At 68.3% G+C, this 55,744-nt stretch carries 51 protein-coding genes and 4 pseudogenes (1 of these 55 cut by a window edge); 26 read left to right on the top strand and 29 right to left on the bottom strand.

The features are described 5' to 3' along the window. The first annotated feature begins 222 nt into the window (after positions 1–222). From CBM981_RS14910 to CBM981_RS14895, 4 genes and pseudogenes are all read left to right on the top strand, one after another. Positions 223–2,997 (top strand): valine--tRNA ligase, encoded by a 2,775-nt coding sequence (locus tag CBM981_RS14910; protein ID WP_087069034.1) that lies wholly within the window; start codon positions 223–225, stop codon positions 2,995–2,997. 64 nt (positions 2,998–3,061) lie between these two features. Beyond that, positions 3,062–4,771, top strand: a complete 1,710-nt coding sequence (locus tag CBM981_RS14905) for a uracil-xanthine permease family protein (RefSeq protein ID WP_087069033.1) — start codon at positions 3,062–3,064, stop codon at positions 4,769–4,771. A 157-nt stretch (positions 4,772–4,928) separates the two neighbouring features. Further along, a protein-coding gene (locus tag CBM981_RS14900; RefSeq protein WP_369801644.1) for an IS3 family transposase occupies positions 4,929–6,043 on the top strand; the annotation gives its coding sequence in 2 pieces (ribosomal slippage) (positions 4,929–5,190 and positions 5,190–6,043; 1,116 coding nt in all). Positions 6,044–6,094: 51 nt separating this feature from the next. Then, positions 6,095–6,265, top strand: a pseudogene (locus CBM981_RS14895) (hypothetical protein); the annotation flags it as partial. A 10-nt stretch (positions 6,266–6,275) separates the two neighbouring features. On the opposite strand, the gene CBM981_RS14890 reads toward CBM981_RS14895, so the two are convergent. Continuing rightward, the gene (locus CBM981_RS14890) at positions 6,276–6,836 is read right to left on the bottom strand and encodes a GNAT family N-acetyltransferase (RefSeq protein WP_087069032.1); all 561 of its coding nucleotides are present in this window, start codon (positions 6,834–6,836) and stop codon (positions 6,276–6,278) included. A 275-nt stretch (positions 6,837–7,111) separates the two neighbouring features. Here CBM981_RS14890 and CBM981_RS14885 point away from each other — a divergent pair, with 275 nt between their 5' ends. Further along, positions 7,112–8,743: an FAD-dependent oxidoreductase gene (locus CBM981_RS14885; protein WP_087069031.1), complete on the top strand. Its 1,632-nt coding sequence runs from the start codon at positions 7,112–7,114 to the stop codon at positions 8,741–8,743. A 182-nt stretch (positions 8,744–8,925) separates the two neighbouring features. On the opposite strand, the gene CBM981_RS14880 is transcribed toward CBM981_RS14885, so the two are convergent. Then, positions 8,926–9,630 carry a PaeR7I family type II restriction endonuclease gene (locus CBM981_RS14880; protein WP_087069484.1) on the bottom strand — a complete coding sequence of 235 codons (705 nt, stop codon included), beginning with the start codon at positions 9,628–9,630 and terminating at the stop codon, positions 8,926–8,928. Between CBM981_RS14880 and CBM981_RS14875 the strand changes: the two genes are divergently transcribed. Beyond that, complete coding sequence (locus CBM981_RS14875; protein ID WP_225867339.1) at positions 9,613–11,139, top strand: IS5 family transposase; 1,527 nt, start codon at positions 9,613–9,615, stop codon at positions 11,137–11,139. The two genes, CBM981_RS14880 and CBM981_RS14875, sit on opposite strands and share 18 nt — an antisense overlap. Before the next feature lie 62 nt (positions 11,140–11,201). Here CBM981_RS14875 and CBM981_RS16120 read toward each other — a convergent pair. The 4 genes and pseudogenes from CBM981_RS16120 to istA form a co-directional block, all read right to left on the bottom strand. Next, positions 11,202–11,285, bottom strand: a pseudogene (locus CBM981_RS16120) (PaeR7I family type II restriction endonuclease); the annotation flags it as partial. A gap of 145 nt (positions 11,286–11,430) precedes the next feature. Next, positions 11,431–11,736, bottom strand: a pseudogene (locus tag CBM981_RS14870) (integrase core domain-containing protein); the annotation flags it as partial. Between the two features lie 268 nt (positions 11,737–12,004). Continuing rightward, complete coding sequence (gene istB / locus CBM981_RS14865; RefSeq protein WP_304441605.1) at positions 12,005–12,772, bottom strand: IS21-like element helper ATPase IstB; 768 nt, start codon at positions 12,770–12,772, stop codon at positions 12,005–12,007. Beyond that, the gene (gene istA, locus CBM981_RS16000; protein WP_087067414.1) at positions 12,687–14,243 is read right to left on the bottom strand and encodes an IS21 family transposase; all 1,557 of its coding nucleotides are present in this window, start codon (positions 14,241–14,243) and stop codon (positions 12,687–12,689) included. The genes istB and istA overlap by 86 nt, the downstream gene beginning before the upstream one ends. Before the next feature lie 500 nt (positions 14,244–14,743). On the opposite strand from istA, the gene CBM981_RS14855 reads away from it, so the two are divergent. Continuing rightward, positions 14,744–16,408, top strand: a complete 1,665-nt coding sequence (locus CBM981_RS14855; RefSeq protein WP_157665491.1) for a hypothetical protein — start codon at positions 14,744–14,746, stop codon at positions 16,406–16,408. Positions 16,409–16,615: 207 nt separating this feature from the next. Here the strand turns inward: CBM981_RS14855 and CBM981_RS14850 are convergent, their stop codons facing one another. The 7 genes and pseudogenes from CBM981_RS14850 to CBM981_RS16285 form a co-directional block, all read right to left on the bottom strand. Then, complete coding sequence (locus CBM981_RS14850) at positions 16,616–16,924, bottom strand: addiction module antidote protein (protein ID WP_087069029.1); 309 nt, start codon at positions 16,922–16,924, stop codon at positions 16,616–16,618. Further along, a complete protein-coding gene (locus tag CBM981_RS14845; protein WP_087069028.1) occupies positions 16,921–17,226 on the bottom strand; it encodes a type II toxin-antitoxin system RelE/ParE family toxin in 306 nt (101 codons plus the stop codon). The genes CBM981_RS14850 and CBM981_RS14845 overlap by 4 nt, the downstream gene beginning before the upstream one ends. A 517-nt stretch (positions 17,227–17,743) precedes the next feature. Continuing rightward, entirely contained in the window at positions 17,744–19,270 is a 1,527-nt protein-coding gene (locus CBM981_RS14840; RefSeq protein ID WP_225867339.1) for an IS5 family transposase, read from the bottom strand. Positions 19,271–19,384: 114 nt separating this feature from the next. Next, on the bottom strand, positions 19,385–20,359 hold the full coding sequence (locus tag CBM981_RS15515; protein ID WP_157665490.1) for a hypothetical protein: 975 nt from the start codon (positions 20,357–20,359) through the stop codon (positions 19,385–19,387). A gap of 115 nt (positions 20,360–20,474) precedes the next feature. Continuing rightward, on the bottom strand, positions 20,475–20,735 hold the full coding sequence (locus CBM981_RS14835; protein WP_087069027.1) for a DUF2442 domain-containing protein: 261 nt from the start codon (positions 20,733–20,735) through the stop codon (positions 20,475–20,477). Next, a complete protein-coding gene (locus CBM981_RS14830; RefSeq protein WP_087069026.1) occupies positions 20,728–20,961 on the bottom strand; it encodes a DUF4160 domain-containing protein in 234 nt (77 codons plus the stop codon). The genes CBM981_RS14835 and CBM981_RS14830 overlap by 8 nt, the downstream gene beginning before the upstream one ends. Before the next feature lie 195 nt (positions 20,962–21,156). Then, positions 21,157–21,351 (bottom strand): annotated as a pseudogene (locus tag CBM981_RS16285) (tyrosine-type recombinase/integrase); the annotation flags it as partial. Between the two features lie 499 nt (positions 21,352–21,850). Here CBM981_RS16285 and CBM981_RS14820 point away from each other — a divergent pair. Next, a complete protein-coding gene (locus tag CBM981_RS14820) occupies positions 21,851–24,157 on the top strand; it encodes an FdhF/YdeP family oxidoreductase (RefSeq protein ID WP_087069025.1) in 2,307 nt (768 codons plus the stop codon). Further along, on the top strand, positions 24,123–25,319 hold the full coding sequence (locus CBM981_RS14815) for a histidinol-phosphate transaminase (protein ID WP_087069024.1): 1,197 nt from the start codon (positions 24,123–24,125) through the stop codon (positions 25,317–25,319). The genes CBM981_RS14820 and CBM981_RS14815 overlap by 35 nt, the downstream gene beginning before the upstream one ends. A 32-nt stretch (positions 25,320–25,351) precedes the next feature. Here the strand turns inward: CBM981_RS14815 and CBM981_RS14810 are convergent, their stop codons facing one another. The 6 genes from CBM981_RS14810 to prfB all read right to left on the bottom strand — a co-directional run bounded on the left by CBM981_RS14810 (position 25,352) and on the right by prfB (position 29,219). Next, positions 25,352–26,107, bottom strand: a complete 756-nt coding sequence (locus CBM981_RS14810) for an MBL fold metallo-hydrolase (RefSeq protein WP_087069023.1) — start codon at positions 26,105–26,107, stop codon at positions 25,352–25,354. Positions 26,108–26,198: 91 nt separating this feature from the next. Further along, entirely contained in the window at positions 26,199–26,792 is a 594-nt protein-coding gene (locus CBM981_RS14805) for an aminodeoxychorismate/anthranilate synthase component II (RefSeq protein WP_087069022.1), read from the bottom strand. Positions 26,793–26,815: 23 nt separating this feature from the next. Then, entirely contained in the window at positions 26,816–27,262 is a 447-nt protein-coding gene (locus CBM981_RS14800; protein WP_087069021.1) for a diacylglycerol kinase family protein, read from the bottom strand. A 38-nt stretch (positions 27,263–27,300) separates the two neighbouring features. Beyond that, positions 27,301–27,900: an rRNA maturation RNase YbeY gene (gene ybeY, locus CBM981_RS14795; protein WP_225867431.1), complete on the bottom strand. Its 600-nt coding sequence runs from the start codon at positions 27,898–27,900 to the stop codon at positions 27,301–27,303. A 3-nt stretch (positions 27,901–27,903) separates the two neighbouring features. After that, the gene (locus CBM981_RS14790) at positions 27,904–28,092 is read right to left on the bottom strand and encodes a DUF3285 domain-containing protein (RefSeq protein WP_087069020.1); all 189 of its coding nucleotides are present in this window, start codon (positions 28,090–28,092) and stop codon (positions 27,904–27,906) included. Then, positions 28,085–29,219 (bottom strand): peptide chain release factor 2 gene (gene prfB, locus CBM981_RS14785; protein ID WP_157665515.1). Its coding sequence is split into 2 segments (ribosomal slippage): positions 28,085–29,143 and positions 29,145–29,219, totalling 1,134 coding nucleotides; the frame shifts between segments, so codons are not numbered across the junction. The genes CBM981_RS14790 and prfB overlap by 8 nt, the downstream gene beginning before the upstream one ends. A 101-nt stretch (positions 29,220–29,320) precedes the next feature. Between prfB and grxC the strand changes: the two genes are divergently transcribed. From grxC to CBM981_RS14770, 3 genes are read left to right on the top strand one after another with little or no spacing between them, the layout of a single operon-like run. Beyond that, complete coding sequence (grxC, locus tag CBM981_RS14780; RefSeq protein ID WP_087069018.1) at positions 29,321–29,581, top strand: glutaredoxin 3; 261 nt, start codon at positions 29,321–29,323, stop codon at positions 29,579–29,581. Between the two features lie 2 nt (positions 29,582–29,583). Then, positions 29,584–30,609 (top strand): glutathione synthase, encoded by a 1,026-nt coding sequence (gene gshB / locus CBM981_RS14775; protein ID WP_172820908.1) that lies wholly within the window; start codon positions 29,584–29,586, stop codon positions 30,607–30,609. A gap of 56 nt (positions 30,610–30,665) precedes the next feature. Beyond that, on the top strand, positions 30,666–31,346 hold the full coding sequence (locus CBM981_RS14770) for a Coq4 family protein (protein WP_087069017.1): 681 nt from the start codon (positions 30,666–30,668) through the stop codon (positions 31,344–31,346). Positions 31,347–31,393: 47 nt separating this feature from the next. Here the strand turns inward: CBM981_RS14770 and CBM981_RS14765 are convergent, their stop codons facing one another. Further along, positions 31,394–33,151, bottom strand: coding sequence for a cyclic nucleotide-binding and patatin-like phospholipase domain-containing protein (locus tag CBM981_RS14765; RefSeq protein WP_087069016.1), 1,758 nt, complete (start codon positions 33,149–33,151; stop codon positions 31,394–31,396). A gap of 32 nt (positions 33,152–33,183) precedes the next feature. Further along, a complete protein-coding gene (locus tag CBM981_RS14760) occupies positions 33,184–34,587 on the bottom strand; it encodes an isochorismate synthase MenF (protein ID WP_087069015.1) in 1,404 nt (467 codons plus the stop codon). A gap of 75 nt (positions 34,588–34,662) precedes the next feature. On the opposite strand from CBM981_RS14760, the gene menA reads away from it, so the two are divergent. Genes menA through CBM981_RS14735 form a run of 5 tightly spaced genes read left to right on the top strand, consistent with a single transcriptional unit; the run spans position 34,663 to position 38,401 of the window. Beyond that, positions 34,663–35,661 carry a 2-carboxy-1,4-naphthoquinone phytyltransferase gene (gene menA, locus CBM981_RS14755; RefSeq protein ID WP_087069014.1) on the top strand — a complete coding sequence of 333 codons (999 nt, stop codon included), beginning with the start codon at positions 34,663–34,665 and terminating at the stop codon, positions 35,659–35,661. Between the two features lie 5 nt (positions 35,662–35,666). Then, positions 35,667–36,674, top strand: a complete 1,008-nt coding sequence (locus CBM981_RS14750; RefSeq protein WP_087069481.1) for an enolase C-terminal domain-like protein — start codon at positions 35,667–35,669, stop codon at positions 36,672–36,674. Then, complete coding sequence (locus tag CBM981_RS14745) at positions 36,671–37,933, top strand: AMP-binding protein (RefSeq protein ID WP_087069480.1); 1,263 nt, start codon at positions 36,671–36,673, stop codon at positions 37,931–37,933. Before CBM981_RS14750 ends, CBM981_RS14745 begins: the two co-directional genes overlap by 4 nt. Next, positions 37,917–38,195 carry a TM2 domain-containing protein gene (locus tag CBM981_RS14740; RefSeq protein WP_087069479.1) on the top strand — a complete coding sequence of 93 codons (279 nt, stop codon included), beginning with the start codon at positions 37,917–37,919 and terminating at the stop codon, positions 38,193–38,195. Before CBM981_RS14745 ends, CBM981_RS14740 begins: the two co-directional genes overlap by 17 nt. Beyond that, positions 38,195–38,401, top strand: coding sequence for a hypothetical protein (locus CBM981_RS14735; RefSeq protein WP_087069013.1), 207 nt, complete (start codon positions 38,195–38,197; stop codon positions 38,399–38,401). The genes CBM981_RS14740 and CBM981_RS14735 overlap by 1 nt, the downstream gene beginning before the upstream one ends. Here the strand turns inward: CBM981_RS14735 and CBM981_RS14730 are convergent. Further along, positions 38,352–38,804, bottom strand: a complete 453-nt coding sequence (locus tag CBM981_RS14730) for a thioesterase family protein (protein WP_087069012.1) — start codon at positions 38,802–38,804, stop codon at positions 38,352–38,354. The genes CBM981_RS14735 and CBM981_RS14730 overlap by 50 nt on opposite strands. Before the next feature lie 96 nt (positions 38,805–38,900). Here CBM981_RS14730 and CBM981_RS14725 point away from each other — a divergent pair, with 96 nt between their 5' ends. After that, positions 38,901–39,587: a hypothetical protein gene (locus tag CBM981_RS14725; protein WP_087069011.1), complete on the top strand. Its 687-nt coding sequence runs from the start codon at positions 38,901–38,903 to the stop codon at positions 39,585–39,587. A gap of 29 nt (positions 39,588–39,616) precedes the next feature. Here CBM981_RS14725 and CBM981_RS14720 read toward each other — a convergent pair whose 3' ends face one another. Beyond that, complete coding sequence (locus CBM981_RS14720; RefSeq protein ID WP_225867430.1) at positions 39,617–39,979, bottom strand: DUF2752 domain-containing protein; 363 nt, start codon at positions 39,977–39,979, stop codon at positions 39,617–39,619. Between the two features lie 53 nt (positions 39,980–40,032). Continuing rightward, complete coding sequence (locus tag CBM981_RS14715) at positions 40,033–41,217, bottom strand: NAD(P)H-quinone oxidoreductase subunit H (RefSeq protein ID WP_087069010.1); 1,185 nt, start codon at positions 41,215–41,217, stop codon at positions 40,033–40,035. 44 nt (positions 41,218–41,261) lie between these two features. Between CBM981_RS14715 and rsmH the strand changes: the two genes are divergently transcribed. Both rsmH and CBM981_RS14705 read left to right on the top strand, forming a co-directional pair. After that, a complete protein-coding gene (gene rsmH, locus CBM981_RS14710) occupies positions 41,262–42,263 on the top strand; it encodes a 16S rRNA (cytosine(1402)-N(4))-methyltransferase RsmH (RefSeq protein ID WP_255376831.1) in 1,002 nt (333 codons plus the stop codon). Between the two features lie 41 nt (positions 42,264–42,304). Beyond that, a complete protein-coding gene (locus CBM981_RS14705; RefSeq protein WP_225867429.1) occupies positions 42,305–42,847 on the top strand; it encodes a DUF456 family protein in 543 nt (180 codons plus the stop codon). Between the two features lie 39 nt (positions 42,848–42,886). Here the strand turns inward: CBM981_RS14705 and CBM981_RS14700 are convergent, their stop codons facing one another. Continuing rightward, positions 42,887–44,026 carry a cysteine desulfurase family protein gene (locus CBM981_RS14700; RefSeq protein ID WP_087069007.1) on the bottom strand — a complete coding sequence of 380 codons (1,140 nt, stop codon included), beginning with the start codon at positions 44,024–44,026 and terminating at the stop codon, positions 42,887–42,889. Positions 44,027–44,046: 20 nt separating this feature from the next. On the opposite strand from CBM981_RS14700, the gene CBM981_RS14695 reads away from it, so the two are divergent. The 4 genes from CBM981_RS14695 to gghA all read left to right on the top strand — a co-directional run bounded on the left by CBM981_RS14695 (position 44,047) and on the right by gghA (position 49,114). After that, a complete protein-coding gene (locus CBM981_RS14695; RefSeq protein ID WP_087069006.1) occupies positions 44,047–44,568 on the top strand; it encodes a hypothetical protein in 522 nt (173 codons plus the stop codon). Positions 44,569–44,588: 20 nt separating this feature from the next. Beyond that, positions 44,589–45,407 carry a response regulator transcription factor gene (locus CBM981_RS14690; protein ID WP_225867428.1) on the top strand — a complete coding sequence of 273 codons (819 nt, stop codon included), beginning with the start codon at positions 44,589–44,591 and terminating at the stop codon, positions 45,405–45,407. Next, positions 45,404–46,432 carry an RluA family pseudouridine synthase gene (locus tag CBM981_RS14685; protein WP_087069005.1) on the top strand — a complete coding sequence of 343 codons (1,029 nt, stop codon included), beginning with the start codon at positions 45,404–45,406 and terminating at the stop codon, positions 46,430–46,432. The genes CBM981_RS14690 and CBM981_RS14685 overlap by 4 nt, the downstream gene beginning before the upstream one ends. 123 nt (positions 46,433–46,555) lie before the next feature. Beyond that, positions 46,556–49,114: a glucosylglycerol hydrolase gene (gghA, locus tag CBM981_RS14680; RefSeq protein WP_197686658.1), complete on the top strand. Its 2,559-nt coding sequence runs from the start codon at positions 46,556–46,558 to the stop codon at positions 49,112–49,114. Here the strand turns inward: gghA and bchM are convergent. Beyond that, positions 49,072–49,812, bottom strand: coding sequence for a magnesium protoporphyrin IX methyltransferase (bchM, locus tag CBM981_RS14675; RefSeq protein WP_087069003.1), 741 nt, complete (start codon positions 49,810–49,812; stop codon positions 49,072–49,074). The two genes, gghA and bchM, sit on opposite strands and share 43 nt — an antisense overlap. Before the next feature lie 90 nt (positions 49,813–49,902). After that, positions 49,903–51,057 (bottom strand): amidohydrolase family protein, encoded by a 1,155-nt coding sequence (locus CBM981_RS14670; RefSeq protein WP_087069002.1) that lies wholly within the window; start codon positions 51,055–51,057, stop codon positions 49,903–49,905. A gap of 129 nt (positions 51,058–51,186) precedes the next feature. Between CBM981_RS14670 and purE the strand changes: the two genes are divergently transcribed. Together purE and CBM981_RS14660 are read left to right on the top strand one after the other, a co-directional pair. Next, complete coding sequence (gene purE, locus CBM981_RS14665) at positions 51,187–51,681, top strand: 5-(carboxyamino)imidazole ribonucleotide mutase (protein ID WP_087069476.1); 495 nt, start codon at positions 51,187–51,189, stop codon at positions 51,679–51,681. Positions 51,682–51,710: 29 nt separating this feature from the next. Continuing rightward, entirely contained in the window at positions 51,711–52,778 is a 1,068-nt protein-coding gene (locus CBM981_RS14660) for an AI-2E family transporter (RefSeq protein WP_087069001.1), read from the top strand. Between the two features lie 19 nt (positions 52,779–52,797). On the opposite strand, the gene galE is transcribed toward CBM981_RS14660, so the two are convergent. Together galE and CBM981_RS14650 are read right to left on the bottom strand one after the other, a co-directional pair. Further along, the gene (gene galE, locus CBM981_RS14655; RefSeq protein WP_087069000.1) at positions 52,798–53,910 is read right to left on the bottom strand and encodes a UDP-glucose 4-epimerase GalE; all 1,113 of its coding nucleotides are present in this window, start codon (positions 53,908–53,910) and stop codon (positions 52,798–52,800) included. A 34-nt stretch (positions 53,911–53,944) separates the two neighbouring features. After that, positions 53,945–55,744: the 3' portion of a glycosyltransferase family 2 protein gene (locus CBM981_RS14650; protein ID WP_087068999.1), read on the bottom strand. 213 nt of this gene lie beyond the right edge of the window; only the last 1,800 of its 2,013 coding nucleotides appear in the window; its start codon lies off the right edge, out of view — the gene reads right to left on this strand; it ends in the stop codon at positions 53,945–53,947.

Here is a 55,744-nt window from a genome sequence, read left to right as displayed (position 1 = left end):
CAGATCTGCGGACAGCTGGATCCTCGGGTTGGAGCCGGGGCCGATCCTGAACTTTGTTGGGTGCTTCCGGTCGGGGCGAAGGATTGCCGCGATGGGCGCTGGTTGATCGAGACGGCATGCATCGATTGGGTCTGCGCGAATCGGCTCGCCGCGCATGACGCACGGGCCCAACCCCCCCTCCCTATCTCCTGCGGGGACGGTGGCCGTGCATCCTTTGAGACGATGGGCCGACTCCACCTCCCCGCCGTGTCCGAGGCCGCCCTGCCCAAGACCTACGACCCCGCCGGCACCGAAGCCCGCTGGCAGGCGGCCTGGGAGGCGGCGGGGGCCTTCCACCCGGATCCTGAGGCGCCAGGTGAACCGTTCTCGGTGGTGATCCCGCCGCCGAACGTGACCGGCAGCCTGCACATGGGCCATGCCTTCAACACGGCCCTGATCGACACGATCGTGCGCTTCCAGCGCCTGCGCGGCCGGAACGTGCTGTGTCTGCCCGGCACCGACCACGCCTCGATCGCGGTGCAGACCATCCTCGAGAAGCAGATCCAGGCCGAGGGCGGCAGCAAGGACGACCTGGGCCGCGACGCCTTCCTCGAGCGCGCCTGGAGCTGGAAGGCCCAGAGCGGCGGCACGATCGTGGGCCAGCTGCGGCGGCTGGGCTATTCGGTGGACTGGCGGCGCGAGCGCTTCACCCTCGATCCGGGCCTGAGCGCCGCGGTGGCTGAAGCCTTCGTGCGCCTGCACGAGCAGGGGCTGATCTACCGGGGCGAATACCTGGTGAACTGGTGCCCGGCCTCGGGGTCGGCGGTGAGCGATCTGGAGGTGGAAACCAAGGAGGTGGATGGCCACCTCTGGCACTTCCGCTATCCCCTCAGCGGAGAACCCGGCCCCGACGGCACCGACCATCTGGTGGTGGCCACCACCCGGCCGGAAACGCTGCTGGGCGACACCGGCGTGGCGGTGCACCCCGGCGACCCCCGCTATGCGGCGCTGGTGGGCCGCACGCTCACCCTGCCGCTGGTGGGCCGAGCGATCCCGATCGTGGCCGACGACCACGTGGATCCGGCCTTCGGCACGGGCTGCGTGAAGGTGACCCCCGCCCACGATCCCAACGACTTCGCCATCGGCGCCCGCCACGGCCTGCCGCAGATCACGGTGATGGCGAAGGACGGCACCATGAATGCCGCCGCCGGCCGCTTCGCCGGGCTGGATCGCTTCGAGGCGCGCAAGGCGGTGGTGGCGGCGATGGAAGCGGAAGGCTTCCTGGTGAAGGTGGAGCCGCACCGCCACAGCGTGCCGTTTTCGGATCGGGGCAAGGTGCCGGTGGAGCCGCTGCTCTCCACCCAGTGGTTCGTGAAGGCCGAGCCCCTGGCGGCCCGCTGCCGCGAGGCCCTGGAGCGGGGTGAGCCCCGCTTCGTGCCCCAGCGCTGGGAGAAGGTGTACCGCGACTGGCTCACCGACATCCGCGACTGGTGCATCAGCCGCCAGCTCTGGTGGGGCCACCGCATCCCCGCCTGGTTCGTGGTGAGTGAAACCGGCGGTGTGATCACCGATGCCACCCCCTACGTGGTGGCCCGCGATGGGGCCGAAGCACTGGCGAAGGCCGAGGCCCAGTTCGGCGAAGCCAGCCGGGCGGCAGGCCTGGAGCTGCAGCTGGAGCAGGATCCCGATGTGCTCGACACCTGGTTCTCCAGCGGCCTGTGGCCCTTCTCCACCCTGGGCTGGCCGGATGAGACCAGCGCCGATCTGGCCGCCTGGTATCCCACCAGCGTGCTGGTGACCGGCTTCGACATCATCTTCTTCTGGGTGGCGCGGATGACGATGATGGCCGGCGCCTTCACCGGCCGCATGCCCTTCCGGGATGTGTACATCCACGGCCTGGTGCGGGATGAGAACAACCGCAAGATGAGCAAATCGGCGGGCAACGGCATCGATCCGCTGCCGCTGATCGAGCGCTACGGCGCCGATGCCCTGCGCTTCGCCCTGGTGCGCGAGGTGGCCGGCGCCGGCCAGGACATCCGCCTCGACTACGACCGCAGCGACGGCAGCTCCGGCACGGTGGAGACGGCCCGCAACTTCGCCAACAAGCTCTGGAACGCCACCCGTTTCGCCCTGATGAACCTGGGCGGCGAGACCCCCGCCAGCCTGGGCGCCCCCGTGGCCGCCGAGCTGGAGAGCGAAGACCGCTGGATCCTCTCGCGCCTGGCCCGCACTGCCGATGAGGCGGCGGAGCTCTACGGCAGCTACCGCCTCGGCGAAGCGGCCAAGCTGCTCTACGAGTTCGCCTGGAACGACCTCTGCGACCAGTACATCGAGTGGGCCAAGCCGCGGCTGGGCGGTGAGGAGGCCGGCGCCCGCACGGCGGCGCGGCGGGTGCTGGCCACCAGCCTCGAGGCCCTGCTGGTACTGCTGCACCCGCTGATGCCCCACCTCACCGAGGAGCTCTGGCACGCCGTGACCGGCGCCGAGCCGGACACCTTCCTGGCCCTGCAGGCCTGGCCCGAACCGGAAGGCGGCTGGATCGATGAGGGCCATGAGCAGGCCTTCCAGTTCGGCATCGAGGCGGTGCGCGCCCTGCGCAACCTGCGGGCGCTCTCGGGGGCGAAGCCATCGGAGCGGCTTCCGGTGGGGATCCACAGCGGCAGCGCCGAGCGCCGGGCCTTTCTGGAGGCGAACCAGGAAAAGATCCTGCGCCTGGTGGGCGGGAGTGCCCTCGGGTTGGAGCCCCAGCCGGCGGCCGGCCAGCTGCTGGGCATCGTCGACAGCGACGCCCAGGTGAGCCTCACGGTGCCCCAGCAGAGCCTCGCGGCCCTGCGCAGCCGCTTGGAGAAAGACCTGGCCAAGGCTGAGAAGGAGATCCAGGGTCTCGCCGGCCGCCTCGCCAACCCCAACTTCGCGGGCAAGGCCCCGCCTGAGGTGGTGGCCGCCTGCCGCGCCAACCTAGCCGAAGTGGAGGCCCAGGCGACCCTGGCACGGCAGCGCCTCGCCGATCTGGGCTGATCTGAGGCCGGCCGCAGGGCCCCAACCACTTGGGCCCCAACCACCAGGGGCCTAAACCAGAGGTATGGAACGCCCGCCGGAGATTGCCTACTGGATCGACGAGCGGCCACCGCCGCTGAAGCTTGCCCTGCTGGGTCTGCAGCACGCGGTGGTGATCTGTCCCTACCTGGTGCTGGTGGCCCTGGTGGTGGAGGCGGCAGGCATCCGCTCCAGTCAGGCGGCGCCATACATCGGTATGGCGATGGTGGCCGTGGTGCTGCACGCCCTGCTCCAGGCGCGCCGCTGGCCCCTGCTCGGTTCTGGCTATCTCTGCCCGCCGATCGTGTCGGCCATCTACCTGCCGGCGTCGCTGTCGGCAGCCTCGGTGGGCGGCCTGCCCCTGGTGGCGGGGATGGTGGTGTTCGCGGCCGCCACCGAGATGTTGCTGTCCCGCTTGGTCACCAGCCTCAGACGGGTGTTCCCGGCCGTGGTGTCCGGGATCATCCTGATGGCGGTTGGCATCGAACTGGCCAAGATCGCCCTGGGCATTGTGTTGGATGCCCGCCTGGCCGGCACGGCGTCGTTCGGGCCGGTGGAGCTGATCTTCGGGGTGGCGGTGGGGGTGATGGTGGGGTTGAGCGTCTGGGGGCGGGGTCCGATGAAGCTCTTCTGCGCTCTCCTGGGAATCCTGGCGGGCTACGGCCTTGCCACTGCACTGGGGCAGCTCTCGCCTGTGCTCACCACCAACTTCGCAGCGGCCCAGCCCTTCGCCGTGCCGTTACTGGCACCGGCCGGAGTGGCCTTCCACTGGGACTTCGTCTTCCCCTTCCTTCTGGCCGGCGTGGCTTCCGGGCTGCGCACGGTGGGAGTGATCACCACATGCCAGCAGATGAACGACAGCAGCTGGAGCAAGCCCGACACCCGCAGCCTGCGCGGAGGGGTGCTGGCGGATGGGCTGGGCTGCGCCCTGGGGGGGCTGTTCGCCACGCCGGGGCTGAGCGTAAGCCCAACCCTGGCGGGGATCCAGCGCGCCACCGGCGCCACCAGCCGAGCGATCGTGTGGTCGCTGGCGGTGTGGTTCTTGCTGCTGGCCTGCCTGCCCAAGCTGGCCACCTTGATCGTGCACATGCCGAAGCCGGTGATGGCTGCAGCACTGTTCTTCAACGGCTCGTTCATGCTGGTGGGCGGAATGGAGATCGCCTTCCGCCGGCCGGTGGCCATCCGGGAGACGTTCACCATCGGCATCGCGCTGATCCTGGCGATGGGCAGCGTGATCTACCCGGGCTTCTTCAAGGCCCTGCCTGCCTGGACCCAGCCGATTACCGCCTCGCCGATCGCCATCGCCACGATCGCTGCAGTTGGCCTCAACCTTCTTTTTCTGCTGGGACGACGTCGCTCCAGTCAGCTGGACCTGAGCCTGGAGGATCAACCGGCCACCAACCGACAGCTGAACCGGTTCGTGCGGGACCGCGCCAAGGTCTGGAAGCTCCCTGCCCGGGAGTCGGAGCGGATTCTGCGAACCCTGGACGACCTCACCGACCAGATCCTGGCGTCGAACGCGAACACCGGCCCGATCGCCCTGAGCCTCGCCTATGACGACTACGACGTCACGGCCGAACTGACCTACGAGGGCAGCCTGGTGCAGACCCGTACGGCCCGCTTCATCCGCGAGCCCAGCGAGGAGCAGGCCTTCATCAGCGGACTGTCCTGTTTTCTGGTGGATGTGAACGCCGACCGGATCGAGCCCACCTGCCAGGGCGGCGTCTGCCGGCTGCGGCTGGTGTTTCAGATCTGACCCAGCGGCTTCTGAAGCGCCTGCCTCAGGCTCTCCCGCCGCGTCGGAGGCGCCGGCCATGGCGGAACGCCGCCTGGGGAAAGTGACGTGGACCCCGGGAATTGGTCCAGGGTGAATGAGAGTCCTCAGCCGGCCAGACTGGGCCGGGGACTTCACCATGAAACGCACCAGGCACACAGCGGAGCAGATCATCCGCAAGCTCAAGACCGCCGACCAGCTGATTGCCCAGGGCAAGACCGTCGCCGATGTCTGCCGCGTCATCGAGGTGACGCAGCCGACGTATCACCGCTGGCGGCAGCAGTACGGCGGCATGCAGGCCGAGGAGGCCCGCCGGCTGACGCAGCTGGAGAAGGAGAACGCCCGGCTCAAGAAGTTGTTGGCAGAAGCCGAGTTGGAGAAGGCGATGCTCAAGGACCTTGCGGAGGGAAACTTCTGAGCCCGGAACGCCGTCGCAGGGCCGTCACGGTCCTGCAGGAGCGTTACCGGGCATCAGAGCGCCAGGCCTGCCGTGTTGTGGGGCAGCACCGCAGCACCCAGCGCCATTGCGGGAAGGTCGTCGACCTGGAGGAGACCAAGCTTCGGCACCGCCTGAGGGAGATTGCAGCTGAGCACATCCGCTGGGGCCGCCGCATGGCCTACCGCCTGCTGCGTCGGGAGGGCTGGACCGTGAACCACAAGCGGGTGCAACGGCTCTGGCGGGAGGAGGGGCTGCAGCGGCCCACTCCCAGGAAGCGGAAGCGGGCACGGCCCGCCGACGGCTCGGTGAGGCGTCACCGGGCCCAGCATCCCCACCAGGTGTGGGCCATGGATTTCCAGTTCGATGCCACCGCCGATGGCCGCAGACTCAAGTTCCTGAACGTGATCGACGAGCACAGCCGCCTCTGCCTGGCGATCCGGGTGGGCAGGCGGTGCAAGGCCAAAGACGTGGTGACTGTGCTGGAGGAACTCACCAGCCTCTACCCGGCGCCAGCGTTCATCCGATCGGACAACGGCCCTGAGTTCATTGCCCAGGCTCTACGGGACTGGTGTGAGACCAGTACCACCACCAGCACGGCCTACATCGAGCCAGGATCCCCGTGGGAGAACGGTTTTGCCGAGTCGTTCAACGGCCGGTTCCGGGATGAGTTCCTCAACACCGAGTTGTTCACCACAGCCCCGGAGGCTCAGATCCTGGCCGATCGCTGGCGATGGGAGTACAACACGCTCAGGCCACACTCGGCCCTCCAAGGGCGTACGCCCATGGAGGCAGCTCAACAAGGAGCTGCAGCATGACCATGACCACCCACTCTCATAAGCCCTGGACCGATAAAGGGGGTCACGTCAAAAGACCTGAGCAAGGCGGAGAAGGAGATCCAGGGCCTGGCCGGCCGCCTCGCCAACCCGAATTTCGCCGGTAAGGCGCCGCCGGAGGTGGTGGCCGCCTGCCGCGCCAACCTGGCGGAAGCCGAGGCCCAGGCCGCGCTGGCCCGGGGGCGCCTGCAGGGGCTGGGCTGAGCTCAGCTCCTCACCAGTAGGCGGGATTCCTGAACGGCCTCACGCAAGTGGGGCGGCCGGGAAGGGCGGGCAGCGGCTCTCCCATGAGAGAACAGCCGAGCCACCCCTGCGGCTGAGACAGCGGGAATGGCGGCTGAATCGTGCCCGGAGCGATGGGCTGGAACCCCGCTTTGCCGTAGAAGGCCGGGTCGCCGTAGGTGACCACCACCGCCACCGAGCGACGCTGGAGCTCCTCCAGGCCGTGGCGGATCAACTGGCTGCCGATGCCCTGGCGCTGGAACGCCGTGCGCACAGCCAGGGGGGAGAGCATGAAAATCCGTGAGGCGTGCTCGAACTGAAGGTGGCTGAAGATCACGCAGCCCACCAGAGCATCTCCCTGACGGGCGCCGATGGCCATCACCTCCTGATCGTCGATCAAGCCCGCGAGCTCGGAAGCCAGGTTCCCCACCAGGATGCCCTCACGCTCGCCTTCGGAGGCGGTGAACGTACGGGTGAACAGCTCGGCCACGGCGTCGCGGCTGCTGGTGTCAAGGGAATCGAAGGTGAGGGGTTGGGGTGTCTGAGGTGTCATGGGTCGGCATTCCAAGCGCATGGCGACACGGGGGCTCCACCCTGGTGAACAGGGGGGTCTTCCATCGCCCCTCAGACATGGCTTTCTCTGGGCCCGCACTGGAGCAGATTCAAATCAATTTGAAACCAATTTCAAACCAATCGTTTCTGGAGCCATGATCAGGCTGAATGAGGCATTGCCATCTCTCCCTGTCACGTCAATCAGGCCTTGGAGCGGGTCTTGCGTATCTTGCAGGGGATGGGCTGATGCCAGAGCGTGCGATGCAGGAACGAGCGATGCCACACAACACCTCGGCCGGCCAGAGAGGCTCTCATGTGGTTGTCATCGGAGCCGGCTGGGCTGGCTGGGGCGCCGCCAAGGGGCTGTGTGAAGCCGGCGTTCGTGTGACGTTGGTCGATGGGATGGCCGACCCCACCGGCAGCCAACCCGTCACCACGAAAAGCGGCAAACCCTTTGAAGCGGGAACCCGAGGCTTCTGGAAGGATTATCCCAACATCAATGCCCTCACGGAAGAGCTCGATGTGGGCAGCATCTACACCGGCTTCACCACCAGTGCGTTCTGGTCGCCCGATGGCTTGGAGGCCACGGCTCCGGTGTTCGGTGAGTCGCCCCAGTGGCCGAGTCCCCTGGGTCAGGTGCTGGCCACCGTCACCAACTTCAAACGCCTGCCGGTTCGGGATCGGCTGAGCATTGCAGGGCTTCTCTACGCCATCCTCGATCTCAATCGCAGCGATCGGGTATTTCAGCACTACGACGACCTCAACGCGCAAGCACTCTTCGTGAGGCTTGGCATCAGCGACCGGATGATCGATGACTTCCTGCGGCCCACCTTGCTGGTGGGCCTGTTCAAGCCTCCCGAGGAACTCTCGGCGGCGGTGGCCATGGAGCTGCTCTATTACTACGCCCTGGCCCATCAGGATTCCTTTGATGTTCGCTGGATCAAATCCAAGAGCATCGCAGAGCATCTGTTTCAGCCGCTCAGCCGCAGGCTGGTCGCACGCCATGACCTGCGGGTGCTGGGAGGAACCCTGGCGAGGCGATTGCATGTTTCGGCAGCCACTCATGTCGTTCGCTCCGTTGAGCTGCAGGATGTGCGCACAGGAGACATCACGGTGCTGGAGGATGTGGATGCTGTGGTGTTGGCGGTGGGGGCGAAGGGGCTCAAGGCGTTGATGTCCGAATCTCCGGAATGCAGCAAGGCGGCACCCGAGCTGGTGGCCGCGGCGTCGCTGGGTTCGATCGATGTGGTGTCCAGCCGTCTGTGGCTGGATCGCTACGTTCCCATCGCCTATCCGGCCAATGTGTTCTCCCGCTTTTCGGCGCTGCAGGGCGCTGGTGGCACCTTTTTCATGCTGGATCAGCTGCAGCGGGATTCAGAGCAGGCGCTCTGGGGTGATGAACCCCCGCAGGGTTCGGTGGTGGCCAGCGACTTCTACAACGCCGCCGGCATTGCAGCGATGCCGGATCAGGAGATCATGGATTGTCTGATGCACCAGTTACTGCCCTTCACGCATCCTGAATTCCGAAACGCGAAGGTGGTGGATGCCGAAGTGCGCCGCTATCCAGGCTCTGTGTCTCACTTCTCTCCCGGCAGTTTCAGAAAGCGGCCACCCCTGGAAACCTCCATACCTTCGATCGTCTGCGCTGGCGACTGGGTGCGGATGGGCGACCGGGAGCATGGCGCCAAAGGTCTCTGCCAGGAACGCGCCTATGTGTGTGGCCTGGAAGCAGCGAACTCCCTGATCAGACGCAACCTGGTGAAGGGCTCAGATCCATCGAAGACGCTCCAGCACCCCGTGATCCCTATTCGTGCCGATGAACCGCAAGTTGTTCTGGGTCGTGCACTCAACAAACTTGTGATGGGCCCCATCGAGGGCTTTGGTTTGAAACTGCCATGGTTTGGCTGATTATGAGTCCCAGAGAGCTGCTGTTGTGGACATCTGTGTGGGTGTGGAATCGCCTGATGGGTCCATGCTGAGCCGGTGGCTGCTGCGGCCTCTAACGCTCAAGATCAGCGGCGGGCGGAAGTTGTGAATCATCCAAGTCAATCGCTGCTCCCGTCCGCTGGATCTTGATGTTAGATCCTTCTTCAGGCTAGACGAGAAGCTTCTGAAGCGATGTGCCCGGCTAGTGAAGTTATGAATGTCTTGAGGCTAGTCATTGGAGAGATTTCAGAGAACTCTCCTGAAAGAGCCGCTTCGCGTGGTGAGGCAAGAAGACAAGCAGAACTGTATAAACCTTCCCTCATTGGTTTCTGACATAGGAGATCATATCTGCCGAGATAAGAAGCACCTTGAAACTCTGCAAGAACAGGAAAGTGAGGCGAGGCGTCTCGAACAGATCTCCGTGAACCAGGGGCATCTTCGACCATCATGAGCCACCCTGCGAAGGGTCTTGGCTGGTTGCCAAGAGCTCCTTCCCTGTACGCGGTCCAAAGATCATGAGCAGTGCCTATAGCTTCTTCTGTTCGGTTGTTGAAGTTGTTACCGAAGGATCCGACTTGACTCTTCAATTCAACAGCAGCAATGAGTTCACCTCTATGTAGAACCAACAAATCCCATAACTTCGTAGGCCGGAAGAATCCAGGCAGAGTAAGCATTGCTCGATTCATATGGATATCTGCTTGTGATAGGCCGTTTACGTTGACGATGTCAATAATTAGGGCCTCCTGAGAAAAGCCACATCCACTGCAGCGCAATGGATGTGAGCAGTTTTCTCGGCTAAAATGTACGAGATTGGGCTCGTTTGCGCCCAAAAGCCGCCCAGAGTTTTCCACATGTACCGACGTGAGCATCGTGATCAGCTCTCGTTCGAGGACTTCTTCCTGCCGTTTGGAGGAAAGCTCTCTGGTGACAATCGCTGGATCAAGCTGGCTGAGCTGATCCCATGGGATGAGCTGGAAGGTGACTATGCAGCTCAGTTCTGCAAGGGCTTTGGCGCCCCGGCAAAGCCATTTCGCATGGCACTGGGCGCCCTGATCATCAAGGCCCGCATGGGGCTGACTGATGAAGAACTGGTTGAGCAAATCAAAGAGAACCCCTATCTCCAGTTCTTCATCGGCCTGGAGGCATTTCAGTACTCGGCTCCGTTTGACCCATCAATGATGGTGTACTTCCGGAAGCGGCTGCCAGATTCGGTCGTGAATGACTGCAATGAACGAATCGTGCGTCACGGTCTGAACGTGATCCGTTCGTCTGCAGTTGATGAGCACGACAGCAGCGATGGAGGCGGAGCCGGGAGCGCAGCTGATCAGAAGATTGAATCCAAAACGCCACGGCCAAATCAGGGGTCACTGCTGATTGATGCGACATGCGTTCCGGCAGATATTCGGCATCCAACGGATCTCTCGCTGCTCAATGAAGGCCGAGAGCTCACCGAGACTCTGATCGATGCCATGTATTCGCAGGTCAGAGAGTCCTTTGGTCACAAACCACGAACGCATCGGAAGCAGGCCAGGCAGCAGTTCCTCGCCGTGGCCAAGAAAAAACGCCCTCGGTTTCTCAAGATCCGCAAAGCGATCAAGCAACAGCTTGGGCATCTCAAGCGCAACCTTGCCAACATTGACGCCCTGACAGCCTGTGGCGCAAGCCTTCTGGCGGCTGGGCGGCATGCCTATCAGAAGCTGTTGGTTGTCAGTGAGCTGGTCCGCCAGCAGAACATTCTCTATCGCTCAGACACCAGAAGTATTCCCGCTCGCATCGTCAGCCTCTGTCAAGCGCACATCAGGCCAATTGTTCGCGGCAAGGCGAGGTGCAATGTTGAGTTCGGCGCCAAGATCTCACTTTCTGTCACCGATGAAGGATTTGCTTTCCTGGATCGGCTGAGCTTTGACCCCTACAACGAAGGGGAAGATCTGAAAGTTCAGGCCCAAGCCTATCGTCGTCGATACGGCTGCTATCCGGAGGTGATCTGCGCTGATCAGATCTACCGCACAAGATCAAATCGGGCATTCTGCCAGCGTCACGGCATTCGGCTGAGTGGGCCTCGTCTTGGTCGCCCGAAGAATGATCCGGAGTTGGTGGCAGCCGAGAGGCGGCAGTTCGTTGATGATCAAAGGCGGCGCAATGCTGTTGAAGGCAAGATCGGTCAAGGCAAGCGTCGCTATGGATTGGGATTGATCCGAGAGAAACTGCCGGCAACACAGGGTTCATCCATCGCGATGAATGTCCTGGTCATGAACCTCCAGAAGCTCCTGGAGCTTCTTTGTCTCTATTTTGTGCTCTGCTGGCAACTCTTGGTCTCCGCCGCACGGGCTCTGAGCTCCAGCAGCAGAGAGCTGAGTTGTCAGCTCAGCGGGGCCTGAGGATCACTCAGAGGTCGCCCGGGCAGGCTCATTGTGGTGCGCATTGCCCGCGGCTCACTTTCTCAGGAGGCCCTAATTAGCGACAGGAAGCCGTCCATGTTCTTCCCTGATGTAACACCAGCGCGCTCCCCTTGATCTGCTTTTCCTGAGGCGAGTTGGCGTTCTTTGGCTGCATCGCGATTGCCCCAAAACTCCTTAACTGCCTTGTGAGCCTTCTTTTTGTAATCTGCTAAGTCTAAATGACGTGACCCCCTTTATCGGTCCAGGGCTTATGAGAGTGGGTGGTCATGGTCATGCTGCAGCTCCTTGTTGAGCTGCCTCCATGGGCGTACGCCCTTGGAGGGCCGAATGCGGCCTGAGTGAGTTGTACTCCCATCGCCAGCGATCGGCCAGGATCTGAGCCTCCGGGGCTGTGGTGAACAACTCGGTGTTGAGGAATTCATCGCGGAAGCGGCCGTTGAAGGATTCTGCGAATCCGTTCTCCCATGGGGATCCCGGCGCGATGTAGGCCGTGCTGGTGGCGCTGCTGGCCTCGCACCAGTCCCGTAGGGCCTGCGCAATGAACTCCGGGCCGTTGTCCGATCGGATGAACGCTGGCGCCGGGTAGAGGCTTGTCCCGTGTCAATCAGGTTGAAGGGTGGCGTCAATCAGGTTGACCGGTGAGCGGCACCGGTTTTGCCCCTGCTGCAGGCCTGAACTGCCGATGAGGACTGGATCGTGACCAGGCATGTCGCGGCGCGTCAATCTGGTTGGTTGCGCGGGGAGATTGCCTCGACAGGTGGGCCAGTTGTCGCGTCGCCGCCCTGGTCTTGGACGTCTGGGCCGCTGATGCCGGTGATCGTGCCGGTGCTGACGCCCGCGTCAATTACGTTGGCGGGTCGCTGGAATCGCTGGAAACCCTTGCAGCAGCTGCCTTCTGCCGGTAGCTCTCGCCCTTGATGCCGATGATGTGGCAGTGGTGCACCAGCCGGTCCACCGCTGCCACGGTCATGGAGCCGCTGGGGAAGATGTCGTCCCACTCGCGGAAGGGCTGGTTGCTGGTCACCAGCAGTGATTTGCGCTCGTAGCGGTGGCAGATCAGCTCGAACAGCACCGAGGTCTCCAGCTCGCTGCGCCGCACGTAGGAGATGTCGTCGATCACCAGCAGGGCGTAGCGATCGAGCTTCTGCAGCATCGCCGGCAGGTCGTAGGCCGCCTTGGCCTTCTGCAGCAGCTGCACCAGCGTGGTGGCGGGGAAGAAGCGGCAGACCTGGTCCTGCGCCACCATCGCCATCGTGATGGCAATGGCCAGGTGGGTCTTGCCCACCCCGCTGGGACCGAACAGCAGCAGGTTTTCCGCCTGCAGCAGCCAGGTGGTCTGCCGCGCCAGGCTCTGGAGCTCCTGCCACTGGCGGGGATCGAGGTGCTGGTGGTCAAAGCCGTCGAGGCCCTTCTGCCAGGGGAGATGGGCACCGCGCAGCAGCCGCTGCTGACGGGCGGTCTGCCGCTGTTCCAGCTCCTGCTCGCAGAGGGCGTAGAGGAACTGGCCCGGGCTCCAGCCCTGGGCCTCAGCCTGCTCGGCCAGCGGCTGCCAGTGGCTGCGAAACCGCGCCAGCTTGAGTTGTTTGAGCAGCAGCGGCAGGGCCGCTTCCACCGCCTGTGAGCGCGGCAGCGGGGACGAGGTGGTCATAGGAGGCCAGCAGGTGTTGGGGAATGACGGGATCGGGGAGGCTCGGGCAGCGGGGCGGCACGCGAAAGCGCTGCTGCAGAGCCGAGAGGGACAGGGACTGGCGGCGCTGGGCCTGCTCCAGGAAGGCGAGCACCAACTCAAACGAGGCCACCCGCACCGCCACATACAGGGCCTCCGCCATCAGCCGGGCCGCACCGTCACGCTCACCGCCGGCCAGCAACTGCTGCCAGAACTCCCACCAGCGCTGATCCGGGAACAGGTGGCGCTGGTAGCGGCAATGGAGCAGGGCCCGGGGCTTGGCCCGCAGGCCATCGATCAGGTGCTCCAGATCGATGCACCAGGCCCGCTTCTCACCTGCGGCGCCATAGGCGCGCGGGAGCTGGCAGACCCAGCCGCTGCCCAGGAACACCACCAGCCGGTCGTGGTGCAGCCGCACCGTGACCTGACGGCCGATCAGGGTGGGCGGCACCGAGTAGATCACCTGCCTCACCTCGATCGTGCTGGTGCTCCGCACCCGCACCGTGAGCCGCTCGTAGTCGGCAAAGCGGAACGCCGGCAGAGGGGCCAGATGCTCCAGCTCCTGCTCGTAGCGCCGTTGCCGGGGGGCGTTGAGGGCGCTGAACACCTCAGCGAGAAGCTCGCCGTATTCGGCCGGCTCCTCGAAATCACAGCTGCCGCGCAGGATCAGCTTCTGCTCCAGCCGCCGTTTCACATGGCCGTTGGGTCCCTCGACGATGCCGTTCTCGTGGGCCACACCCCGGTTGTTGCGGCTGGGGGACAGGCCGTAGTGGGCACACAGGGCCTGGTAGCGGGGGGTGATGTCGAGGGCGTAGCTGCCATCCCGGTTGCGGCTGGCGGCCGAGAGCCGATCGGTGCGCAGCTCTCTGGGCACCCCACCGCAGGCGGCCAGGGCGTTCTGCAGACCCTCGGAGAGGGCCACGAAACTCTCTCCGCCGTGGACGATCTGCCCGTAGGCCCAGCCGCTCCAGGCCAGGCGGTAGTGAAAGAGAAGGTGGGGGAACGGTTGTCCGCGCAGGGTGATCGCCACCCGTTTCACCCGGGTGAAGTCGCAGAAGCCGATCTCGCCGGGCTGGTAGGCCAGCGGGAACATCACCTCCGGCGCCGGGCCATGCAGTGCCTTCCACTGCTGTACCCGCCGCTGCAGGGTGCGTTTCACCGAACTCCAGTCCTGATCAGGCTTTTGCTCCTGCAGGTGCTCCAGCAGGGTGGTGGGCGTGAGCGCTGGATGGCGCTCCAGCAGCGGCAGTAAGAGTGGTTCCCAGACCTCCGCCAATGGATCGGGTCGGCGCCTGGTGCGGGGCTTGGCGGCTTTGGGTTGGAGGCGGCCTGCATCAATGCGGTGGGCACTGCTCACCGAGATGCCCGCCGCTGCGGCAGCCACCTCCTGGCGGCTGCCGGCTCGTCGTTTGGACATGTACAGCGCAATCTGTTGAGCGGTGAGGGGAGCAGGCATGGCCCGGTGCCCTGCGCATGGCAACCGGATTCAGCAGACCCCCTCAGAAGCGGTCAACCAGATCGGCGCGACCCCTCAACCAGATTGTCGCCGGACACCTGGGGCCGTGCGATGCCGCCAAGGGCCTTGGCCATGAAGGCGACATCTCGATCCGCCTCCTCAGATGCAGGTATCAAGGCAGGCCGCCACCCCCTCGGGAGTTCCGAGATGCTCGGTGACGGCATAGGGCATGGTCAATGTCCTATGCCTGTGATCAATTATCTCCACCAGCCAACAGGCTGAACAAGGCGGTTCCCTTCTGCAGGTAATCGATTCTGCATCCAGGGCCGTAGTTGAATCCCAACTCTGACACGCCGCCCCAAATGAGCTGGGTTGACCCTGTTGCCGTGCATGACCCTTGTAGCTCATCCCGGCCGACCCATGCAGACTGGGCTGGGCCCCATCGCTGCGCCTTTCCACTGATGACCAGCCCCCTTGCCCTACGGGTGACCGAGGCCGTCTCGGCCGCCGCCGCGGTTCTGCAGGTGCAGGCGATCACCAGGCTGAGGCTGGACCGCGCCCCCCAGACGCTCCGGATGCGGATCGAACTGCGCTTCGCCTCGGTGCCCGTTGTGGAGCTGTTCCGAATGGTCTCGGGGGACCCGCGAGTTGACATGGTGCCCGCCAATCTGGAGGCGGTGCGCTTCCCGTTGACCTCAGGGCCGGGCACCAGTTTCACGGTGGCCTTCGGGGGCCTGCGACCCGCCAGCCGCTACTGGTACCGCATCACGGCGGGCGGCGGCCGGGTGGCACGGCACGGGGCCCTGATCAAGGGGTGGGCCGCCACCCTGGATCGGCTGGTGGAGTTCGACTTCAGCGTCGCCACCCTCTTGATGGATGGTGACGGAGGCAGCCCCGGGGAGGTGCAGTTCTACGCCGTGATCTACGACGAGGAAGGCGAACGAAGGCGGGAGTTCGGCGACCGCGAAAGCCGTTCCGACGGTGGCGATCTGCCCGTCTCGCCCCGATACATCCGCCCGGCGGGACCCCCCTTCTCGTTGCGGGGCGCGCCCGACGACCTCACCCTGCTCTGCGGCGCCGACGAGGACGACCAGGCCGATCTCTCCTTCGGGCTCAACCTTGACATCGGGGGCAGCTGGATCCCCGACACCCCGCCGGCGGGCCCTGATTCCGGCGAGACCGAGAACCACGACTTCACCTACGCGGTGCACCGGCTCACCGACCTCCCCGGTACACCCGGCTCCACTGAACTGACGCCGGTGCTGTTCCGCACCCGCCCCGGCGTGCTGGCTTTCGAGGCGGTCTGGTCGGTGCGCGTCAGTGTGTTCGACCCCTACCCCACCCCCCGGGAGGTGATCCCGCGGCTCACCCCGCGGCAGCGGCTGCTCGCACCGGGGGAGGGGGCCCGCCTGCGTGGCCCCGATCGCCGCCGCCACGTGGTTGCCCTCGGGCTGGAGGGGGTGCGGATCGGCAGCGGCCGACCCGATCGGGAGCACTGGAGGCTGCTGGAGGGGCCCAGGCGCGCCCGTGTGCTGCTGCACGCCGGCTCCGAGGGCCGGCTCGATCTAGTGCTCTGGGACGAGGAGGGTCTGCTGTACGGGCTCCTCGATGTACTAGGCAGCGGAGCCGGCGATGAGCCGGTGGAGGGCGCACCCTGGATCCGTCTGGATGGCCCCTTCATCGCCCCACCCCTCATTCTGCTGGATAGCAAGGATCAACTGCAACTCTTCGCGATTGATCACCACGGCTCACTGCGCTCACGGCCTCTCGATCCGGAACCCCGGGAGTGGCGGGCCATCGGTGGGCCGTTTAGGGGCAACCTGGTGGGTTGGACGACACTTGAGGGCCCACCCATCCTGGCGGCCGAAGACGGTGAGGGCAGGATCTGGGTTGGCACCACCACCGGTGAGAACTGGGTGCCGATCGCCGCTGATCAGCACCGCCTGGTAGCGGGATTCGGCACGGCGGACGGGGCTGGGTGGCTGGTGGCCACTGATGACGAAGGATCCCTCTGGGTCCGGCAACTCAAACCAGACAGCTCCTGGGAGGAGCTGGGCTCACTCGAGAAGGCCCCTGAGGCGCCCCATGATGCCCTGCAGGCGTCGGGCTGCGGGGATCATGAGTAGTGCGAAGGCAGGCAGCCTGGATTGTTTCAGCACGCGGATAGAAACAACTGCCGGTGGCGCGCAGATCGAACGCTGCCCCTGAGTGGCAGGCGAGAAGCTATAGGCATCGAACCAGAATCGCAGGCGGCCTGTCCACTCCAGGGGCTTGTTCGAAGGTGTCGCATCTCCACAGGCAGCCATTGCGGGCCTACGCCTGGCCAGCAGAGCTCAAGCCACCTCCGCTTCACTTCTGACACTGGCGCTCAGCTTCAGTCCAAGGGCAGAGACAACCTTCAGGATGGTGTCAAAGCTTGGACTGCGCTCGCCAGACAGGGCCTTGTAGAGGCTCTCCCTGGAAAGGCCAGAGTCTCTGGCCACCTGGGTCATGCCCTGGGCCCGTGCGATGTCCCCCAAGGCCTTGGCGATGAAGGCGGCATCTCCATCCGCCTCCTCAATGCAGGCTTCCAGGTAGGCCGCCATCTCCTCAGGTGTTCGTAGATGCTCGGCGACGTCGTAGGGGCTGGTCGTGGGTTTCATCGGGACTCCTCACTCAGATTGATTGCCAGCAGAAGGGCCTCACCAATGTCCTTGGCCTGTGAGCTCTTGTCTCCGCCAGCCAACAGGATGATCAAGGTGGTGCCCTTCTGCAGGTAGTAGACCCTGTATCCAGGGCCATAGTTGATCCGCAACTCAGATACGCCGCCACCGACGGGCCTGACGTCCCCAGGATTGCCGCCAATGAGGCGCTCAATCCGGGCCAGAACCTTCGCCCGGCCCTTTAGATCACGCAGACCCTCAAGCCATCGAACGAAGCGCTCTGCCTGGCGGACTTCAACCATCCACCAACTGTAGCCTCCTGGCTACGGCCGCGCAACGCTGCCTTGCTGGCTCCCTTCAACGACGACACATCCTTCGAACGCTCAAGATCAGCGGCGGGCAGTAGCTTCAGCATTATTCAAGCACTTCTGCTCCCGACCGCTGGATCTTGATGTTAGCTGTCTGTAATATCAGACCATCGAAGATAGAAAAGGAAGTAAGGATCGCGAATATCAAAGACGTCACTTGTCTCGTCCCACTCAACGATCTTATCAGCTGCTGCATCATTGACAATTTTAGCTGACTGTGCACACGCATTAGTAATACTTGATCCACTCGGCGGATCTCCGATGCACATATCGATTACTCGATCATTTAGCGATGCATAACGGAAGGTAAGCTGAGGGGGGTCTAAAGACAGCGCTTTAACAAGGAGGCGATACGAATCTCCGTTCCAGCCATACTTAGGGCCTCCTGAGAAAGTGAGCCGCGGGCAATGCGCACCACAATGAGCCTGCCCGGGCGACCTCTGAGTGATCCTCAGGCCCCGCTGAGCTGACAACTCAGCTCTCTGCTGCTGGAGCTCAGAGCCCGTGCGGCGGAGACCAAGAGTTGCCAGCAGAGCACAAAATAGAGACAAAGAAGCTCCAGGAGCTTCTGGAGGTTCATGACCAGGACATTCATCGCGATGGATGAACCCTGTGTTGCCGGCAGTTTCTCTCGGATCAATCCCAATCCATAGCGACGCTTGCCTTGACCGATCTTGCCTTCAACAGCATTGCGCCGCCTTTGATCATCAACGAACTGCCGCCTCTCGGCTGCCACCAACTCCGGATCATTCTTCGGGCGACCAAGACGAGGCCCACTCAGCCGAATGCCGTGACGCTGGCAGAATGCCCGATTTGATCTTGTGCGGTAGATCTGATCAGCGCAGATCACCTCCGGATAGCAGCCGTATCGACGACGATAGGCTTGGGCCTGAACTTTCAGATCTTCCCCTTCGTTGTAGGGGTCAAAGCTCAGCCGATCCAGGAAAGCAAATCCTTCATCGGTGACAGAAAGTGAGATCTTGGCGCCGAACTCAACATTGCACCTCGCCTTGCCGCGAACAATTGGCCTGATGTGCGCTTGACAGAGGCTGACGATGCGAGCGGGAATACTTCTGGTGTCTGAGCGATAGAGAATGTTCTGCTGGCGGACCAGCTCACTGACAACCAACAGCTTCTGATAGGCATGCCGCCCAGCCGCCAGAAGGCTTGCGCCACAGGCTGTCAGGGCGTCAATGTTGGCAAGGTTGCGCTTGAGATGCCCAAGCTGTTGCTTGATCGCTTTGCGGATCTTGAGAAACCGAGGGCGTTTTTTCTTGGCCACGGCGAGGAACTGCTGCCTGGCCTGCTTCCGATGCGTTCGTGGTTTGTGACCAAAGGACTCTCTGACCTGCGAATACATGGCATCGATCAGAGTCTCGGTGAGCTCTCGGCCTTCATTGAGCAGCGAGAGATCCGTTGGATGCCGAATATCTGCCGGAACGCATGTCGCATCAATCAGCAGTGACCCCTGATTTGGCCGTGGCGTTTTGGATTCAATCTTCTGATCAGCTGCGCTCCCGGCTCCGCCTCCATCGCTGCTGTCGTGCTCATCAACTGCAGACGAACGGATCACGTTCAGACCGTGACGCACGATTCGTTCATTGCAGTCATTCACGACCGAATCTGGCAGCCGCTTCCGGAAGTACACCATCATTGATGGGTCAAACGGAGCCGAGTACTGAAATGCCTCCAGGCCGATGAAGAACTGGAGATAGGGGTTCTCTTTGATTTGCTCAACCAGTTCTTCATCAGTCAGCCCCATGCGGGCCTTGATGATCAGGGCGCCCAGTGCCATGCGAAATGGCTTTGCCGGGGCGCCAAAGCCCTTGCAGAACTGAGCTGCATAGTCACCTTCCAGCTCATCCCATGGGATCAGCTCAGCCAGCTTGATCCAGCGATTGTCACCAGAGAGCTTTCCTCCAAACGGCAGGAAGAAGTCCTCGAACGAGAGCTGATCACGATGCTCACGTCGGTACATGTGGAAAACTCTGGGCGGCTTTTGGGCGCAAACGAGCCCAATCTCGTACATTTTAGCCGAGAAAACTGCTCACATCCATTGCGCTGCAGTGGATGTGGCTTTTCTCAGGAGGCCCTACTTAGTCATATGTATGGTTCGAGCAGAGCCTCTAGTCTTCGGGCCCTCTTTCATCTTTTCAACAATAGAACCGTAATCAGTTGATTGGACAGTCCTCTTGCAGATGCCTTCTAGGATAGTGCTGTCATCATTCAACTCTGCGGTTGGTTCAACCGTTTCGCGAACACTTAATTCATAGCAGCTATTCAAGCAAAGATACTGCATCAACTGAGGCGACCCTGCGGCTTCGGCAGCCAATCTATCAATGGCAGCTTCCGTACATTTGATGCCAAGCAGTGGGAAGCCTTTTCGAGCAATCTGCTTCAACACTTTGGCTCCCCAATACTGGAAGTCAATTGAGAATACCCTTCCCCTTAAATCTGGATTTCCTCTAATAACATCGTCAGCATGGTAGGGCACAGAAGCGCAAATGAATCTAACCTTGTTTCGGATGGCTTCCTTGATTTGGCGAGCAACCTCTTGCTGTACGTGCAAGGGTATATAGTGAAAATCATCAATGAAAATGACCAGGTCTGATCCACCCAGCTCCTTAATTAGCAAATTCAAGCAATCTGAAGCCAATGACGCAGTTACTGCGTCGCTCGATGTATCGGAATGTTCAAGTGAGGCTGAGCCGCTGCCTTTGACAATCATTGCACTGCCTTCAAGCCTGACTGTTCCGCCGGCTTTGGTGCTTGAGCCAACTGTGCTAGTAACTGTCGTTGGCAAATTAGTCCCAATCATGTCAAAGACCCGCATCCAGAGATCTTGGGGTGTTGTGACGCCAGCTCCAGTGATTTGAACAAGGTTTGATCGGCCAAGGCTCTCTTCCACGAAGACTGTCTTGCCGGACTTAGAAGGGCCTGAGATTGAGATGAGCATTGAGCCCGCTTCCAAGGTATCCAGAAGCTGCTGTCTCTTGTCGGCTAGATGCTCGTCTACAAAGGTGTGTGTGGGGAATCGGCCAGGTGCGAAAACGTCAGAGGCCTTCATACGTCGCATGACTGTCACTTCATCATAGAACAGCTAACGCTTGCCATCACCTGGCCGCAAGGTTTGTGCGGCGAAGAATATAGCGTTACGGCGGCGGCTCAGGTGCATGGCGGTGTTAGCTGACCAGAGCCTTTGCCTGAGGCGCTGGCGCACCTCGAAGCAGTCCTTCCACACTTAAATCCTCATCGACATCTGGCCAATGGATCCCGTAGCCAGCCCCTGCAATCTCCCAGTTGTCACGCTCCTGGGAGGTTGCATGTAGAAGCCTTGGGAACCAAGCCAGCGGTACCGAGATAGAACGACCGTCAGCCAAGTCGACGATCAGCCTGTCTTCGGTCAACGAAACGTCAGTGACCTGCTCACCAGGGTTAGCCATGAAACTCCTCCCATGCTTTCAGCAGGATAGCTCTGTTCAAGCTGACCAGCCGTTCAATTTCACGCAACTCCCTGGCGCTGAAACCAAGGCTCGAGGACAGTGCAACAGGAACAAGCCAGACTTTGCAAGACGCCTTATCTCTGTCGACATGAACATGGGGAGGCTCGTTTGGCTCGTGACTGTAGAAGTAGACTCTATAAGGACCGCTTCTGAGGATTGTCGGCATCCGAAAGCGCCACCATCAAATCAACGATACCGACCTCGGCCTGACTGTGCAGCTAACGCTGAATAGGCGGGTCCGGTAACCATGCCCAGCCTATTCCCCTGGTCAGCCTATCCACCTTCGCCGTGTGTGGCTACCTGCGTCACTTCGCTTCTCGCGTCTGCGTTGCTGAGGCTACACTCCATCGCAGTCGGGATTTTATGCGGATCCGGTAACCACTTGTTCAGTTTGCTCCATCCTCAGAGCAGGTCGGCAGGGCTTGAGACCTCCCAGTGGCCCCCGATTGAGCACGTGGGTGTAGATCATCGTTGTGTTGAGATCGCTGTGGCCCAGTAACTCCTGAATCGTGCGGATCTCCTGGTCCCGCTCCAGCAGGTGGCCGGCTTGCTGATGCCCGCTGCCAGAACAGCCCGCCGTACTGCCTTCTGAATCAGGCTCGGATCCAGGTGGTGGCGGCCCTGTTCACCGCTGCCTGGCTGGCGCCAGCGCCCCTGCTGCGGACACACCCACGGCCAGCCCCATGCCACAGACGCATTCAGAGACTTTTGGCCGAAAGCAGGGGGCCGCTGCACCCGTCCTGCACTCTCGGCCTGATCCCGATTCAGTGGCTTGCGCTACAGCAACAGCAACGCCGCCACGGCTCGGTTCTGCCTGGAGGGGCTCACCTGGTGCTCCACCGGAGCCATTGCTCGCAGGTCGATCCCGTGCGCAGGGCGTGGTGCCGCACCTGCAGGTCCTCGCGGCAGCGCTGGATCAGTCCTGCTCGGCGGCCTGGACTGTGTATCGCTGCAGTGATCCCACAGGTTCTGGAGGTACCCCCTGCTGGTGAACCGCGTTCCCCAACCCGGGCGACGGCGCTCCTTAACTGGATAGCACCCCGGCAGCTGCTGCCATGGCTTCCGCCGATTCCGATCCCAGCCAGGCCCTGGAGCCACCCGCCCCGGAAGACGCCGCCAGCGGCGGCGGCTGGCCCCTGATCGACGGCTGGGCCCGCGCCACCCTCTCCCCCAGCGGCCCCCGCCTCTGGCAGACCCTCACCCACCACAGCGCCTGCCTCTCGTGCGCCTGGGGCACCGGCGGCCAGAACGGTGGTTTTCGCGATGAGCTGGGCGAGCCCCTGCAGCGCTGCCTCAAGAGTGTGGAGGCGATCGGCGCCGAGCTGCAGCCGGCCGTGCCCCGCCAGGTGTTCGCCGGCCGCACGATCGCCGAGCTGCAGCAGCTCAGCTCGGCGGACTGCGACCGCCTCGGCCGGCTCGATCGGCCCCTGATCCGCCGCGCCGGCAGCGATCACTACGCCCCGATCGGCTGGGAGGAAGTGCAGGCCCTCACCGCCGCGGCCTTCCGCACGCCCCCCCCCGAGCGGGTGGCCTCCTACAGCTCCGGCCGCTCCTCCAACGAGGCCGCCTACCTGCTGCAGCTGCTGCTGCGGGCCCTCGGCTGCAACAACCTGGCCGACTGCTCCGATCTCTGCCACGCCCCCTCCACCATCGGCCTCAGCCGTGTGTTCGGCAGCGGCACCTCGATGGTGAACCTCGAGAGCCTCCAGCACGCCGATGGCGTGGTGCTGGTGGGCTCCAACGCGCCGGCCAACCACCCGCGCCTGATGAACGAGCTGATCCGTCTGCGGCAGCGAGGCGGCACCGTGATCGTGATCAATCCCGTGCTGGAGGGCGGCCTGCTGAAGTTCGGCTCGCCCGCCTTCCCGATCCGTTCGATGCTCGGCGGCGGCAGTGCGATCGCCTCCCTGTTCCTGCAGCCGATTCCCGGCTCGGACACGGCGGTGTTCCTGGGCCTCCAGAAGGCGCTGCTCGAGCGTGGCGCCATCGCCTGGGAGCTGCTCAAGGCCCACAGCGAGGGCTGGCAGGAACTGATCGCCCAGATCGAATCCACCCCCTGGGAGGCGATCACCGCCTGCTGCGGCCTCAGCCGCGAGGAGCTGGAGCACACCGCCGCCCGCCTCGCCGCCTGCCGCGCCGTGGTGTTCGCCTGGGCGATGGGCATCACCCACCACGCCAATGGCACCACCAACGTGCAGGCGATCGCCAACACCGCCGTGCTCTCCGGCAACGTGGCCCGCCCCGGGGCCGGCACCATGCCGATCCGCGGCCACTCCAACGTGCAGGGCTTCGGCTCGATGGGGGTGACGGTGCACCTGCGCGAGCCGATGCGGCTGGCGCTCGAGCAGCTGCTCGGCCGGCCCCTCAGCCGCACCCCCGGCTACGACACCCGCGCCCTGATCGAGGCGGCCGAGCGTGGCGCCGTGGACACGCTGCTCTGCCTCGGCGGCAATCTCTTCGGTGCCAATCCCCACAGCGCCCAGGCCCGCCGCGCCCTCGGCCGCATCGACACGATCGTGTACCTGGCCACCAAGCCCAACACCGGCCACTTCCACGGCCAGGCGGCGCGCCAGACCCTGCTGCTGCCGGTGTTCAACCGCTTCGAGACGCCCCACCGCACCACGGTGGAATCGGGCAACAACTGGGTGCGGCTCAACGAGCCCGGCAGCACCCACCTGCGCAGCGGCCAGCTGGTCAGCGAGGTGGCGTTCCTGGCCGAGCTGGCCCACCGCCTGCACGGCGACGCCCCGATCGACTGGCGGCGGCTTCAGGATCCGGTGTACGTGCGGGAGCTGATCGCCCGCACCGTGCCGGGTTACGGCGCCATGGCCGGCATCGACACCAGCCGGAGGGAGTTCGAGGTGGCCGGCCGGGTGTTCCGCGAACCCCGCTTCGCCACCCCCAGCGGCCGCGCCCGGCTGGCGGTCACACCCCTGCCGGATCTCAGCCTGCCGCCGGCGGATCACTTCGGCGGCCTGGCGGCCGGCGAGCGGGGTCTGGTGCTCAGCCTGATCACCGCCCGCAGCTACGGCCAGCACAACACCGTGGTGTACAAGCAGGGCGATCGCTACCGCGGCATGCCCCACCGCCAGACGATCCTGGTCAACCCCGAGGATCTGGCCGCCAGCGGCCTGCGGGCCCACGAGCGCGTGATCGTGCAGGGCGAGGCGGGGGCTCTGGCGGGCATCGAGCTGATCCCCGGCTCGATCCGCCGCGGCGCGGCGCTGATGTTCTACCCGGAGGCCAATGGGCTGATGCGGCCCCATCAGGATCCCCAGAGCGGCACGCCGGCCTTCAAGCGGGTGCCGGTGCTGCTGCGGGCGGAAGATGGTGGCACCCCTGCTGTGTCGCCGCCCCCGTGACCCGATTGGCCCCGTGACCCAGCCGCCCTTCCCCCAGGCCCGCCCGGAGGTGGAGAGCCTGCAGGCCTACAGCGCTCCGCTGGAGGGGCGCCGCGGCCTGCTGCGGCTCGATTTCAACGAGAACACCGTGGGCCCCAGCCCCCGGGTGGTGCAAGCGATCCGCGCCATCCCCCCCGACCACTACGCCATCTATCCGGAATACGACGGCCTGCGCGAAGCCGTGGTGGCCAACCTCAGCGCCCCCCGCCCGGAGGGCACGCCGGCCCTGGCCCGGCCGCTCGATCCGGCTCAGGTGGGGCTGTTCAACGGCGTGGATGCCGCCCTCCATGCCCTGTTCCACGCCTACGGCGACCGGGGTGACGGGCTGCTCACCACCAGCCCCACCTTCGGCTACTACACCCCCTGCGCCCGCATGCAGGGCATGGTGATCACCGCCATTCCCTACACCCTGCCGGGCTACGGCTTTCCGCTGGCGGCGATCCGCCAGGCCCTGCGCGCCGAGCCCGGCCCGCGCATCCTGCTGCTCTGCAACCCCAACAACCCCACTGGCACCCGGCTGGCTCCCGAGCTGATCCACTCGCTGGCCGCCGCGGCGCCCCGCACCCTGGTGGTGGTGGATGAGCTCTACGAGGCCTTCACCGGCGACAGCGTGCTGCCCACGGCTGACTTTGCCGCCACCCCCAACCTGCTGGTGCTGCGCTCCCTGGCCAAGACCGCCGGCCTGGCGGGGCTGCGCATCGGCTTCGCCATCGGTGCGGCCGAGGTGGTGGACCGGATCAGCCGCGTGACGGGCCCCTACGACATCAACAGCTTCGCCGTGACCGCCGCCCTGGCCGCCCTGGCCGATCAGGCCTACGTGGACGGCTACGTGGCCGAGGTGCTGCGGGCCCGCTCCTGGCTGCTCGGGCAGCTGCAGCAGGCCGGCGTGCGCCACCACGCCGCCGGCGGCAACTACCTGCTGCTCTGGCCCGAGGGCCCGGCCCAGGAGGTGGAGCGGCGCCTGCGCGAGGCCGGCATCCTGGTGCGCTCCATGGCGGGCAAGCCGCTGATCGAGGGTTCGCTGCGGGTGAGCCTCGGCACCACCGAGCAGATGCAGCGGTTCTGGGCGGCCTACGCGGCCATCGAGGGCCCCCGGCTGAGCGGATCCGGCCCCAGCACCTGAGCACTCAGACCCTGACACTCACAACCTGGGGCTCAGAACCTGAACCGCAGCAGCTCCACCGTGGGGCCTCCCTCCAGCTTGCCCGGCAGGTTGATCGAGGCGCCGCGGCGCTGCACGGTGGCATTGCCCATCGCCTGCAGGAACGGCTCCACGCCCCCCTGGTCGCAGTCCTTCGGGGGGGTGCCGGTGGTGTACTGCACCGGGATCACCACCCGGGGCTGCAGCTCCCGCACGATCTCGGCGGCCTCGCTGCCGTCGTACACCTTGGCGCCGCCGCCCACGCCGATGATCAGCACGTCGGGCCGGCCCAGCAGCACCTTGTCGGAGGGGCTCAGCCGCGCCGCCGTGCCGCCCAGGTGGGCGAAGCTCAGCCCGCCCTGCTCCCAGCGCCACAGGGTGCTCTGCCCGAAGCGGCGTCCGCCCACCCGGTCGTGGGGGCCGGCGATGCCTTCGATCTTCAGGCCCCCCACCCGGTAGGAGCCGGGATCCACCAGGAACTTGCCGCTGGCCACCGGCGCCCCCTCATCCAGCAGGCGGCTGCTGGCCAGGATCACGGTGGCGCCCACCCGCGGTTCGGCCAGCCCGGCGGCGCAGGCCACGGCCTTGAACGGATTCACCAGCACACTGGCGCCGCCGCCGCGGATCATCAGGGCACTGTGGCCGTAGCTGGTGATGCTCACGCCGCTGCCGGCCAGCGCGGCGGCCGGCAGCAGCAGCAGCCCGGCTCCGAGGCCCAGGCCAGCCCCCCGGGCCAGGGCGCCGCCGGGGCGGAAGGTGGGGCTTGCCATCGCTGCGGGCCTGCTGGGTGGCGCGAAGCTAGCAGCGCTGTTCGGGCCGCCCGGCGGCCAGGGTTCAGCCTGCGGCCTGGCTCAGCCGGCCCTAGCCGGCAGCCTGGCTCAGGAAATTGGCCAGCAGGGCATGGCCGCTCTGGGTGAGCACGCTCTCGGGGTGGAACTGCACCCCCTGCAGGTGGGGGTAGGCGCGATGGCGCAGGCCCATGATCGTGCCGTCCTCCAGCCAGGCGGTGATCTCCAGGCAGTCGGGCAGCGACTCCCGCTCGGCGATCAGGCTGTGGTAGCGGGTGGCGGTGAGGGGATTGGGCAGCCCGGCGAACACGCCGGCCCCCCCATGCAGCACCGGCGAGGTCTTGCCGTGCATCAGCTCGTTCGCCCGCACCACGCGGCCGCCGTACACCTGCGCGATCGACTGGTGCCCCAGGCACACCCCCAGGGTGGGCACCGTGGGGCTGAGCTCCCGCAGCACCTCCAGGCACACGCCGGATTGATCCGGATCGCCCGGCCCGGGGGAGATCAGGATCGCGGCCGGCTCCAGCTCCCGGATCTGCTCCAGGCTGAGGGCATCGTTGCGCTCCACCCGCAGCTCGGCGGCGAGGGGATGGTCGGCCGCCAGCTCGCCCAGGTACTGCACCAGGTTGAAGGTGAAGCTGTCGTAGTTGTCGAGAACGAGAAGCATGGACGCCACGGGCCTGCGGCCATTCAAAGGCCGAGCCGGCCCAGCAGCGGCGGCACCAGCAGCAGGCCGGCGATCAGCAGCGAGGCCAGGGCCGCCACCAGCACCGCCGCGGCGGCGCAGTCCTTCGCCACCCGCGCCAGCGGGTGGAACTGGCGGCCGATCGCCAGATCCACCACCGCCTCGGTGGCCGTGTTGAGCAGCTCCAGCACCAGCACCGCCGCCACGGTGAGCACCAGCAGGGCCATGCGGTCGGCGCTGAGCTCGAGCCACAGCCCCAGGCCGAACACCACGGCGCCGGTGCCCACATGGATGCGGAAGTTGCGCTGGCTGCGCAGGCCGTAGCCCAGGCCCTGGGCGGCGTAGCGGAAGCTCGAAGGCAGATCCCCCGCCACTCTCCAGGCCCCGATCCGTTTCTGGGGCGGCCGCTGGCGGGCCTGCTGCCCGCCCGGCGGCGGTGCTGGCGCCTCCATCAACCGGGGACGGGGTTCGGGACGGGGGAGGGGGCTGGTCATGGCGTAGCCGCACCATACCGCCGTTGTCCGGTCTGCCCAGGGGTCAGCAGCTCCTGCTGCCGGGCCAGCATCGCCGCCAGGCTGGCGTCGTCCGGGTGGTCCCAGCCCAGCAGGTGCAGCAGGCCGTGGCTGGCCAGGAACAGCAGTTCCTCCTCCAGGCTGTGGCCATGCTCCGGCGCCTGGCGGGCGGCGGTGTCGAGCGAGATCACGATGTCGCCGAGTTCCAGGGGTTCGGCCTCCAGCTCCGGCGTCGCCGGCCCGGGCGGCGGCGGCGCCAGACCGTCGAGGTCCTCGTCCTGGGCGGCGAAGGCCAGCACATCGGTGGGGCCGGAGCCCTGGCGCCACTTCTGGTTCAGCGCGGCGATGGCGGCATCGTCCACCAGGCTCAGCCCCAGGCTGTAGGCCCTGGCCTGCAGCCGGGGCGGCAGCTCGGGCCGCAGGCGGGCCAGCCAGGCCTCCAGCTGCTGCTGCCAGGCTCCGGCGCCCGCGTCGCCATCGGCCAGGGGCCCCGCGGCGGTGGTGAGCGCGGCCGCCAGGCCCGCAGCGGCCTCGAAGGCCAGATCGAGCCCGGGCGGGTCGGCCCCTGGTGCGCCCACCGCTCAGCCCCCGGGCAGCTGGGGGCGGCCCAGCCAGGCGATCAGCACCAGGAAGGCCAGCAGCCCCACGGCCGTCAGGCCGAAGTGCACCAGGCTCTGGCGGCCCTTGCGCACCATGTTGCGCATCGCCAGCTTCACGAAGCTGGGGTTCTCCTGCACGGGCGCAGGCTTCTGGCTGCCGGGCTCAGCCATCCCCGTCCTCCCCGCCGCTGCCCACCTCCACGCCCGCGTGCAGCAGGCTCTGGATGAAGGGATCGAGGTCGCCGTCCATCACCCCCTGCACGTCGGTGGTCTCGTGCTGGGTGCGCAGGTCCTTCACCATCTGGTACGGGTGGAACACGTAGTTGCGGATCTGGTTGCCCCAGGCCGCCTCCACGATGTCACCGCGGATGTCGGCGATCTCGGCGGCCCGCTGCTCCTGGGCGATCACCAGCAGCTTGGCCATCAGCAGCGCCATCGCCTTCTCCTTGTTCTGCAGCTGGGAGCGCTCCTGGGTGCAGCGCACGAACAGGCCGGTGGGGATGTGCAGGATGCGCACAGCCGTCTCCACCTTGTTCACGTTTTGGCCGCCGGCGCCACCGGAGCGGGAGGTGGTGATCTCCAGGTCCTTGTCGGGGATGTCGAGCTTCACCTCCTCCTCGATCTTGGGCATCACCTCCACGCCGGCAAAACTCGTCTGGCGCTTGTCGTTGGCGTTGAACGGGCTGATGCGCACCAGCCGGTGGGTGCCCTTCTCATTGCGCAGATAGCCGTAGGCATAGCGGCCCTCGATCTCGATCGTGCAGCTCTTGATGCCGGCCTCCTCCCCCTCGCTGAGCTCGTCCACGCTCACCTTCATGCCGTGGTCCTCCGCCCAGCGGGTGTACATGCGCAGCAGCATCTGGGCCCAGTCCTGGGCGTCGGTGCCGCCGGCGCCGGCGTTGATGGTGAGCACGGCCCCCTCCTTGTCGTAGGGGCCGCTCAGCAGCCGCTCCAGCTCCCAGCGGTCCAGGTCGCCGCGCAGGCTGGTGAGGCCCGCATGGGCCTCCGCCAGCAGGTCGGCGTCGGGCTCGAGCTCATGGAGCTCCAGGGTGGCCTCGGCGTCGCTCACCGCGGCCTTCCAGCGCTCCAGCTGCTGCAGCTGGGCCTTCACATCGTCCAGCTGGCGCATCTGTTTCTGCGCCGCCTGCTGGTCGTCCCAGAAGTCCGGCTGGGAGGCGAGCTGCTCGAGATCCTGCTGCCGTGCTTTCAGAGCGGGAACGTCAAAGACAGTCCTGGGCATGGCCCAGGCGGTCGGTGAGCTCGGAGAGGTCGCGCTTGAAGTCGGTGAGGTCGAGCACCGGCGGGTAGGAAACGTCGAAACGACCGTACTCAACGGCGGGGGAGGCCAATGGCGGGGGAGGCCGCTTTTAGGATTCCTCCAGCAGTGCTGCGAGCCCCGATGGCCCCCCACGTCGAGATCTACACCTGGCGGGCCTGCCCCTTCTGCATCCGTGCCAAGGCCCTGCTCGACCGCAAGGGCGTGGCCTACACCGAGTACGCCATCGACGGCGACGAGCCGGCCCGCAGCGCCATGGCCGAACGCAGCGGTGGGCGCCGCAGCGTGCCCCAGACCTTCATCGACGGCCAGCACGTGGGCGGCTGCGACGACCTCCACGCCCTCGAGCGCAGCGGCCGGCTCGACGCCCTGCTGGCGGCCTGACCGTGGTGACCTCCCCGGCGTTGTCCGCCCCGGATCCGGCGATCGGGGCGGGAGCCCAGCTGTTCGTGATCGATCCGATCAGCCGCCTGAAGCCCGCCAAGGACTCCACCGTGGCCCTGATGCAGGCGGCCCAGCGGGCCGGCCGGCCCGTGTGGGTGGCCACCCCCGCCGACCTCTCCGCCCGGGAGGCCGCCGCCGGCCCCGGCCATGGCGCCTGGGTGCGGGCCGAGCCCGTGGAGCTGGCGGCGATCAGCCCGGAGCTTGAGGGCTGGCGCGTGCCCGAGCCCTGGTACCGCCTCGGGCAGGCCCGGCCGCTGCCCCTCACCGCCTTCGCCCACGTGTGGATGCGCAAGGACCCACCGGTGGATGAGGCCTACCTCTACGCCACCCACCTGCTCGATCTGGCCGAGCGCCAGGGGGTGGCGGTGATCAACCGGCCGGCGGCGCTGCGGGCCTGGAACGAGAAGCTCAGCTCCCTGCGCTGGAGCCACCTGATGGCGCCCACCCTGGTGGCCAGCCGGGTGGAGGAGCTGGCCGCCTTCACGGGCGAGCACGCCGAGGTGGTGCTCAAGCCGCTGGGTGGCCGCGCCGGCCAGGGGGTGGTGTTCGCCTCGGCGGCCAGTCCGGGGCTGCGGGCGCTGCTGGAGCTGGTGACGGCCCAGGAGCAGCTGCCGGTGATGGTGCAGGCGTTCCTGCCCGGGGTGAAGGCGGGCGACAAGCGCATCCTGCTGGTGGATGGCGAGCCGCTGGGGGCCGTGAACCGGGTGCCGAGCGGCGGCGAGTTCCGCAGCAACCTGGCGGTGGGCGGGGCGCCCGAGGCCACCGACCTCACCGAGCAGGAGCGCCGCATCTGCGCCGAACTGGCCCCCGCCCTGCGCGCCGAGGGGCTCTTCTTCGTGGGGATCGATGTGATCGACGGCCGCCTCAGCGAGATCAACGTGACCAGCCCCACCGGCATCCGCGAAGTGGAGCGGCTCGGAGGCCTCCCCCTGGCCGATCTCACGCTGGAAAAACTGCCCCACCGTTGATACGTTGGCCGCCGCAGCCTGGCCGACGTCCTGAGCCCCGCCCGGCCTGCGCCGCGATGGCCGAACACCAGACCCGTCGTCACCAGATCAACTACCTCCGCACCCTCAGCGGCGTGGTGGGCATGATCCGTAACCCGGAGGGCACCGAGTCGGTGTTCGACATCGAGGACGGCCTGCGCCGCACCGGGGCTATGGACAGCTTCGAGGCCCGCGTGGCGGGCCTGCCCGGCGTGCGGGAGCTGATGGACGAGCGCTACCTGGCCCAGCCCCTCGACGTGGACGTGCTGGCCGCGATGCCCGCCGGCAGCCTCGGCCATGCCCTGGCCCGCCACCTGCTCGACCACGGCTTCGATCCCGACTACTACCGCAAGGTGGAGGTGAAGAGCGACCTCGACTGGATCCTGATGCGCATGCGCCAGAGCCATGACATCTGGCATGTGGTGACGGGCATCGGCACCGACCGGGTGGGGGAGATCGCCCTCAAGGCCTTCGAACTGGCCCAGACCTGGCGGCCGATGGCGGCCGTGATCACCTGCGGCGGCCTGCTCCGCTACCTGCTCAAGGATCCGGAGCAGATGGGGGCGGTGCTGGGCGGCATCGGCCACGGCTACCAGCTCGGCTACAAGGCCCAGCCGCTGCTGGCCCAGCGCTGGGAGGAGCACTGGAGCCGTCCGCTGGCGGAGTGGCGCCGGATGGTGGGGCTGCCGGAGCAGCCGGAAGCCCTGGGCATGGCCTGAAGGCGGCTCCGGTCTGTTCAGGTCCGGTCAGATCAGGTCCGATCCGATCAGTGGCCGGCAGGCCAGCCTTCCCTGAACCGGGCCTGGGCCGCGGCATAGCCCTCGGCATAGATCTCCCGGTAGCGCTTCCACTCGAGGAAGGGAAAGCCACCGATGTCGGGCCGGAGGATCAGGTCGGCCAGCCGCTCCTGGGCCTGGGTGGCGGCGTGGGAGCCGCACATCATCGCGTCGATGATCGTGCGCCCCAGCGAAGGCGGTGTGCGCGCGGCGGCGCTGCCCCCGGCGGCCGGCGTCGCCGCGGCGGGCTCGGGGTCGAGCGAGATGGCCACCACCCGCCCGTCACTGGCCCGGCGGGCCGCCGCCACCGGCAGGTTGTTGAGAATGCCCCCATCCACGTGCAGGTGGCCCCGGGCGTCCTCCACGGGGGGGAAGATCCCCGGCACCGACATGCTGGCGATCACGGCGTCGGGGATGGCGCCCGTGCTCCAGGTTTCGAGCTGGTTGGTGGAGAGGTTGGTGGAGAAGCAGCGCAGCGGCAGCCAGCTGTCCTGAAGGCGGGCGCTGCCGAAGAAGCGCTCCAGCTCCAGCCGCGAGTTGCGCAGGGTGAACAGGGAGCCGCGGGGCAGCGTGAAGGAGTAGGGCCGCGCCTTGATGATCACCCGCTCCAGGTTGGCGAAGATCTCGGCGGCGGGCAGGTCGAAGGCGGCCAGGGACGCCACCAGCGAGCCGATGCTCACGCCCATCACCATGTCGAAATCCCGCAGTCCCAGCTCCTCCAGGGCCGCCAGGGCGCCGATGTGGGCGAAGCCCCTGGCGCCGCCGCCCCCCAGCACCAGCACGTTCTGGCGCCGCAGGATGGCCCGGGCCAGCCGGTCCAGGTGGGAGGAGCGCCCGGGCTGCAGGTTGAGCACCTGGGCGAAGGGCTGGCTCGTCGCCCAGTCGCGGGAGCGGGGCTGCTGCTGCTCCCGGGGCCAGAGCCGCACCAGCAGGGCCTCGCCGTCGGCGGCCTCGGGCAGGCTGATCCGGCTGGCCTCGCCGTCGCAGAGGATCAGCAGCCGGTCGATCAGCAGCCGGTTGCGGCGGCTCACGGCCCGGGGATCCCGGTTCACGATCAGCTGGGGCCGGCCCGTGCGGGTGGCCTCGATCAGCCGGGCGTGCAGCCGTGCCTCCGGGTCGTCCCCCGGTTCCTGCTCCCCCGCGGCCTCGCCGCTGCCGGCGGCGTCCGGCTCCAGGCCATGGAGCTGGAGGTCCGGCAGGATCTCCAGCTGCCCGCACAGCCGCCGCAGGTGCCCGGGCAGCTGCGCCAGCACCGCCGCCGTGAGCGCCGAGCCGGGGCTGGCCAGGTGGATCACGATTGTCTCCAGCGGCATGCAGCCGGGGTCGCGGCCGATCGAGGCGGCCTCCGCCAGCGCCGTGATGAAGCGGGTCTGCAGGCAGGGCTGGCACTCCAGCAGCTGATCCAGCTGGTGCCGATCGAACGCCAGGTAGTCCACCGCCGTGAGGGCCAGGGCCGAGGCGGAGCGCGGTTCGCCGCTCAGGGGGCTGTACTCCCCCACCAGTTCGCCGGCCACCACCTTGCGGAAGAAGGCGCCGGGCTGGCCCGCCTCGCCGGTGTGGAGCCCCAGCACCCCCTGCAGCACCAGATAGGCATGGCGGCCCAGTTCTCCCCTGCGGAACAGCTCGCCGCCCTCCTCGATCCGGCCGCGGCCTGGGGCGAGCCCCGTGATCTGGGCCGGATCGAGCCCCGCCAGCAGCCCGGACCCCGAGAGAGCGCTGGCCAGCAGCGCTGTGAGCTCCGTCGTCATCGTGATCCTGGGGTGTCGGAGATCCTGGCGTGTCAGAGCGGCAGGCCTGCCGCCGCCATGGGATGGGGGAGGTTGAGCTGCTGCTGGAGCACACCCAGCTTGAGCGCCACCTCCTGCAGTTCCCGATCCACCGCAGAGCCTGGCACCAGACCGGCTCCGGCGGTGAGCTCGAGCTGCCGCCCCTCCACGGTGCCGCTGCGGATCGCCACGCGCAGGTCCAGGTCGCCGGCGCTGTCGATCCAGCCGATCGGAGCGGCGTAGTGGCCGCGCTCGAACGGCTCCAGGCTGCGCAGCCAGGCCATCGCCTCCCGTCGCGGCAGCCCGGCCACCGCCGGGGTGGGGTGCAGGGCCGCCGCGATCGCCAGGGGAGGCTGGGCCCCCAGGCAGGCGCTGATGGGGCTGTGCAGGTGCACGAGCTGGCCGTGGCGGGCGAGGCGCGGATGGCGCGGGCGGCGGGGGTTCAGCCCTGAGCGGGCCAGCACGGCGGTGATGGTGTCCACCACCAGCTCGTGCTCCAGCCGGTCCTTGGTGGAGTGCAGCAGGGCCGCGGCGCGGTCATCGGCCGGGGCGGTGCCGGCCAGGGCATCGCTGCGCAGCTGCCCCTGGCGCACGGTGAGCAGCCGCTCCGGGGAGGCGCCGATCAGGGCCGAGGCGGCGTTGCGCTGCCACATCAGGCGGCAGCTGCCGCCCTGGTGCCGCCGCAGCGGTGCCAGCAGATCGAGGGGATCGGGCCTGGCACTGAGGCTGAGCTGCTGGCGCACCGCCAGCACCAGCTTCTGCAGGGCGTTGCCCTCCACCAGCTCCAGGGCCCTGGCGGCGGCCTGGCGGTAGTGCTCCTGCCAGGGAGAGCGCAGGGCCACGGCGATCCGCTCCGCCCGCGGCAGCTGCGGTGTGCAGCGCTCCAGCCGGCGAGCCGTGTCCCACAGCTCTTCCGCCAGGCTGCGGGGGGTCACGTCACCCCCCAGCGGCCGCTGCAGCCGCAGCCAGCAGCGGTGGCCGTGGCGGCTCAGCTGCCAGCGGGGCAGCACCGCCTGCACCCCGGGGATGGCGGCCGCGGAACTCTCGAGCGGGGCGTCGAAGAAGGCGAAGGCCAGCAGCACCCGCGGCCGCGCCAGGGGCGGGCAGGTGCCGGCCTGGCCGGTGTGGTGGCCGGCGAGCCGGCTGAGGCTGGCGCTGGCGAAGCGCTGGGCCAGCTCGAACCGCCGCGGCCCGCTCAGCTCCAGGCTGTTGGTGCGGCCGCTGGCGGCGATGCAGAGCCCGGGGGCGCCGTCCCACAGGAAGCGGAAGCTGTCGCCCCCCTCCAGCAGGGGCAGCAGCGCCATCGGGTCGCACGGCGCCATCGGCACCGCCAGGCTGAGCACGCCCTCCTCGTCCGCCAGCCGGGCGCCCTCGCTGGCCAGGGCCAGCAGATCGGTGAAGGAATCGGGAGCCAGCAACGGCTGGGGCCTGAAGGCGCCGCGAAGAGCTGCTCAAATGTATGGGTCCTGCCGCGGTTGCCGCCTTCGGTCCCCATGCCTGAGCCCGAGGTCGTCGCAAGCCGTTACGCCACCTCCACGTCCCCCTCCACCCACACCCCCATGCCCGCTCCGGTCCCCGGGCCCCCGGGCCGCCGTGATCTCTGGAAGGCAGCCCTGAAGTGGCCCATGTACGCGGTGGCGGTGATGCCCGTGCTGCTGGCCGCCGGCTGGCGCTGGGGCCGCGGCGAGCCCGTGCGGCTCGATCAGCTGCTGCTCTTTCTGGGGGCGGCCGTGCTGCTGCTGGCCTGGGAGAATCTGGCCAACGATGTCTTCGATGCCGACACCGGCGTGGACACCCGGGGCAAGCCCCACTCCGTGGTGAACCTCACCGGCCGGCGGGATCGGGTGGCGCTGCTGGCCCATGGGGCCCTGGCGCTGGGGCTGCTGCTGATGGCCCTGGTGGCCTGGCGCAGCACACCGCTGGTGCTGGGGCTGGTGCTGGGCTGCTGCGCCCTGGGCTACCTCTACCAGGGGCCGCCGTTTCGCCTGGGCTACCGCGGTCTGGGGGAGCCGCTGTGCTGGCTGGCCTTCGGGCCCCTGGCCACCGCCGCCGGCCTGCTGGCCCTGGCCCCGGCCGCCGGGGCGGATGCCGCGGTGCCCTGGCGCGCGGCCCTCGCCCTGGGCAGCGGCCCCGCCCTGGCCACCACCCTGGTGCTGTTCTGTTCCCATTTCCATCAGGTGGAGGAGGACGCGGCCCACGGCAAGCGATCGCCGGTGGTGCAGCTCGGCCCCCGCAGCGCCGCCGCCCTGGTGCCCTGGTTCGTGGCCTCCAGCCTCGCCCTGCAGTGGGCGCCGGTGCTGCTGGGTGCCTGGCCCCTCACCGCCCTGCTGGGCGCGGCCGGCCTGGTCCCCGCCCGGGCCCTGATCGCGCTGCTGGAGCAGCACCACCACGCTCCGGAGCGGATCGTGGGCAGCAAGTTTCTGGCGCTCCGCTTCCAGACCCTCAACGGCCTGGGCCTGGCCCTCGGCCTGGCCCTGGGGCACTGGTTGTGACCCCGGTGGCGTGCACGCCTGCCGCCGCCGGCCAGGGTGGTGACCTCCAGCTTCGGCTGCAGTGGCGGCCGTTCCGGGCCCTGCTGCCGCAGCCGCTGCGCACGGCCCGGGGCACCCTGGCAGCCAAACAGGGCTGGCTGCTGCGCCTGGACGCGGAGACGGGCGCGGTGGGCTGGGGGGAGGCCTCGCCCCTGCTGGAGCAGTCCGCCGGGCTGGAGGAGGCGATCGCCGGCCTGCCCGCCGTGCTGTCGCGCCGGGATCTGGAGCAGCGGCTGGAGCACGGCTTCGGCTACGGCTTGGGGCCCCGCTGCCTGGCCTTCGCGCTCGGTGCCGCTCTGGCCGAGGTGGAGGGCCTGCCGCAGGGGCGCTGGCGTGCCGCGCCGCCCGGTGCCGTGCTGCTGCCGGCGGGTGAGGCCGCCCTGGCGGCGCTGGAGGAGGCCATCGCCCAGGCCGGTCCCCACCCCCTGGTGCTCAAGTGGAAGGTGGCCACCCACGATGACGTCCTGGAGCGGCAGCTGCTGGAGCAGCTGCTGGAGCGGCTGCCGGCCACGGCCGGCCTGCGGCTCGATGCCAACGGCGGCTGGACCCGCGCCACCGCCTGGGGCTGGGCCGAGCGGCTGGCCACCGAACCCCGGCTCCACTGGCTGGAGCAGCCGCTGCCCCCCGCCGACCCCGAGGGGCTGCTGGCCCTGGCCCGCCAGCTGCCGGTGGCGCTGGATGAATCCCTCCAGCACCATCCCGGGCTCACGGCCCACTGGCCCTCCTGGCAGGTGCGACGTCCCAGCCAGGAGGGTGATCCCCGGCCCCTGCTGGCGGCCCTGCAGCGGGGAACGCCGGGGCTGATGCTCAGCAGTTCCTTTGAAACGGGCATCGGCCGCCGCTGGCTGGAGCATCTGGCGGCCCTGCAGTGGGCCGGTCCCACCCCGTCGGCGCCCGGGCTGGCGAGCCGCTGGCAGCCCCGCGGCCCCCTGGCCGCCGCCGACCCGGCTGCGGTGTGGCAGGCGGCGGCTTGACGCCCGACCCGCTGGCCGAGCTCGAGGCGGCCTGGGCCGACGGCCGGCTGGCGGGCCTGGCGGCCCCGCAGGAGCAGGCCGCCCTGGATGCGGCTCTGGGGCCCGGGGGGCTGGAACGGCTGGGGGAGCACTGGGGACCCGGCGTGGTGGTGGGCAGCGGCGGCAGCAGCGGTGGCCGCCGCTGGTGCCTGCAGCCCCTGGCCCACCTGCAGGCCTCGGCCGCGGCCACGGCGCACTGGCTGCGGGCGGTCGGTGTCGATCCGGCCGCCTGCCTGCACCTCAACCCCTTGCCCCTGCACCACGTGAGCGGCCTGCTGCCCTGGCTGCGGGCGCGCCAGTGGGGCGGGGCCCACCGCGTGATCCCGCCCGCCTGGATGCGGCAGCCCCGGGAGCTGGCCGCCCGGCTGCCGCTCACCGGCCCGCCGGGCTCGGCTGCGCCACCGCCGGCCCTGCTCTCCCTGGTGCCCACCCAGCTGGCCCGGCTGATGGTTGAGCCCGCGGGTCTCGCCTGGCTGCGGTGCCTGGCGGTGATCTGGGTGGGGGGTGCGCCCCTGCCGCCCGCCCTGGCGGCCCGGGCCCGCCGCGCCGGCCTGCGGCTGTCGCCCTGCTACGGCGCCACCGAAACGGCGGCCATGGTGGCCGCCCTGCCACCGGAGCGGTTCCTCGCCGGGGTGGGGGGATGTGGCCCGGCCCTGGCCGGGGTGGAGCTGCGGCTGGCGCCGGGGTCCGTGGCCCTGGAGGTGCGTTGCGACCGGTTGAGCCCGGGGTGGGTGGAGGCCGGCGTGCTGCAGCCGCTGCCTGGGCTGCGGCAGGGCTGGTGGCGCAGCGGCGACGGGGCCCGGCTCAGCGCGGAGGGCCTGCGGCTGCTGGGCCGGATCGACGGGGCCATCCACAGCGGCGGCGAAACGGTGTTCCCCGAGCAGATCGAAGCGCGGATCCGAGCCCTGGCGGCTGAGGGGGGCTGGCCCCTGCAGGAGGTGCTGCTGCTGGCGCTGCCGGATCCCGATTGGGGGGAGCGGCTGGCGGGCCTGGTGCGGCCGGCCCCGGGCGCCGACGGGGCGGCCCTGTGCCGCCAGCTGGCCGCGGCGGCGGCCGGCTGGGCGCCGGCGGAGCGCCCCCGCCGCTGGCTGTGCTGCCCGGGCCTGGAGCCCTCGCCGTTGGGGAAATGGGAACGGAGCCGTTGGCAGCGCTGGCTCCTATCGCTAGAAGCAGGGCATCCCCTGCGCGATGGTGCTGCCGCCGATGGCCACCCTGAGTGAGACCGAACTGAGCAACAAGAAGCTGGCGGCGGGCCTCACCGGCATCTTTCTGGGTGCGTTCGGTGTGCACAAATTCATCCTCGGCTACACCAAGGCCGGCGTGATCATGCTGGTGGTGTCCCTGGCCGGGGGCGTGGTGACCTGCGGCCTGGCCAGCTTCGTGATGGGGGTGATCGGCCTGATCGAGGGCATCCTCTATCTCACCAAGACCAACGAGGAGTTCCAGGCCACCTACATCGACGGGGTGAAGGACTGGTTCTGATGCCCGTGCCGACCAGACGCCTGGCCCTGCTGCCCCTGCTGGCTGGGGGGATGGTCAGCGTGGTGGCCGTGGGCGCCATTCCCCACGACACCACCCTGCCCCTGATGGCGGTGCTGGCCAGCCTGCTGCCCCTGCAGCTGGCGGCGCTGTACTGGGCTACAACGGCTGCACCCCGCCCAGGCTCGAGGCCTCCAGCCAGCGGTTGAGCGGCTCCGGCAGGCGGCAGCGCCTGCGGCTGGCCGTTTCGATCGCCACGTGGCAGGTGAGTCCCCGGGCCACGGCAGTGCCGTTGCAGCTGAAGCTGTAGCCCACCTCGAAGCCGCCCGGATCGAGGCGCCTCGGCTCCAGGGCGATCGCCAGGGGATCACCGCACACCAGCGGCTTCAGGTAGTCAGCGCGGCAGTGCACGATCGGCAGGGCCACCGCCAGGGGGTGGTCCGGGGTGGGGAACACCTCGGCGGCGCCGATGCCGTAGCGCTCCAGGCTCTCTTCATAGGCCTCGTGGCACCAGCTCAGCAGGCGGGGGGCGTGCAGCACCCCGGCGGCGTCGGTGTCACCGAAGCGCACGGTGCGGCAGAGCAGCAGCCAGCTGGAGGGATCCGGAGCCATCGCAAGCAGGGGGGAGTGGAGCCGGGGGGCTGCCGTCGACCGTGTTGTAGCGGCCTTGGCGGCTGCCTACATTCCGGGAACCTCCGGACCGCCCCCTTGGCTTCTCCTGCCGCCTACGAACCGCCCACCGTGACGCGGGCCTGGCAGGCGTTTCTGACCCATGTGCCCACCATGCTGCTGATCTGGGTGGCCACGGCGGTGATCAGCGGGATGGGCTTCGGCATCTACGTGGTGATCAATGTGATCGCCTATCTGGTGGCCGGCGGCCAGGCCATGTCCGAGATGGCGGAGGCGGTGGCGATGGCCCTGGGCCAGCTGGGCCAGCTGCCCTTCTCCATCCTCTCGAGCCTGGTGGGGGTGCTGTTCACGGCGGTGCCTGCCCTCCACTACGCCAGCGGGGAGACCATCGGCATCGAGGCGGCTTTCCAGGCCCTGTTCCGCCGGCCCTGGCGTTACCTGCTGGCGGGCCTGCTGTTCAGCCTCGTCACCGTGATCGGCCTGCTGCTGTGCGTGCTGCCCGGCATCGCCGTGGCGCTGGTGGGCCCTGTGTACGTGAACAAGGTGTTCAACACCGACCTGCCGGTGCTGGAGACCCTGCGGCTGTCCTTCCAGGCGGTGTACCGCTCGCCCAGGGGCTGGGAGTTCGTGGGCATCGAGCTGCTCACCGGGCTGGTGGTGGCTGTGGTGTCGGTGGTCACCTGCGGCCTCGGTGCCCTGGTGGCCGTGCCGGTGTCCAGCTTCTACATCCAGAACGTGGCCTACCACCGCGGAGTGCTGAGCTGAACGGCTACGCCCACCGCTGCCGGCTGCCCTCAGCCTGAGGGAAAGGCTGCCAGACCCATGCCGTAGTGCATCACCAGGCGCAGGCCCCAGTAGCCCAGCAGCACCGCCAGCACCACCGCCCCGTGCCAGGGGCGCAGCCCCCGGGGAGCCAGGCGCCGCCGCCGGATCGCCTGCACCGACCACACCAGCAGTGCCGCCGCAGCCAGGGGCCCCAGGGCGTGCTGGCTGAGGGCCTCCCCCCACTGGGCCTGGAGGCTGGCGGCGGTGGCTCTGGTGAGGAAGCAGGTGGGGCAGGGAATGCCCGTGATGGCCCGCAGGGGGCAGGCGAAGCCCGGCAGGCCCGGATGGGCCCCCTTGAGCCAGAGGTAGCCCGTGATCCCGGCCGGCAGCAAAAAGCCGGCCTGCTGCAGCCGCTCCAGAAACCGGCGCGGGAGCGAACCGGATTTCAGCGATCCACCGAGCCCATGATCACGTCGATCGAGCCGAGGATCGCCATGATGTCGGCCACTTTGTGCCCCTTGAGGATGTGGGGCAGGATCTGCAGGTTGTTCTGATCGGCAGCGCGGATCTTGAAGCGCCACGGGGTCACGTCGTCGTTGCCCTGGATGAACACGCCGATCTCCCCCTTGCCCGATTCCAGGCGGGTGTAGAGCTCGCCACTGGGGATCTTGAAGGTGGGGGCCACCTTCTTGGCCACGTACTGCAGGTCGAATCCACTGGATTCACCGCCCTTGCCCTCGGCCAGGCGCCGGGCCTCGAGGTTCTCGGTGGGGCCACCGGGAATCATGGCGCAGGCCTGGCGCAGGATCTTCAGGGATTCGCGCATCTCCTGGATCCGCACCCGGTAGCGGGCGTAGCAGTCGCCCTCCTGGGCGGTGGCCACATCCCAGTCAAAGTCGTCGTAGCACTCGTAGTGGTCCACCTTGCGCAGATCCCACGGCACGCCCGAGGCGCGCAGCATCGGACCCGAAAGGCTCCAGTTGATCGCCTCCTCGCGGCTGATCGTGCCCAGGCCCTCGATGCGGCGGCGGAAGATCGGGTTGTTGGTGATCAGCTTCTCGTACTCGTTGATCTTGGGGCCGAACCAGTCGCAGAAGTCGAGGCACTTCTCCAGCCAGCCGTAGGGCAGATCGGCCGCCACCCCGCCGATGCGGAAGTAGTTGTTGTTGATCAGCCGCTGGCCGGTGGCCGCCTCCCAGAGGTCGTAGATCATCTCCCGCTCGCGGAAGATGTAGAAGAACGGCGTCTGGGCGCCCACATCAGCCAGGAAGGGGCCAAGCCAGAGCAGGTGGTTGGCGATGCGGTTGAGCTCCAGCATCAGCACCCGGATGTAGCTGGCCCGCCTGGGCACAGGCACATCGGCGAGCCGCTCGGGAGCGTTCACCACGATCGCCTCGTAGAACATGCCGGCCGCGTAGTCCATGCGGCTCACGTAGGGCACGAACATCACGTTCGTGCGGTTCTCGGCGATCTTCTCCATGCCGCGGTGCAGGTAGCCGATCACCGGCTCGCAGTCCACCACGTCCTCGCCGTCGAGGGTCACCACGAGCCGCAGCACCCCGTGCATCGAGGGGTGATGGGGGCCGAAGTTCACCACCATCGGCTCCGTGCGCGTCTCCAGCTGCGTCATGGGCCGTGGTCTGCGGTCGAATGGCGGGATCTTAGGAAGGTTTCGTGCCCCCCTCTGTTCCCCCGCCACCTTCCGACTCCCCAGGAGAGGCTCCAGAAGAGGCTCCTGGAGAGCCCCCGGCTGAGGCCGCTGGCGACGCCGCGGCGGCCCCGGCCTATGCCCACCAGCCGGTGCTGGCCGAGGCCGTGCTGGCGAGCTTCGAGCCCCTGGAGGACCTGCTGGCCCAGCGACCCGGTGGCGGCCTGCTGATCGACTGCACCCTCGGCGGCGGCGGCCACAGCGCCCTGTTGCTGCAGGCCCATCCCGGCCTGCGCCTGATCGGGCTGGACCAGGACCCGAGCGCCCGCGCCGCCGCCGCCGAGCGCCTCGCCCCCTTCGGCGACCGGGTCACGATCGTGGCCACCAACTTCGCCGACCACCGCCCGGCCGAACCCGCCCTGGCGGTGCTGGCCGATCTGGGGGTGAGCAGTCCCCAGCTGGATGGGGCGGAGCGGGGCTTCAGCTTCCGCAGCGCGGGCCCGCTCGACATGCGCATGAACCCGTTGGCGGGCGAGACGGCCGCCGCCCTGCTCGACCGGCTGGAGGAGAGCGCGCTGGCCGATCTGCTCTACGCCTACGGCGAGGAGCGCCTCTCGCGCCGCATCGCCCGCCGCATCAAGGACCAGGGGCCCTGGAACGATCCGGCCCGGCCCCGCAGCACCGCCGAACTGGCCTGGCTGGTGGGCGGCTGCTACCCGCCGGCCGCCCGGCGCGGCCGCATCCATCCGGCAACCCGCACCTTCCAGGCCCTGCGCATCGCGGTGAATGATGAGCTCGGGGTGCTCGAGCGCTGGCTGGAGCAGGTGCCCCACTGGCTTCTGCCCGGAGGGCTGCTCGGGGTGATCAGTTTCCATTCCCTCGAAGACCGGCGGGTCAAGACCGCCTTCCTTGCCGACGAGCGGCTCGAACGGGTGACCCGCAAGCCCCTGGTGGCCGCACCCGAGGAGGCGGAGGCCAACCCCCGCAGCCGCTCGGCCAAGTACCGCGTGGCGCGGCGAAGGCCATGACCGGCCTGCCGCTCCACCTTCCCGAGGTCGCCCTCCCGGCCATGACCGCACGCGATGGCCTGTGGTGGGCGGCCCTGCTGATCCAGCTGCTGGCCATCCCGGGCACCCTGCTGCCGCTGCTGCCGGGCCTGGCCCTGCTGCCGCTGGGGGCGGGCCTGTGGCTCTGGGCCGTGGGCTGGGCCGCCGGCTGGGCGCCGTTCCTGCTGGCCTGTGGGCTGCTGCTGCTGGGCTGGGGGGCCGATGCCCTCGGCCTGGTGCTCGGCCCGGCCCGGCTCAAGGCCACCCGCTGGGCCTACATCGGCGCGGGGCTGGGGCTGCTGGTGGGGCTGGTGGGCCTGCTGCCGGCCCTGCCGGTGGGCGGGCCGCTGCTGGGGGCCCTGGTGGGGCCGCTGCTGGGGGCCAGCCTGGGGGAGCTGGTCACGGCCTCCACCGCCCTGGGCCCCATGGGGCTGCTGCGGCTGCGCCGCTCGCTGCTGGTGGGCCTGGCGGTGGTGGCCGGCATGCTGGTGAGCAAGGTGGCCCAGGCCGTGCTGGCCCTGCTGGGGGTGGCGGGTTTCGTGCTGCTCACCACGCTGTTCGCCTGACCGGGTGTTTCCCTCACCGGGTGTTCGCCTGAGCCGGGTTCAGCCCCGCAGCTGCCGCACGGCGGCGCTCACCGCCTCGATGGCGCGGCCGATCTCGGCCTCGCCGGTGCCGCGGCCCAGGCCGAAGCGCACCGAGGCCGCCGCTGCGGCGCGGCTGAGCCCCAGGGCGGCGAGCACGTGGGAGGGGGAGCCCTGGCTGCAGGCCGAGCCGCTGCTCACGGCGAGGTCGCGGCGCAGCAGGCGGTGCAGGGCCGTGCCGTCCACGCCGCTCACCGTGATGTTGAGGTTGTGGCTCAGGCGGGGGGCGCCGGCACCGTTGCAGTCCACGCCGCCCAGGGCCTCGAGGCTCTGCCAGAGCCTGTCCCGCAGGGCCCCGAGCCGCCGGGCCCGCTCGGAGCGATCGGCACAGCAGCGCTGCAGGGCTTCCCCCAGGCCCACCACCAGGGGCACCGCCACGGTGCCGGCCCGCAGGCCGCCCTCCTGACCGCCGCCATGGAGCTGGGCGGCCAGGGCCACCCCGGGCAGCAGCAGCAGGGCGCCCACGCCCTTCGGGCCATAGCACTTGTGGCCGCTCACACTCAGCAGGTCGATGCCCAGGGTCTCCATCGCCAGGGGAATGTGGCCGGCGGCCTGGGCCCCGTCCACATGCAGCAGCACGCCCTGGGCGCGGCAGAGCTCCGCGATGGCCGCGAGGGGCTGCAGCACGCCGATCTCGTTGTTGGCCGCCATCACCGAGGCCAGCAGCACATCGGGGCCGAGGGCCGCGGCGAAGGCCTCCAGGTTCACCAGGCCGTCGCGCCCCACCGGCAGCACGGTGAGGGGAAAGCCGTGGCGTTCCAGATAGCGCAGCGGATCCAGCACCGCCCGGTGTTCGGTGGCGAGGGTCAGCAGGCGCCGCCGCGGCTCACCCCGCTCCAGGGCGGCCTCCACCACGCCCTTGAGGGCGAGGTTGTTGGCCTCGGTGGCGCCGCTGGTGAACACCACGCCGGTGGCCTCGCCGGCGCCGAGCGCCCGGGCCACCTGGGTCCGGGCCCGCTCCACGGCCGCCGCCGCCTCCAGCCCCGGACGGTGCAGCCGGCTGGAGGGGTTGGCGGCCTGCACGCTCCACCAGGGCTCCATGGCGGCCTGCACCGCCGGATCGCAGGGCGTGCTGGCGTGGTGGTCGAGGTAGGCGAGCATGGGCGGTCGTGCCTGGCACCATGCTGACAACCCCGCCCGCGGCGTCGTGGTGGCCGCTCGGGCTGCTCCCCCTGCTGGCCGGCGGCGGCCCCGCCCCGGCCCCGGCCACGACCCTGGCCCAGGCCACAGCGGTGGACCGCCCGGCCGGGCTGGTGGTGCTGGATGAAAAGCCCCGCCCCGAAGGCCCGCTGGTGCTGGGGGTCTACGGCCCCAAGGCCGATCCGGCCGTGCCGGGGCTCTGGCGCGCCCAGCTCTGGCGCCAGCTCGGCTCGGACGTGAGGATTCAGACCGACACGGTGCGCTGCACCGCTGCCGAGCCCATGCGCATCACGGACGACAGCGGCCGCCTGCTGATCCGCTCCATCAACCCCGGCGGTGTGATCACCCCGGCGAACCGGGTGGATCATCTGGTGTGGTGGGCGGTGTGCCATCCGGAGCACGCCGGCCAGGATCCCGCCGGGCTCACGGCTGTGGCCCGCCGGCTCGGCTACAGCACCACGCTGCGGGAATCCGAGCAGGTGCTGCCTGGACGCTCCCGCTGAGGCTCTGCAGACTGGTGGCCATGACACCCGATCAACCCGGCGGCACCGCCAGCCACCCCGCCAGCGGCGCTCCCGATTCCGGCGACCAGGCCACGGATCACGCCCTGGAGTCCGCCTCCCAGACCTCCACCCCGCCCGGCCCCCCGGCCCCGGTGCGTCTGCTGCTGGTGGACGACGAGCCCGGCCTGCGCACGGCCGTGAAGGCCTACCTGGAGGATGAGGGCTTCGCCGTGAGCACCGCCGTCGATGGCGAGGACGGCTGGGAGAAGGCCCAGGAGCTGCTCCCGGACGTGGTGATCTCGGACGTGATGATGCCACGCTGTGACGGCTACGGGCTGCTCAGGAAGCTGCGGGCCGATGAGCGCCTCGGCGGCACCCCCGTGATCTTCCTCACGGCCAAGGGCATGACGGCCGACCGCATCGCCGGCTTCCAGGCCGGCTGCGACGACTACATCCCCAAGCCCTTCGATCCCGATGAGCTGGTGGCCCGGGTGCGCAACGCCGTGCGGCGCCAGGAGCGGCTGCTGGCCGAGGCCGCCCGCTTCGCCGACGCCGACATCGGCCAGATGGCGAAGCAGATCACCGAGATCCGCTCGCTGCTCGCCACCGGCGGCCAGGCCAAGAAGCCAGCCGGCAGCAGCGACCTGGTGTTCACCCCCCGCGAGGCCTCGGTGCTGCAGCTGGTGGCGGAAGGCCTGATGAACAAGGAGATCGCCCGCCGCCTCGAAACCTCGATCCGCAACGTGGAGAAGTACGTGAGCCGCCTCTTCATCAAGACCGGCACCGCCAGCCGCACCGAACTGGTGCGCTATGCCCTGGAGCACGGCCTGGTGGAGTGAGCCCGCACGCCGCCCCCAACGGCGGCCACGCCTATGGCGACACGGTCCGCAGGGCCCATTCCAGCGTGAGCGCCTTCTACGCCGCCCGCTACCGCCACTCCCCGGCGGCGGTGTGGCTGGAGCGGATCGCCGCCGGCGAGATCGTCAGGAACGGCCAGCGGCTCCGGGCCGATGGGCCGCTGCAGCCGGGCGACCGGCTGATGTGGCATCGGCCCCCCTGGTGGGAGCCCGCCGTGCCGGATCTGCCCGGCCCCCTGTTCGATGACGGCGACCTGCTGGTGCTGGCCAAGCCCAGCGGTCTGCCGGTGCTGCCCGCCGGTGGCTTTCTGGAGCACACGGCGCTGCGGCTCCTGGAGAGGCAGGTGCGGGCAGGCCGCCTCGACGCCGGCGCCGGCCTGCCGCGCCCGGTGCACCGGCTGGGCCGCTTCACCTCCGGGCTGCTGGTGTGTGCCCGCCGCCCGGCCAGCCGGGCCTGGCTCAGTGCCCTGCTGCGCGACAGCACGGCCGAGGCCTGCCGCGCCGCCTCCACGGCCGCTGAGGAGGCGCCGGCGGCCTGCCGCAAGGTCTACCGGGCCCTGGTCGGCCCGTTGGCGGCGGAGGGGGCCGGCGCCCTGGCGCCCGGGCAGAGCCTCCGCATCACCACCCCGATCGGCCGCCGGCCCCATGGGCGGCTGGCAGAGGTGTGGGCGGCCGGCGGCCGCGAGCCCCTGCCGGCCCTCACCACGATCACCCTGCTGGAGCGGCGGGCCCACGGCTGCCTGGTGACGGCGGCGATCGGCACCGGGCGGCCCCATCAGATCCGCATCCATCTGGCCGCCATCGGGTCCCCGCTGCTGGGGGATCCGCTCTACCGGCTGGGCGGGGCGGTGGATCCCACGGCGCTGCCGGGGGATCCCGGCTACCGGTTGCACGCCCACCGGCTCAGCCTGCCCTGGCCTCCGGGTGCTGGCCAGCGGCTCGCCCTGGAGGCACCGCCGCCGCCGGAGCTGTGCAGCCACGGCGACAGGCCGGGCGTGTCAGCGTGAGCTTCCGGGCGGGGCAGAACCCCGCCCGGCCCTGTTGCCGTCGTTCCTGAGGCCTCTGTGTCCCAAGGCTCCTTGTCCCAAGGCTCTCTGTCCCAGGGCTCGTCGTCCGAAAGCCTCGCGGCCATGGCTTCCCTGGCCCCGATCGTGCTCGCGGCGGAGCCCACCGCCGAGCTGCTCGCCTGGGCGGAGGCGATCGAATCCAGCGAGGCCACCACCCTGGAGAAGGCCCGCCAGCTGGCCACCCGCCTCGGTGCCCATCCCCGGCCCGACGGCCTCACCGAGGTGGGCTTCTGGACGCCTGAGCTCTCCGGCGATGTGATCCAGCCGAGGAACATCCTGCTGGAGGTGTTCACGCCGCGCCAGGCGATTGATCCCGCCCGGCCGGAGCAGACGGTGCTCTTTCACCGCGACTACGTGCAGCTCGAGAAGCAGGGCGACTACCACTGGGGCGTGCTGAGCGGCATGCGGGCCGGCGGCGCCTCCAGCATCGGGTCGCTCTACTGGCTGCGCTACCTCAGCCCCGACACCAATGCGGTGAACATCGTGGGCGACCCGCTGGCCAGTTCCTACCCCTACGGCGTCTACGCGCCGGCGGAGGTCTACGACCTGGAGGCCCTGCAGCGCCGCCGTGGCGATCTGCCTTACTACGAGGCCATGGCCGCCGCCCAGGTTCCGGAGGCGGAAGGGCAGGCACCGGCCCCCTTCACGGTGCCGGCCCCCTGCAACATCCTGCAGCTGCACGTGCGCACCGCCTCCCCCAACGGCTATCTCTCCGGCCTCACCCAGTTGTTCCGCACCCTGGCCGGCAAGCTGCGCAGCGGCGAGAGCCTCACGCCGGTGGAAACCAACCTGCTGGGCTACGACGCCGTGCAGCTCCTGCCCACCGAACCCACCGTGGAAATGCGCGGCGGCCAGGCCAGCGACCAGGATTTCTTCAGCCTGCGCCCCGACGATGAGGGTGTGCTCGATCCCGAAACCGAGGGGATCGTGATCGAGACGGGCGATGTGCGGGTGCGGCTGCGGCGACCCGACCTGCAGAACTGGGGGTACGACGTGGTGATCTTCGGCAGTGCCGCCACCAACCCCGCCCTGCTGGAGAGCCTGCGCCCCGACGAGCTGGTGGACTTCGTGGCCGAGCTGCACAGCTTCCCCACCGGTCCGATCCGCCTGATCTACGACCTGGTGTACGGCCACGCCGACAACCAGGCGATCGATCTGCTCAACGGCCGCTACCTCAAGGGGCCGAACATGTACGGCCAGGATGTGAACCACCAGAACCCGGTGGTGCGGGCGATCCTGCTGGAGATGCAGCGCCGCAAGGTGAACACCGGCGCCGACGGCATCCGCATCGACGGCGGCCAGGACTTCAAGTACTTCAACCCCCTCACCGAACGGGTGGAGTACGACGATCCCTACCTGATGGCCATGGGCGATCTGGTGCAGGAGATCGGTCCTGCCCGCTGGCGCCCGTTCGTGATCTACGAGGATGGCCGTCCCTGGCCGGCCGAGGGCTGGGAGGAGATCTCCACCTACCGCGACCTGGTGGAGCTGCGGCCGGAGTCCTACCAGTGGGGACCCCTGATCTTTGCCCACAACACCCCGGCGCTGCATGGCTTCTGGGCTCGCAAGTGGCGGCGGGTGTGCGAGAAGATGCAGTTCGGTTCCCGCTGGATCACCGGCTGCGGCAACCACGACACCCTGCGCCGCGGCACCCAGGTGGCGGCCACCGAGCCGATCAATCCACACCTGGGCAGCACCCTGCCGGAGGTGCTAGCCAATGCCTACGACAACCCGGCCATCGGGGCCCTCACCTATGGCTTCGGCCCGGGCCTACCGATGGACTTCATCCATTGCCTGATGCGGGCCCCCTGGGGCTTCTTCCGCAACACCGACGACCGCTTCGGCGTGAAGGTGGTGGCGGAGGAGGCGCCGGGATTCCTCGACTGGCAGCTCAGCCCCGAGCAGTACCGCGACCCCGACCTCTTCCCCGCCCTCAAGCAGCTGGGCTTCACCGAGCTCGAGCCCCTCCGCCGCTTCCTGACGGCCCTCGCCGAGGCGATCGCCGCCACCGACCACGACCTCGAGCGCATGGCCCTGGCCTGCCGCAGCGCGGCGCCTGCCGATGCCGACGGCGATCTCCCCGCGGTGGATGTGGCCTGGTTGAAGGCCTTCGCCCGCAGCTTCATGGAGGACATGCACGCCGCCTGCAACATCTGGCGGCACACCGATCGGGTGCAGCCGGAGCAGGCCGCCTACAACCTCGCCCTGCGGCAGTTCCGCCGCTCCCGCCCCTGGCTGCGCGACAACCTCGCGGCCAGCGACGACCGGCTGGACCTGCTCACCACCCCCAGCACCACGATCTTCTACGGGATCCGGCGGGCCCCGCAGCAGCTCCCCGGGCAGGCCCCCGGCCAGTCATCGGCGGTGGCTGTGGCGGTGGCCCTGGTCGCGCACATGGGCGGAGAAGCGATGGCCGTGCGCCTGCCGGAGCTCTTTCCGGAGCTCTCCCGGGAGCTTTCCCCGGAGCACGGTGGTGGCTGGTCGCTGCTGCTGGCGTCCCCGGGGCTGGAGATCTCGGCAGCCCAGCTGGCCGGCGAGCCGATCCTCCTGGAGGACAGCCAGGCCCTGCTGCTGGAACCTCAGCAGGCGGTCCTCTCGAAGGCGATCAGCCGTGAGAAGTAGAACGGGGCCTGGTTGAGGTTGCGGCGCACGGGTGAGAATCCCGCCTCGGCCGCGGCCCTCACGATCCCCTCCTCCCGGAGGGTGTAGGCGCGGGTGGTCTTGCTGGGGCCGGGGAACAGCTGGCCGATCCCCTTCAACAGCGCCAGCAGGGGGGTGTAGGGGGCAAAGCTCACGATCAGGTGCTTCTCGGCCATGGCGGCCAGATGGCGCACCATTTCCTCGGCCGCGGCCTGGGGGTAGTGGATGAACACATCCAGGCAGATCACCGTGTCGTAGCGGCCGCTGAGGCTCTCCAGGTCGGAGGCCTGGAAGCTGAGCTGGCCGGGGGCGATGCCGGCCTCACCGGCCCGCCGCGAGGCTTCGGCCACCATGGCCTCGGAGAGATCACTGGCGGCGATGCTGCCGGCACCCAGCCGGGCCAGGGGCAGGCTGAGGCTGCCCACGCCGCAGCCGGCATCACAGAAGCTGCGGCTGGCCAGATCCCCCTGCTCCTGCAGCCAGGCCAGCACGTTGTCCACCGTTTTCTGGTGACCCAGGCGGATGTTGCGCTGCACCTTGTTCACATCCTCGCTCTCGCTGTAGATGCGGTTCCAGCGCTCGAAGCCGGTGGTTTCGAAGTAGCCCTTCACCTCCTGCTTCTCGGCTTGTTTCTCGACAGCCTTCTGGCTGCTGTGACCTGCGGCCGTGGTGCTGGGCATGGGAAGAGGGGCGGCGGACCGGGGAGTGGGGCGGATCCTAAGGAGCGCCCGCCAGGCGGCGCCGCAGCCGCTGACTGCCGGAGCAGGGCGTCAGCTGGCCCGCTGCCACCGGAGGCCATCGCTCCCCTGGCGCCAGCGCAGGGTTTCGTTCAGGGGTGTGCCCACCAGCATCGCGGCGGTGTCCCGGTCGTCGCCCAGCACCCGCCTCGGCGTGATGGTGGCGGCGGCGATCGCCTGCTCCGGCGCCGCCCCCCAGCCCGCCAGCCGCCGCACCCCCTCCAGCAGCGGCAGGGTCACCCCGGCCAGGGTGCCGTCCTCGAGGCGGCAGCTGCCGTCCACCACCAGCAGCAGCCGCTCGTCCCAGCGGTGGCGGCCCTCCCCCAGGCCGTAGGGGGCCAGGGCATCGCTCACCAGCACCACCTGCTCCGGAGCCAGCCGCTGCAGCAGCAGCGCCATCGACGGCGCCACGTGCACCCCGTCGGCGATCAGGCCGAGGGCCACGCCGCCATCGAGCACGGCGGCGGCGACCGGTCCCGGGGCGCGGTGCTGCAGGCCGGGCATGGCGTTGAACGTGTGCGTGACCATCCCCACCCCGGCCGCGAAAGCAGTGGCGGCCTGCTGCGCATCGGCGTTGCTGTGGCCGAGGCTCACCACCACCCCGGCATCGCGCAAGGCGGCGATCAGGGTGTCGGCCCCCGGCAGTTCGGGGGCCAGGGTGACCAGATCGATCTGGTGCTCGAAGCCGCCGATGCGGGCCCGCAGCGCATCGAGGCTGGGGGCGGCCAGGTGCTGCTCGGGGTGGGCGCCCCGGCGCTGCGGTGCCAGGAAGGGGCCCTCCAGATGGGCACCCAGCAGCTGGCAGCGGCCGGGACGGTGCTGCAGGCGCGCCTCCTCCAGCACCGCCAGGGCCTGGCGCAGGGGGGCGACGGCGCAGGTCACCAGGGTGGGGCAGATCGCCTCGACGCCATCCCGCCAGAGCAGCTCCAGCAGCTCCAGCAGGCGGGGCAGGTCGTCCGCGCTGAGTTCGGGGAAGGCCAGCCCCAGGCCGCCGTTGATCTGCAGGTCCACCCCGGCCGGGCTCAGCCAGTCGCCCTGCCAGTCCTCCCCGGCCATGGCGCTGCCGGGATCGAGTGGTGCGGCGGCCTCGATCCATCCCTCGCTGCTCACTCCGAGCCGCCAGCGTTGCCCGGCCCCGTGGCGGCAGCGGCTGGCGCGGGGCAGGCGGACATTGCGGATCCAGCGCATCGCGGCGGCACGCGAGAGAATAGCCCCATCCTCCGCCCAGCCCTCTTGAGCCTCAGTCCCGCCGCCGAACCCCCCGCCGCTGGATCGGGCCCTGTCCCGGCACCCGCCCGGGCGACGGTGGCGGTGGTGATGGGCAGCGATTCCGACCTCCCCACCATGCAGCCGGCGGTGGCGGTGCTGGAGCGTTTCGGCGTGGCGGTCGAGGTGCGGGTGCTTTCGGCCCACCGCACCCCGCTGGAGATGGTGGCCTTCGCTCAGCAGGCCGCGGGCCGGGGCCTCCGGGTGATCATCGCCGGTGCGGGCGGCGCGGCCCATCTGCCCGGCATGGTCGCGGCCCTCACCACCCTGCCGGTGATCGGTGTGCCGGTGCAGAGCCGGGCCCTCTCGGGGGTGGACTCGCTCCATTCGATCGTGCAGATGCCGGCGGGCATTCCGGTGGCCACGGTGGCGATCGGCAACGGCACCAACGCCGGCCTGCTGGCGGTGCAGATCCTGGCCACGGCCGATGCCGCCCTGGCCGAAGCGGTGGCCGCCTACCGCGCCGAGCTGCACGGCCAGGTGCGGGCCAAGGATGAGCGCCTGGTGGAGCTGGGCAGCGCCGCCTACCTGGCCCAGATGGGCTGACGCGTTCCCGATCCCCCGCCTGCCCCGCGATGCTCGAGCGCCTGGTGCTGCCCCCGATGTTGAAGGCCGGCCTGGCCCTGCCCCTGCTGGTGCTCAACCTCTGGGTGCTGCGGCAGCTGCTGCTGCCGCTGGCGCCCTTCCCCGCCCTGTTCACGGCCGCGGCCCTGATCGCCTTTCTGCTCGACATCCCCAGCCGCTGGCTGCGGCAGCGGGGCCTGCCCCGGCCCCTGGCGATGGTGCTGGTGCTGGGGGTGGCCCTCGGGCTGCTGGCCCTCGCCGTGATCTGGCTGGTGCCTCGCCTGATCGACCAGCTGGCGGAGCTGGTGGCGGCCCTGCCGGGCTGGCTGGCCCAGGGGGAGGTGTGGCTCGATGCCCTGGAGGCCTGGGCGGAGGAGCAGGGCCTCCCCACCGATTTCGGCAACCTCAGCAGCGATCTGCTCAGCCGCCTCAGCAAGCTGGCCACCCAGCTCAGCCAGCAGCTGCTGGGCCTGCTCGGGGCCACCGTGGGTCTCACCGTGAACACGGTGATCGTGCTGGTGCTGGCGGTGTTCCTGCTGCTGGGCGGTGAGCGGATCAGCGCAGGCCTGGCCCAGTGGCTGCCTGCGGACCTCCGCTCCCTGGTGGTGGACACCCTCAGCCGCACCTTCCGGGGCTACTTCGCCGGCCAGGTGGTGCTGGCCATGATCCTGAGCAGCCTCCAGATCGTGGTCTTCACCCTGCTGGCCATCCCCTACGGGGTGCTGTTCGCCGTGGCGATCGGCTTCACCACCCTGGTTCCCTATGCCAGCGCCCTCACGATCGTGCTGGTGAGCGGACTGGTGGCCCTCAACGACCCGCGCACCGGTGTGGAGGTGCTGGTGGCGGCCATCGTGGTGGGCCAGCTGGTGGATCAGGTCATCCAGCCGCGCCTGATGGGCAGCATCGTGGGGCTCCAGCCCGCCTGGCTGCTGATCTGCCTGCCGGTGGGGGCCAGGCTCGGCAGCCTGCTCGGTCTGGGGGAGCTGCTGGGGCTGCTGCTGGCCGTGCCGGTGGCGAGCTGTGCCAAGACCTTCCTCGACGCCCGGCTGCGCAGCTGGCAGCTGCCCGAGGGGTCCTGAGCGGACCGGGCCGTTCAGCTCAGTCGTGGCTGCAGCCGTGGCTGCTTGAGAACCAGGCCCAGCCGTCCCGGCACATCTCCTCCAGACCGCGGCGGGCCTTCCATCCCAGCACCGCCTGGGCGCGGGACGGGTCGGCCACGGAGACGGCCACATCCCCGGCGCGACGGGGTGCGATCACGGCCGGGATCGCGCGGCCGGAGATCTTCTCCAGGCAGGCGATCAGGTCCAGGACGGACCATCCCCTGCCTGTGCCCAGATTCAGTTGAGTGAGCTGGGCGTTCCCCTCCAGCAGGGCACGGATCGCCAGGGCATGGCCATCGGCCAGATCCAGCACATGCAGGTAGTCGCGCACGCCGGATCCATCCGGTGTGGGCCAGTCATCGCCGAACACCTCCACCCGCTCCCTGCTGCCGTTGGCCACCTGGCAGAGCACGGGGAACAGGTTGGTGGGAGGCATCCGCGGATGTTCGCCGATCATGCCGCTGGGATGGGCTCCGATGGGATTGAAATAGCGAAGAATGCTGATCCGCCAGCCCTTCCGGCTCGCCGCCAGATCCTGCAGGATCTGCTCGATGGCTGCTTTCGTGCGTGCATAGGGATTGGTAGGGCGCAACGGCGCAGATTCGGAGATGGGAACCTCCTGGGTCTCTCCATACACGGCTGCCGAACTGCTGAACACAAGTGTCTTGCAGTCATGCTTTTCCATCGCTCGCAGGAGAGTGATGCTGCCGCTTACATTGGCGTCCCAGTAGTTCAAGGGCTCGTCTGACGATTCACCCACTGATTTCAGCCCTGCAAGGTGAATCACGCCCGCGATTCTGTTCGGCATCAGGCTGAAGGCCCTGTCCAGGTCACGGGCCGAGCGCACATCCCCCTGCAGAAGAGCCAGCCAGGGGCTGCCACTGGCGTGCCGCCAGAGGTGGTCGCCCCAGGGTTCGAGATCCGCCAGCTGCGCGATCCTGGCGCCAACCTCCCGGGTGCTGTTGATCAGGCTGTCCACAAGCACCAGGGAGTATCCAGACTCCAGCAGCACCACGGCGGTGTGGCTGCCGATGAACCCTGTGCCGCCCGTGATCAGCAGGGCCGGCTTGGCCTGCCGGGGCCCAGGGGCGTTGTCATGGGAATGGGTCATGCCATCAACGGCGGTGGGAGCCGGCCGAACCCGCTCAGTGCCACGGGTGGTTCGTCTGGTGCCTCGTCCTGCCGCTTGCCGGCGGCGTGGACAGCCGGTTCAGCAGATCGGCCATCGCGTGCAGAAGTTGGCCGTACCTCTCCCCGGCGTGGATCCGGTGCTCCAGCTCCCGGCTGGTCTGGCGGAGGCTGCTGCGGTTCCACTCGAGTTTGGCGTTGGATCTGTCGAGCTGGAAGCGGGTCTTGTTGAGCACCTTCTGGCAGTTCTGAAGCTCTGCCCGGGTTGCCTTCAGTCGCTCACCCTTCTCCTGCAGCAGTCCACGGGTCTCCTCCAGCTCCCGCAACGTTCCCTCCAGTCGGATCCCTGTCTGCTCCCGATCGGCTGTGCAGGTGGCGAGCTCCGCCGCCAGCGCGGCCTGCTCGGCTGAGCGGGCCGCCAACGCAGCCCTGGCCTGCTCCAGCTCTGCGGCTGTCCGGTGGTGGTGGGTCACAAGCGCCTGGAGCTGGTCCTCGATCAGCCGGGTCTGCAGGGTCCAGAGTGTGGCGGGGGTGGTTCCGTCCATCCCCTGGGCAGCAGCGGCAGTCGTGGAGGCCGCCTCAAGGTCGAGGCCCAGAATCTGGGCGGCTTGGCTGCGGAACCTCTCCTGTGCGTCAATGATCTTTCGCGTTGTGAGAATGTTGAGGTCGATATAATCAGTTCTTTCAAGGTTGCAGCCTGAAATCCGTTCAATCAGGAACTCACGGTAAAATGTGGTTGGATTGTAGGGATGCAGCTCGCGCCTGCTCCAGGGCTCGATCTCCTGAAAATACTGAAAGGCATCGTAGTGGGTGTGCCAGCCAAGCAAGCGTCGTTCAGGGGATAGCCGGGCATTTCTTTCGGTCAGCACTTTTCGCCTGGCATGGGCCGCTGATCTGAGGGGGTAGTGCTTAATCAGAAACTTCAAAGGAAATACGGCCTGATCGTTCAACAGGATCCGATGCCCACCCTCGCTGAGGGTCTGCTGGTCGGCTTTTTTCCATGCCTTGAACTGGGTGAAATTGGCTCGGTGGGAGGGGAAGCGGAAGCGTGTGAGCCTCTGATCAAGGCGTTGATGGCCGCCCTCGGCAGACCTGCTGTCTGAGTCCTGGGTGAACAGGAATTCAACAACAGTGTGATCGATGCAGTTGTAGCCAAGGCCATCAATCATCCCAATCGCTTTTGCCAGGCTGACGCCTTCCCAGGGTGATTCTCGTAACTCGTCTGCATCGTGGTGAATGATCCAGTCGGCATCGAGTGTCTGTGCCTTGGCAAAGGAAAGGGCCAGCAGCTGAGACCATCTCTCCTGGCAATCCTCCGGCAGGCCGCTTCGCTCGTAACCTGCCAACACCCCCCGCTCCAGCAGGGCGTGCGCGATGGCTTCCGTGCCATCATCCGACTCGTCATCCAGGAGATAGGTTGCTACACCCTGGCCGTGGAGATAGGAGAGACACTCCTCCAGAACATCGCTTTCATTGTGGGCAATGATGATCGCAGCTACATGCGGATGGGTTGATCTTTCTGTTTCCGGAGTATAGTGGCTGCCAAATAATTCAATCCAGAGGTTCTGGTTTGTGCCCTCTGGTGTTGTCAACACAGCTTCCCCTTCCAGCAACAGGCGTTGAGCGGTGCTGTTGACAGTGTTCAGACTGTGATGATAATCGACGTTGTTCGCCAAGCCCAGCGAAAGGCAGAAGCTCTGGCGCTGAAGCACTTCTCTTGTGCGGAGGCGGGAATCGAGAGGAATGCTGTCGTGGAGATACGAGTCCGCCTCCACAAGGATTAGGGTATGGGCGTCATCCTCGTGCACGAGGCACTC

The sequence above is a fragment of the Cyanobium sp. NIES-981 genome (assembly GCF_900088535.1).
GTDB lineage: Bacteria > Cyanobacteriota > Cyanobacteriia > PCC-6307 > Cyanobiaceae > NIES-981.
The sequence above is the reverse complement of the archived record's forward strand: the minus strand, read 5'-3'. Positions and strand labels throughout refer to the sequence as shown.

Bases quoted from the DNA above. Each gene is read 5' to 3' on its own strand.
- CBM981_RS14910 (WP_087069034.1), top strand. From the start codon at position 223: ATGGGCCGACTCCACCTCCCCGCCGTGTCCGAGGCCGCCCTGCCCAAG.
- CBM981_RS14905 (WP_087069033.1), top strand. From the start codon at position 3,062: ATGGAACGCCCGCCGGAGATTGCCTACTGGATCGACGAGCGGCCACCG.
- CBM981_RS14890 (WP_087069032.1), bottom strand. From the start codon at position 6,836: ATGACACCTCAGACACCCCAACCCCTCACCTTCGATTCCCTTGACACC.
- CBM981_RS14885 (WP_087069031.1), top strand. From the start codon at position 7,112: ATGCCACACAACACCTCGGCCGGCCAGAGAGGCTCTCATGTGGTTGTC.
- CBM981_RS14875 (WP_225867339.1), top strand. From the start codon at position 9,613: ATGTACCGACGTGAGCATCGTGATCAGCTCTCGTTCGAGGACTTCTTC.
- CBM981_RS14880 (WP_087069484.1), bottom strand. From the start codon at position 9,630: ATGCTCACGTCGGTACATGTGGAAAACTCTGGGCGGCTTTTGGGCGCA.
- istA (WP_087067414.1), bottom strand. From the start codon at position 14,243: ATGTCCAAACGACGAGCCGGCAGCCGCCAGGAGGTGGCTGCCGCAGCG.
- CBM981_RS14855 (WP_157665491.1), top strand. From the start codon at position 14,744: ATGACCAGCCCCCTTGCCCTACGGGTGACCGAGGCCGTCTCGGCCGCC.
- CBM981_RS14850 (WP_087069029.1), bottom strand. From the start codon at position 16,924: ATGAAACCCACGACCAGCCCCTACGACGTCGCCGAGCATCTACGAACA.
- CBM981_RS14845 (WP_087069028.1), bottom strand. From the start codon at position 17,226: ATGGTTGAAGTCCGCCAGGCAGAGCGCTTCGTTCGATGGCTTGAGGGT.
- CBM981_RS14840 (WP_225867339.1), bottom strand. From the start codon at position 19,270: ATGTACCGACGTGAGCATCGTGATCAGCTCTCGTTCGAGGACTTCTTC.
- CBM981_RS15515 (WP_157665490.1), bottom strand. From the start codon at position 20,359: ATGAAGGCCTCTGACGTTTTCGCACCTGGCCGATTCCCCACACACACC.
- CBM981_RS14835 (WP_087069027.1), bottom strand. From the start codon at position 20,735: ATGGCTAACCCTGGTGAGCAGGTCACTGACGTTTCGTTGACCGAAGAC.
- CBM981_RS14830 (WP_087069026.1), bottom strand. From the start codon at position 20,961: ATGCCGACAATCCTCAGAAGCGGTCCTTATAGAGTCTACTTCTACAGT.
- CBM981_RS14820 (WP_087069025.1), top strand. From the start codon at position 21,851: ATGGCTTCCGCCGATTCCGATCCCAGCCAGGCCCTGGAGCCACCCGCC.
- CBM981_RS14815 (WP_087069024.1), top strand. From the start codon at position 24,123: ATGGTGGCACCCCTGCTGTGTCGCCGCCCCCGTGACCCGATTGGCCCC.
- CBM981_RS14810 (WP_087069023.1), bottom strand. From the start codon at position 26,107: ATGGCAAGCCCCACCTTCCGCCCCGGCGGCGCCCTGGCCCGGGGGGCT.
- CBM981_RS14805 (WP_087069022.1), bottom strand. From the start codon at position 26,792: ATGCTTCTCGTTCTCGACAACTACGACAGCTTCACCTTCAACCTGGTG.
- CBM981_RS14800 (WP_087069021.1), bottom strand. From the start codon at position 27,262: ATGGAGGCGCCAGCACCGCCGCCGGGCGGGCAGCAGGCCCGCCAGCGG.
- CBM981_RS14790 (WP_087069020.1), bottom strand. From the start codon at position 28,092: ATGGCTGAGCCCGGCAGCCAGAAGCCTGCGCCCGTGCAGGAGAACCCC.
- grxC (WP_087069018.1), top strand. From the start codon at position 29,321: ATGGCCCCCCACGTCGAGATCTACACCTGGCGGGCCTGCCCCTTCTGC.
- CBM981_RS14770 (WP_087069017.1), top strand. From the start codon at position 30,666: ATGGCCGAACACCAGACCCGTCGTCACCAGATCAACTACCTCCGCACC.
- CBM981_RS14765 (WP_087069016.1), bottom strand. From the start codon at position 33,151: ATGACGACGGAGCTCACAGCGCTGCTGGCCAGCGCTCTCTCGGGGTCC.
- menA (WP_087069014.1), top strand. From the start codon at position 34,663: ATGCCTGAGCCCGAGGTCGTCGCAAGCCGTTACGCCACCTCCACGTCC.
- CBM981_RS14740 (WP_087069479.1), top strand. From the start codon at position 37,917: ATGGCCACCCTGAGTGAGACCGAACTGAGCAACAAGAAGCTGGCGGCG.
- CBM981_RS14735 (WP_087069013.1), top strand. From the start codon at position 38,195: ATGCCCGTGCCGACCAGACGCCTGGCCCTGCTGCCCCTGCTGGCTGGG.
- CBM981_RS14730 (WP_087069012.1), bottom strand. From the start codon at position 38,804: ATGGCTCCGGATCCCTCCAGCTGGCTGCTGCTCTGCCGCACCGTGCGC.
- CBM981_RS14715 (WP_087069010.1), bottom strand. From the start codon at position 41,217: ATGACGCAGCTGGAGACGCGCACGGAGCCGATGGTGGTGAACTTCGGC.
- CBM981_RS14705 (WP_225867429.1), top strand. From the start codon at position 42,305: ATGACCGCACGCGATGGCCTGTGGTGGGCGGCCCTGCTGATCCAGCTG.
- CBM981_RS14700 (WP_087069007.1), bottom strand. From the start codon at position 44,026: ATGCTCGCCTACCTCGACCACCACGCCAGCACGCCCTGCGATCCGGCG.
- CBM981_RS14695 (WP_087069006.1), top strand. From the start codon at position 44,047: ATGCTGACAACCCCGCCCGCGGCGTCGTGGTGGCCGCTCGGGCTGCTC.
- CBM981_RS14690 (WP_225867428.1), top strand. From the start codon at position 44,589: ATGACACCCGATCAACCCGGCGGCACCGCCAGCCACCCCGCCAGCGGC.
- gghA (WP_197686658.1), top strand. From the start codon at position 46,556: ATGGCTTCCCTGGCCCCGATCGTGCTCGCGGCGGAGCCCACCGCCGAG.
- bchM (WP_087069003.1), bottom strand. From the start codon at position 49,812: ATGCCCAGCACCACGGCCGCAGGTCACAGCAGCCAGAAGGCTGTCGAG.
- CBM981_RS14670 (WP_087069002.1), bottom strand. From the start codon at position 51,057: ATGCGCTGGATCCGCAATGTCCGCCTGCCCCGCGCCAGCCGCTGCCGC.
- purE (WP_087069476.1), top strand. From the start codon at position 51,187: ATGGGCAGCGATTCCGACCTCCCCACCATGCAGCCGGCGGTGGCGGTG.
- CBM981_RS14660 (WP_087069001.1), top strand. From the start codon at position 51,711: ATGCTCGAGCGCCTGGTGCTGCCCCCGATGTTGAAGGCCGGCCTGGCC.
- galE (WP_087069000.1), bottom strand. From the start codon at position 53,910: ATGACCCATTCCCATGACAACGCCCCTGGGCCCCGGCAGGCCAAGCCG.